The sequence below is a fragment of the Nocardioides sp. genome, assembly GCF_035503875.1.
In the GTDB taxonomy this organism is placed as follows: domain Bacteria; phylum Actinomycetota; class Actinomycetes; order Propionibacteriales; family Nocardioidaceae; genus Nocardioides.
In genome coordinates this window covers 1-57,479 of record NZ_DATJTA010000054.1, presented here as the reverse complement: position 1 = coordinate 57,479, position 57,479 = coordinate 1, and the positions used below count along the sequence as shown (strand labels likewise).

The 57,479-nt window shown below is 73.8% G+C and carries 49 protein-coding genes (1 of these 49 running past the window's edge); 26 read left to right on the top strand and 23 right to left on the bottom strand.

All coding sequences use genetic code 11. The annotated features are described in order from the left end of the window. Positions 1–53 carry the 5' end (the start) of a GntR family transcriptional regulator gene (locus VMF51_RS12770; protein ID WP_325474816.1) on the bottom strand. The gene continues 646 nt to the left of window position 1, outside the view, so 53 of the gene's 699 nt are visible here — the first part of the coding sequence; its start codon is at positions 51–53; its stop codon lies off the left edge, out of view. 100 nt (positions 54–153) lie between these two features. Here VMF51_RS12770 and VMF51_RS12765 point away from each other — a divergent pair, with 100 nt between their 5' ends. Then, positions 154–720 (top strand): VanZ family protein, encoded by a 567-nt coding sequence (locus VMF51_RS12765; RefSeq protein WP_325474815.1) that lies wholly within the window; start codon positions 154–156, stop codon positions 718–720. A gap of 4 nt (positions 721–724) precedes the next feature. After that, positions 725–1,795 carry a histidinol-phosphate transaminase gene (gene hisC, locus VMF51_RS12760; protein WP_325474814.1) on the top strand — a complete coding sequence of 357 codons (1,071 nt, stop codon included), beginning with the start codon at positions 725–727 and terminating at the stop codon, positions 1,793–1,795. Between the two features lie 31 nt (positions 1,796–1,826). Here the strand turns inward: hisC and VMF51_RS12755 are convergent, their stop codons facing one another. The 5 genes from VMF51_RS12755 to VMF51_RS12735 are packed head-to-tail and all read right to left on the bottom strand — an operon-like array spanning position 1,827 to position 7,250. Next, entirely contained in the window at positions 1,827–3,095 is a 1,269-nt protein-coding gene (locus VMF51_RS12755) for an MFS transporter (protein ID WP_325474813.1), read from the bottom strand. After that, complete coding sequence (locus VMF51_RS12750) at positions 3,092–3,676, bottom strand: helix-turn-helix domain-containing protein (RefSeq protein WP_325474812.1); 585 nt, start codon at positions 3,674–3,676, stop codon at positions 3,092–3,094. Before VMF51_RS12750 ends, VMF51_RS12755 begins: the two co-directional genes overlap by 4 nt. A 48-nt stretch (positions 3,677–3,724) precedes the next feature. Continuing rightward, positions 3,725–5,386: an FMN-binding glutamate synthase family protein gene (locus VMF51_RS12745; protein ID WP_325474811.1), complete on the bottom strand. Its 1,662-nt coding sequence runs from the start codon at positions 5,384–5,386 to the stop codon at positions 3,725–3,727. 20 nt (positions 5,387–5,406) lie between these two features. Beyond that, positions 5,407–6,318, bottom strand: a complete 912-nt coding sequence (locus VMF51_RS12740) for a DUF559 domain-containing protein (protein WP_325474810.1) — start codon at positions 6,316–6,318, stop codon at positions 5,407–5,409. Positions 6,319–6,368: 50 nt separating this feature from the next. Beyond that, positions 6,369–7,250, bottom strand: coding sequence for a M15 family metallopeptidase (locus VMF51_RS12735; RefSeq protein ID WP_325474809.1), 882 nt, complete (start codon positions 7,248–7,250; stop codon positions 6,369–6,371). Positions 7,251–7,302: 52 nt separating this feature from the next. Between VMF51_RS12735 and VMF51_RS12730 the strand changes: the two genes are divergently transcribed. Further along, positions 7,303–8,268, top strand: a complete 966-nt coding sequence (locus VMF51_RS12730; protein ID WP_325474808.1) for a glutathione S-transferase family protein — start codon at positions 7,303–7,305, stop codon at positions 8,266–8,268. A gap of 79 nt (positions 8,269–8,347) precedes the next feature. Continuing rightward, on the top strand, positions 8,348–9,928 hold the full coding sequence (locus VMF51_RS12725; RefSeq protein WP_325474807.1) for an MFS transporter: 1,581 nt from the start codon (positions 8,348–8,350) through the stop codon (positions 9,926–9,928). A gap of 7 nt (positions 9,929–9,935) precedes the next feature. Here the strand turns inward: VMF51_RS12725 and VMF51_RS12720 are convergent, their stop codons facing one another. Continuing rightward, positions 9,936–10,853 (bottom strand): aldose 1-epimerase family protein, encoded by a 918-nt coding sequence (locus tag VMF51_RS12720; protein ID WP_325474806.1) that lies wholly within the window; start codon positions 10,851–10,853, stop codon positions 9,936–9,938. Positions 10,854–11,025: 172 nt separating this feature from the next. Here VMF51_RS12720 and VMF51_RS12715 point away from each other — a divergent pair, with 172 nt between their 5' ends. The 6 genes from VMF51_RS12715 (at position 11,026) to VMF51_RS12690 (ending at position 20,947) form a co-directional block, all read left to right on the top strand. After that, a complete protein-coding gene (locus VMF51_RS12715; protein ID WP_325474805.1) occupies positions 11,026–13,542 on the top strand; it encodes a LuxR C-terminal-related transcriptional regulator in 2,517 nt (838 codons plus the stop codon). Positions 13,543–13,645: 103 nt separating this feature from the next. Continuing rightward, complete coding sequence (locus VMF51_RS12710; protein WP_325474804.1) at positions 13,646–15,100, top strand: cytochrome ubiquinol oxidase subunit I; 1,455 nt, start codon at positions 13,646–13,648, stop codon at positions 15,098–15,100. After that, complete coding sequence (locus tag VMF51_RS12705) at positions 15,097–16,182, top strand: cytochrome d ubiquinol oxidase subunit II (RefSeq protein ID WP_325474803.1); 1,086 nt, start codon at positions 15,097–15,099, stop codon at positions 16,180–16,182. Before VMF51_RS12710 ends, VMF51_RS12705 begins: the two co-directional genes overlap by 4 nt. A gap of 4 nt (positions 16,183–16,186) precedes the next feature. Continuing rightward, positions 16,187–18,043: a glycoside hydrolase family 15 protein gene (locus VMF51_RS12700; RefSeq protein ID WP_325474802.1), complete on the top strand. Its 1,857-nt coding sequence runs from the start codon at positions 16,187–16,189 to the stop codon at positions 18,041–18,043. Then, positions 18,040–19,380: an NAD(P)/FAD-dependent oxidoreductase gene (locus tag VMF51_RS12695; protein ID WP_325474801.1), complete on the top strand. Its 1,341-nt coding sequence runs from the start codon at positions 18,040–18,042 to the stop codon at positions 19,378–19,380. The genes VMF51_RS12700 and VMF51_RS12695 overlap by 4 nt, the downstream gene beginning before the upstream one ends. A gap of 10 nt (positions 19,381–19,390) precedes the next feature. Continuing rightward, the gene (locus VMF51_RS12690; RefSeq protein WP_325474800.1) at positions 19,391–20,947 is read left to right on the top strand and encodes a GMC family oxidoreductase; all 1,557 of its coding nucleotides are present in this window, start codon (positions 19,391–19,393) and stop codon (positions 20,945–20,947) included. Here VMF51_RS12690 and VMF51_RS12685 read toward each other — a convergent pair. Beyond that, positions 20,937–22,343 carry a glucose-6-phosphate dehydrogenase gene (locus VMF51_RS12685; RefSeq protein WP_325474799.1) on the bottom strand — a complete coding sequence of 469 codons (1,407 nt, stop codon included), beginning with the start codon at positions 22,341–22,343 and terminating at the stop codon, positions 20,937–20,939. The genes VMF51_RS12690 and VMF51_RS12685 overlap by 11 nt on opposite strands. 61 nt (positions 22,344–22,404) lie before the next feature. Continuing rightward, the gene (locus tag VMF51_RS12680; RefSeq protein ID WP_325474798.1) at positions 22,405–22,860 is read right to left on the bottom strand and encodes an SRPBCC family protein; all 456 of its coding nucleotides are present in this window, start codon (positions 22,858–22,860) and stop codon (positions 22,405–22,407) included. Between the two features lie 226 nt (positions 22,861–23,086). On the opposite strand from VMF51_RS12680, the gene pdhA reads away from it, so the two are divergent. Genes pdhA through VMF51_RS12665 form a run of 3 tightly spaced genes read left to right on the top strand, consistent with a single transcriptional unit; the run spans position 23,087 to position 26,684 of the window. Further along, a complete protein-coding gene (gene pdhA, locus VMF51_RS12675) occupies positions 23,087–24,295 on the top strand; it encodes a pyruvate dehydrogenase (acetyl-transferring) E1 component subunit alpha (RefSeq protein ID WP_414689467.1) in 1,209 nt (402 codons plus the stop codon). After that, complete coding sequence (locus VMF51_RS12670) at positions 24,292–25,272, top strand: alpha-ketoacid dehydrogenase subunit beta (RefSeq protein WP_325474797.1); 981 nt, start codon at positions 24,292–24,294, stop codon at positions 25,270–25,272. The genes pdhA and VMF51_RS12670 overlap by 4 nt, the downstream gene beginning before the upstream one ends. Further along, positions 25,272–26,684, top strand: coding sequence for a dihydrolipoamide acetyltransferase family protein (locus VMF51_RS12665; RefSeq protein WP_325474796.1), 1,413 nt, complete (start codon positions 25,272–25,274; stop codon positions 26,682–26,684). Before VMF51_RS12670 ends, VMF51_RS12665 begins: the two co-directional genes overlap by 1 nt. A 126-nt stretch (positions 26,685–26,810) precedes the next feature. On the opposite strand, the gene VMF51_RS12660 is transcribed toward VMF51_RS12665, so the two are convergent. Then, a complete protein-coding gene (locus VMF51_RS12660) occupies positions 26,811–27,587 on the bottom strand; it encodes an SDR family oxidoreductase (protein WP_325474795.1) in 777 nt (258 codons plus the stop codon). 21 nt (positions 27,588–27,608) lie between these two features. Further along, positions 27,609–28,418 carry an AraC family transcriptional regulator gene (locus VMF51_RS12655; RefSeq protein ID WP_325474794.1) on the bottom strand — a complete coding sequence of 270 codons (810 nt, stop codon included), beginning with the start codon at positions 28,416–28,418 and terminating at the stop codon, positions 27,609–27,611. Between the two features lie 105 nt (positions 28,419–28,523). On the opposite strand from VMF51_RS12655, the gene VMF51_RS12650 reads away from it, so the two are divergent. From VMF51_RS12650 to VMF51_RS12630, 5 genes are read left to right on the top strand one after another with little or no spacing between them, the layout of a single operon-like run. Next, positions 28,524–29,525: an ABC transporter substrate-binding protein gene (locus VMF51_RS12650; protein WP_325474793.1), complete on the top strand. Its 1,002-nt coding sequence runs from the start codon at positions 28,524–28,526 to the stop codon at positions 29,523–29,525. Further along, positions 29,522–30,346, top strand: a complete 825-nt coding sequence (locus VMF51_RS12645) for a siderophore-interacting protein (RefSeq protein WP_325474792.1) — start codon at positions 29,522–29,524, stop codon at positions 30,344–30,346. Before VMF51_RS12650 ends, VMF51_RS12645 begins: the two co-directional genes overlap by 4 nt. After that, complete coding sequence (locus tag VMF51_RS12640; RefSeq protein ID WP_325474791.1) at positions 30,339–31,340, top strand: FecCD family ABC transporter permease; 1,002 nt, start codon at positions 30,339–30,341, stop codon at positions 31,338–31,340. The genes VMF51_RS12645 and VMF51_RS12640 overlap by 8 nt, the downstream gene beginning before the upstream one ends. Continuing rightward, positions 31,337–32,338, top strand: a complete 1,002-nt coding sequence (locus VMF51_RS12635) for a FecCD family ABC transporter permease (protein WP_325474790.1) — start codon at positions 31,337–31,339, stop codon at positions 32,336–32,338. Before VMF51_RS12640 ends, VMF51_RS12635 begins: the two co-directional genes overlap by 4 nt. After that, positions 32,335–33,123: an ABC transporter ATP-binding protein gene (locus tag VMF51_RS12630; protein WP_325474789.1), complete on the top strand. Its 789-nt coding sequence runs from the start codon at positions 32,335–32,337 to the stop codon at positions 33,121–33,123. Before VMF51_RS12635 ends, VMF51_RS12630 begins: the two co-directional genes overlap by 4 nt. A 3-nt stretch (positions 33,124–33,126) precedes the next feature. Here the strand turns inward: VMF51_RS12630 and VMF51_RS12625 are convergent, their stop codons facing one another. The 5 genes from VMF51_RS12625 to VMF51_RS12605 all read right to left on the bottom strand — a co-directional run bounded on the left by VMF51_RS12625 (position 33,127) and on the right by VMF51_RS12605 (position 37,997). Continuing rightward, positions 33,127–34,104: an NAD-dependent epimerase/dehydratase family protein gene (locus VMF51_RS12625; RefSeq protein WP_325474788.1), complete on the bottom strand. Its 978-nt coding sequence runs from the start codon at positions 34,102–34,104 to the stop codon at positions 33,127–33,129. Between the two features lie 145 nt (positions 34,105–34,249). Further along, positions 34,250–35,689, bottom strand: a complete 1,440-nt coding sequence (locus tag VMF51_RS12620) for a M1 family metallopeptidase (protein ID WP_325474787.1) — start codon at positions 35,687–35,689, stop codon at positions 34,250–34,252. Further along, positions 35,686–36,252 (bottom strand): RNA polymerase sigma factor, encoded by a 567-nt coding sequence (locus VMF51_RS12615; protein ID WP_325474786.1) that lies wholly within the window; start codon positions 36,250–36,252, stop codon positions 35,686–35,688. The genes VMF51_RS12620 and VMF51_RS12615 overlap by 4 nt, the downstream gene beginning before the upstream one ends. 24 nt (positions 36,253–36,276) lie before the next feature. Continuing rightward, entirely contained in the window at positions 36,277–37,089 is an 813-nt protein-coding gene (locus VMF51_RS12610) for an ABC transporter permease (protein ID WP_325474785.1), read from the bottom strand. Further along, positions 37,086–37,997 (bottom strand): ABC transporter ATP-binding protein, encoded by a 912-nt coding sequence (locus VMF51_RS12605; protein ID WP_325474784.1) that lies wholly within the window; start codon positions 37,995–37,997, stop codon positions 37,086–37,088. The genes VMF51_RS12610 and VMF51_RS12605 overlap by 4 nt, the downstream gene beginning before the upstream one ends. A gap of 127 nt (positions 37,998–38,124) precedes the next feature. Here VMF51_RS12605 and VMF51_RS12600 point away from each other — a divergent pair, with 127 nt between their 5' ends. Next, positions 38,125–39,579 carry a serine/threonine-protein kinase gene (locus VMF51_RS12600; protein WP_325475045.1) on the top strand — a complete coding sequence of 485 codons (1,455 nt, stop codon included), beginning with the start codon at positions 38,125–38,127 and terminating at the stop codon, positions 39,577–39,579. A gap of 137 nt (positions 39,580–39,716) precedes the next feature. Here the strand turns inward: VMF51_RS12600 and VMF51_RS12595 are convergent, their stop codons facing one another. Further along, positions 39,717–40,355: a hypothetical protein gene (locus VMF51_RS12595; protein ID WP_325474783.1), complete on the bottom strand. Its 639-nt coding sequence runs from the start codon at positions 40,353–40,355 to the stop codon at positions 39,717–39,719. A gap of 11 nt (positions 40,356–40,366) precedes the next feature. Next, positions 40,367–40,942, bottom strand: a complete 576-nt coding sequence (locus tag VMF51_RS12590) for a TetR/AcrR family transcriptional regulator (protein WP_325474782.1) — start codon at positions 40,940–40,942, stop codon at positions 40,367–40,369. A gap of 149 nt (positions 40,943–41,091) precedes the next feature. Here VMF51_RS12590 and VMF51_RS12585 point away from each other — a divergent pair, with 149 nt between their 5' ends. Next, positions 41,092–44,793 carry a glycosyl hydrolase gene (locus VMF51_RS12585; RefSeq protein ID WP_325474781.1) on the top strand — a complete coding sequence of 1,234 codons (3,702 nt, stop codon included), beginning with the start codon at positions 41,092–41,094 and terminating at the stop codon, positions 44,791–44,793. A 119-nt stretch (positions 44,794–44,912) separates the two neighbouring features. Further along, complete coding sequence (locus tag VMF51_RS12580) at positions 44,913–46,424, top strand: amidohydrolase (protein ID WP_325474780.1); 1,512 nt, start codon at positions 44,913–44,915, stop codon at positions 46,422–46,424. 52 nt (positions 46,425–46,476) lie between these two features. Here VMF51_RS12580 and VMF51_RS12575 read toward each other — a convergent pair whose 3' ends face one another. From VMF51_RS12575 to VMF51_RS12565, 3 genes are read right to left on the bottom strand one after another with little or no spacing between them, the layout of a single operon-like run. Next, the gene (locus tag VMF51_RS12575; protein ID WP_325474779.1) at positions 46,477–47,340 is read right to left on the bottom strand and encodes an SGNH/GDSL hydrolase family protein; all 864 of its coding nucleotides are present in this window, start codon (positions 47,338–47,340) and stop codon (positions 46,477–46,479) included. Between the two features lie 20 nt (positions 47,341–47,360). After that, positions 47,361–48,005 carry a response regulator transcription factor gene (locus tag VMF51_RS12570; protein ID WP_325475044.1) on the bottom strand — a complete coding sequence of 215 codons (645 nt, stop codon included), beginning with the start codon at positions 48,003–48,005 and terminating at the stop codon, positions 47,361–47,363. Further along, positions 48,002–49,255: a sensor histidine kinase gene (locus VMF51_RS12565; RefSeq protein ID WP_325474778.1), complete on the bottom strand. Its 1,254-nt coding sequence runs from the start codon at positions 49,253–49,255 to the stop codon at positions 48,002–48,004. The genes VMF51_RS12570 and VMF51_RS12565 overlap by 4 nt, the downstream gene beginning before the upstream one ends. 107 nt (positions 49,256–49,362) lie before the next feature. Here VMF51_RS12565 and VMF51_RS12560 point away from each other — a divergent pair, with 107 nt between their 5' ends. Genes VMF51_RS12560 through VMF51_RS12550 form a run of 3 tightly spaced genes read left to right on the top strand, consistent with a single transcriptional unit; the run spans position 49,363 to position 52,974 of the window. Then, on the top strand, positions 49,363–50,115 hold the full coding sequence (locus tag VMF51_RS12560; RefSeq protein WP_325474777.1) for an ABC transporter ATP-binding protein: 753 nt from the start codon (positions 49,363–49,365) through the stop codon (positions 50,113–50,115). Next, on the top strand, positions 50,115–51,989 hold the full coding sequence (locus VMF51_RS12555) for an ABC transporter permease (protein WP_325474776.1): 1,875 nt from the start codon (positions 50,115–50,117) through the stop codon (positions 51,987–51,989). The genes VMF51_RS12560 and VMF51_RS12555 overlap by 1 nt, the downstream gene beginning before the upstream one ends. Before the next feature lie 22 nt (positions 51,990–52,011). Beyond that, positions 52,012–52,974 (top strand): cation diffusion facilitator family transporter, encoded by a 963-nt coding sequence (locus VMF51_RS12550; protein ID WP_325474775.1) that lies wholly within the window; start codon positions 52,012–52,014, stop codon positions 52,972–52,974. A gap of 98 nt (positions 52,975–53,072) precedes the next feature. Here the strand turns inward: VMF51_RS12550 and VMF51_RS12545 are convergent, their stop codons facing one another. Together VMF51_RS12545 and VMF51_RS12540 are read right to left on the bottom strand one after the other, a co-directional pair. Then, complete coding sequence (locus tag VMF51_RS12545) at positions 53,073–53,714, bottom strand: fasciclin domain-containing protein (protein WP_325474774.1); 642 nt, start codon at positions 53,712–53,714, stop codon at positions 53,073–53,075. 69 nt (positions 53,715–53,783) lie between these two features. Further along, the gene (locus VMF51_RS12540; protein WP_325474773.1) at positions 53,784–54,971 is read right to left on the bottom strand and encodes a helix-turn-helix domain-containing protein; all 1,188 of its coding nucleotides are present in this window, start codon (positions 54,969–54,971) and stop codon (positions 53,784–53,786) included. 94 nt (positions 54,972–55,065) lie between these two features. Between VMF51_RS12540 and VMF51_RS12535 the strand changes: the two genes are divergently transcribed. Then, entirely contained in the window at positions 55,066–56,175 is a 1,110-nt protein-coding gene (locus VMF51_RS12535) for a ferredoxin reductase (RefSeq protein WP_325474772.1), read from the top strand. A 20-nt stretch (positions 56,176–56,195) separates the two neighbouring features. Further along, positions 56,196–57,431: an acyl-CoA desaturase gene (locus VMF51_RS12530; RefSeq protein ID WP_325474771.1), complete on the top strand. Its 1,236-nt coding sequence runs from the start codon at positions 56,196–56,198 to the stop codon at positions 57,429–57,431. Positions 57,432–57,479 lie beyond the last annotated feature (48 nt).

Genomic DNA, 57,479 nt, shown 5'->3' with positions numbered 1-57,479 from the left:
TCCGGGGGCGCGTCGACGGGGACGGCGCCGAGGGCGTCGCTCGGGGCGGGCATGGGGCCATTCTCCAACTTCCCCGGTCCACCGGGGAACCTGGACGTTCTCGGCCGATCCCGACAGGCGGCGGGCAGCCGAGCCTTGGCTACGGTCGAGCGCATGTTCCCGGTGGGCGGCGTGGGGGTGATGCTGGTCGGCGTCGTCCTGTCCGGGCTCGCCTGCCTCGCCCTGGGCCTCGCGCTGCACCGCCGGCTGGGCTGGGTCGGGGCGGCCGCGCTGGCCGGCCTGCTGTGGTCGGTCGTCGTGATCGCGTGCGTGACCCTGATCCCGGCGGACGGCGCGCCCGGGATCGTCAGCGCGGAGGGCCGGCTGACCACCTGCTCGTGGGACATCGGCGGCCCGGCTCCCGAGGGGTTCTGGATCTTCTCCGGTGGGCAGCGCCTGCTCAACACGCTCATCTTCGTGCCGTCCGGAGCGCTGCTGGTCGTGGTCGCCGCACGCTGGCGGGCCGCCGCGATCGTCACCGTGCCGATCGGGCTGGCGCTGCTGGCGGCGTACTCGGTGGCGATCGAGAAGACCCAGCTGGAGCTGGCCCGCATCGACCGGGCCTGCGACGTCACCGACATCATCGACAACGTCACCGGCGCGGTGCTCGGCGTGCTGCTCGGCCTGGTGCTGGCGCTGCTGCTGCGGCCCTGGCGGGCGCGGCACTCCGACATAGCCTGAGGCCATGTCCTCCCCGCAGCCGCGCGCGAACATCGCCGACATCCCGCCGTACGTCGCCGGGAAGCCGCCGACCGTCCGGCCCGGGATGACGTCGTACAAGCTCTCCTCGAACGAGAACCCCTACCCGCCGCTGCCCGGCGTCGTCGAGGCCGTGCAGGCGGCGGTGGGGCAGATGAACCGCTACCCGGACATGGGCTCCACGGCGCTGTACGCCGCCCTCGCCGACACGCTGGGCGTGCCCGCGGAGGACCTGTCGGTGGCGACCGGGTCGGTCGGGCTGATCTACCAGCTGGTGCAGGCGTTCTGCGAGCCCGGCGACGAGGTCGTCTTCGCGTGGCGCTCCTTCGAGGCCTACCCGATCGCCGTCACCGCGGCGGGCGCGCGGAGCGTGCAGGTGCCGCTGCTCGCCGACGCGCGCCACGACCTCGACGCGATGGCCGACGCGATCACCGACCGCACCCGGATCGTGCTGGTCTGCACCCCCAACAACCCCACCGGCCCCGCCGTCACCCAGGCGTCGCTCGACGCGTTCCTGGCCCGGGTGCCGCCGCACGTCCTGGTGGTGGTCGACGAGGCGTACCTGGAGTTCGTCCGGATGGCCGACCCGGTGGACGGGCTGGCGACGTACCGCGCCCACGAGAACGTCGTCCTCACCCGTACCTTCTCCAAGGCCTACGGGCTCGCCGGCTTCCGGGTCGGGTACGCCGTCGCGCCCGCCCCGATCGCCGCCGCGCTGCGTGCGGTCTCGCTGCCGTTCGGCGTCTCGACCGTCGCCCAGACCGCGGCCATCGCGTCCCTCGAACGGCGCGCCGAGCTCCTCTCGCGCGTGGATGACCTCGTCGCCGAGCGGACCCGGGTCGTCGACGGACTGCGCGCCGCGGGCTGGGACGTCCCGGAGGCCCAGGGCAACTTCGTCTGGTTCGAGCTCGGCGACCGGACCGCCGACTTCGCGCTCGCCGCCGACGAGCTCGGCATCGTCGTACGCCCCTTCGCGGGGGAGGGTGCCCGGGTCTCCATCGGCGAGCCCGAGGCCAACGACCGCCTGCTGCGCCTGGCGTCGACGTTCGCGCGCTGAGCGGACTGTGGGTCGTGTGCCTGCGGACGCGTCAGGGCGCGTCGACAGGCACACGACCGGCGTCGTCCACGGCCGCCGGCCGCCGGTCCAGCTCCCGCCAGCGCGGGTCGACGGCGGGCAGCATGGTGACGGCGAGGTACGCCGCCGCGACGGCGACCAGCGCGGGCGAGAGCCCGATGCCGGAGATCAGGACACCGCCGAGCAGCCCGCCCAGCGGCATCAGCGCGAAGCACATCGAGGTGGTGAGCGAGGAGACCCGCCCGACCAGCGGTTCGGGGATCCGCTCGAAGATCACCGCGCCGAGGACCGGGTTGAGGAAGCCGCACGCGAAACCGCTGGCGACCGAGACCGCGAGCACCGCCCAGAGCGGGGTGTCGACGGCGAGGATCACGAACCGCGGCGCCCCGCCGACGAGGAAGGCGATCAGGTAGGTGCGGTAGCGCGGCAGCCGCGACGCCCAGGCCGCAGCGCAGATCGCGCCGAGCGCGGACGCGCCGCCGAAGACCGCGAGCACCACGCCGATCGCCGCCGCGCCCCCGCCACGCTCGTCGGCCCAGACCGGCAGCAGGACGGTCGTGTAGGCGATGTCGAGCACGTTGGTCAGCGCCACCATCACCGAGATCCCGAGCAGCACGGCGTCGCGCCGCAGGAAGTCCCAGCCCTCCCGCAGTTCCTGCACGTAGCCGGCCAGGTCGCCGGTGGTCGCCGTCGGTTCGGCCGGGGTCGGCGCCGCGCGGAGGGCGCGGGTCGACCAGGCGAGCACGCCGGCGGACACGGCGAAGGTGAGCGCGTTGAGGACCAGCGCGTTCGCCGCGCCGACCGTCGCGACGAGGCCGCCCGCGAACGCGGCGCCGAGCATCCCCGACGTGCGCTCGACGGTCGAGTGCAGCCCCGTCGCCCGCTCCAGGGGTACGCCGGCCTCCCGGACCAGCGACGGGACCATGGCCTGCTTCGCCCCGTCGGCCGGACCGCGCAGGGCACCCGCCAGCGCGACGAGCGCCAGGAAGACCGGGAAGGTGAGCAGGTCGAGCCCGTGCAGGACCGGGATCGTGCCGATCGCCGCCACGGAGCCGAGGTCGCAGGTGATCGCGACCCGGCGGGGACCGACCCGGTCGATCACCGGACCGCCGAGCACCTTCGTCAGCACCAGCGGCAGCAGCTCGGCCAGGGCCACCAGCCCGGTCCGGGTCGCCGACCCGGTCGTCGTCAGGACGAACCACGGCAGCGCGATCATCGACACCCGGGTGCCGGTGAGGGCCACCGCCTCCGCGGTCAGCCAGCCGTACAACGGCCGCCTCACGACGGGTCACCACCCAGCCGCCCGGGGTAGGGGAACGAGTGCAGCACGACAACGAAGTCCGCGGTCTCGTCGCCTGACGGGTCCTCGCTCCACCCCTCGACCAGCTGCTCGATCGCCTCGACGAGCTGCCGGGCACGCTGCGGGGTCAGCCGCAGCCCCCAGTCGCTGAGTGCGGTCGCCTCCCGCCACTCCTGCGGCACCAGCGCCTGCTCCTCGACGGCCCGCTGGAGCAGGTCGGTGTGGACGACCGCGACCGACTGCGAGTACGCGTCGTACGTCTCCCGCTCCTCGTCACTCGCCCCCGCCAGGTCGGCGGGATCGGTGAGCGTCGCCTGGTGCGCCGCCCGCCACCACCGGTCGCGGCCGTTGCCGCGCTCGGCGTCGTCCTCGACGAAGCCGTGCGTCGCCAGCTGGCGCAGGTGGTACGACGTCGCGCCCGAGTTGAGCCCCAGCCGGGCCGCCAGCCCGGTGGCCGTCGCCGGACCCTCGGTTCGCAGCAGGCCGAGGATGCGCAGCCGCACCGGGTGGCTGAGCGCCTTCAGCTGCTGCGGGGTCGGGGTGATCCGGGTGAGGTCGTCCACCGGACCACGGTAAACCGCAAAGACTCATTTGCAAATGGGTCTTTGTGATTACAGCGGGTCCTCGTCCCCGGCCATCTCGTCGCCGGCCGGACCGTCCTCGGCGGTCTCGGGCGGACCCTCGGTGCGGGTCTCCTCCTCGTCCGTGGCCGACATGATCCGCACGATCTCCTCGCGGTCGGCGGCGGAGGGGAAGCCCCAGCCCGGCTCGTAGCCGTACACCTCGTCGAGCAGCCGCCCGTCGGCGAGCGTGTCGAGGACCTCGATGTCGCCGGGGCCGAGCAGCGCCGGGTGCTCGACGCCGCAGGTCTCGGAGACCTTCAGCAGGTCGCGGCGCAGGGTGCGCACGTAGTTGGCGACCCGCTCGCCCTTCGACACGGGCTCCAGGCCGTGGGCGAGCCAGCGGTTCTGGGTCGCGACGCCCGTCGGGCACTCGCCGGTGTGGCACTTCTGCGCCTGGATGCACCCGACCGCGAGCATCGCCTCCCGGCCGACGTTGACCAGGTCGGCTCCCAGTGCGAAGGCGACGACGGCGTTGTCGGGGATCCCGAGCTTTCCGGCCCCGATGAAGGTGACCTGCTCGTGCAGACCGCGCATCGCGAACTCCCGGTAGACCCGCGCGAACCCGAGCCGGAACGGCAGCGACACCGAGTCGGTGAAGATCAGCGGCGACGCACCGGTGCCGCCCTCGCCGCCGTCGATGTTGACGAAGTCCACCCCGCGGTCGCCGCGGGCCATCAGGTCGGTGAGCTCGCGCCAGAACCCGAGGTCGCCGACCGCGGACTTGATGCCCACCGGCAGGCCGGTCTCGGCCGCCAGCAGCTCGACGAAGTCCAGCAGCGAGTCGGGGTCGTCGAACTCCGCGTGCCGCGACGGGCTCAGGCAGTCCACCCCCTCGGGCACCCCGCGGGTCTCGGCGATCTCGCGCGACACCTTCGGCGCCGGGAGCACGCCGCCCAGCCCCGGCTTGGCGCCCTGGCTGAGCTTGATCTCCAGCGCCCGCACCGGCGCCGAGGCGACCAGCTCCTTCAACCGGGGCAGGCTGAACCGGCCCTCCTCGTCGCGGCAGCCGAAGTACGCCGTACCGATCTGGAAGACCAGCTCCCCGCCCATCCGGTGGTACGGCGAGATCGCGCCCTCGCCGGTGTTGTGCAGGCAGCCCGCCTCGGCCGCGCCGCGGTTGATCGCCTCGATCGCGTTGCCCGACAGCGAGCCGAAGCTCATCCCGGAGACGTTGACGACCGAGGCCGGCCGGAAGGCGTGCCGCCGACCGCGCGGCCCGCCCAGCACCTTCGCCGCGGGCAGCCGCGCGGCCTGGCCGACCGACCCGTGGGTCGGATACGCGCGGCCGAAGGTGCGGTGGTGCACGATCACGTTCCCGGTGCCGTGCTCGAGATCGTTGTCGGTGCCGAAGCCGAAGTAGTTGTTCTCCAGCTTCGCCGAGGCGTAGACCCAGCGGCGCTGGTCGCGGCTGAACGGCCGCTCCTCGTCGTTGGCCGCGACGACGTACTGCCGCAGCTCCGGCCCGATCGTCTCGAGCCAGAACCGTGCGTGTCCCAGGACCGGGAAGTTGCGCAGGATGGCGTGGCGCCGCTGGAGGAGGTCGTGCGCCGCGACGGCGCCGACGGCCGCGACGGGTGCTGCCCAGAGCTTCTTCATGTCGACCGGTACCCCGCCGGCTCGGCCCACCGTGCCGTAGACGGACCTACACAAGTCCGATCCTGCGCGCCAGCTCAGGCGGCGGGGCACCCGGGGCAGCGGACTTCTGTACGTCCCAGTACGGCGGCCGCCAAGATGGCGCGCACCTCGTCCGGGCGGAACATCACGTCCTCCCAGCTGAACCGCAGGACCGTCCAGCCGGCGACCACGAACCTGTTGTAGCGGCGCGCGTCACGGGCCAGGTCGCCGCGACCGCCGTGCCACTCGAAGGAGTCGGCCTCCAGGATGATCCGCAGCCGCTCGTCGACCAGGTCAGGTCGGCCGAGGAAGTCGGGCTCGCGGATGCTGACCTGCGGGACGACGGCCAGGCCCGGGACCTGGAGGGCGATGTCCCGCAGGACCGACTCGAAGGGGTTGGCGGCGCGGGCATCGGCGACCGCTGCGACGGCGCGGACCTGGGGTGACCCGGGCCCCTGCGCGTCGCGGCCGATCGCGAGGAGCCGGGCACGCGAGAAGCCGTCGCGCAGTGCGGAGTCCGCGACCGTCAGCGCGCTGTCGCGCGGCTCCCACCGGAGGCAGTCGAGAAGGGTGCGCTCCTTGCTGGTGACGATGCCGTCGACGACGTCGTCGATGCCCAGGGTCGCCACGTGGAGCTCCACGTCGCGCGCCCGGCTGGGGCGGATCCTCCGGCCGCGCGGCACCGTGAGGACCGGCTTCGCCGGGACGGTCTTGACGGCCCAGCCCCAGTGCAGCGCCGCGCTGATGCGCGAGACGCAGGCGCTCAGTCGGTGGGCGGCGGCCCGGGCCTCGTCGACCGAGGGCAGCGCGTACCGGCCGCGTCCGAGCACCACCACGTCGCCCGCGGCCAGCGCACGGTCGACCTCGCCACGCGACGTCGCGGTCAGCAGCTGGCCCCGGGACGCGACCCCGCCCAGCTCGACCAGCGCCGCGACCACGCCCACCCCCACGTCCACGTCCACGTCCACGGGCCGAGCGTGCCCGCCGGCGACGCACCTCGCCACGGGCTCTCCACAGGTCAGCGGCTGTTGTGGGAGAAGTGCTGGTAGTCCTTCAGCGACGACCAGGCGCCGCCCCAGCCCCAGCCGATCCGGGCGAAGGCGCGCACCACCGGGCCGTCAGGGGTGATCATCCCGGGACGCACCCGATCCCGGTCGAGGTACGACGACGCCAGCTCGGGCAGCACGACCTCGCCCTTCTCGTAGGGGTTCTGGAACGAGTTCAGGTCGAGGGCGAGCCCGTAGGCGTGCTCGGAGTACGACGTGCCGCCGGTGACCGGTCGGCAGACGAACGCCTCGGTGTTGTTGCCGTCGCCGGTCGGTGGGGCGTCGAGGTCGGCGCGGGTGCTGATCCGCATCTCCTCCAGCGGGAAGTCGGCGCGCCACAGCTCGCGGAACACCCCCACCAGTGCCTGGGACGCGGCGGAGGCGACGAGCAGCTCCCCGGTGTGCCGGGCGCCGTCGAAGCCGTGGAAGGTCACCCGCACCCAGGCCAGCTCGTCGCGGTCGACCGGGCAGCCGGGCTCCCACGTCGAGCGGGCGATGACGTCGTCCGGTGCCCGCTCGACCTCGGCGGCGAAGCCGGTGCCGGGCAGCGCGGGCAGGCGGTCGGGCAGGGTGAAGCGGCGCCGGCGCAGCTCGCGCGGCGTGGGCCGCACCTCGCCGTACCCGCTCGCGGTGACGGGCAGGGGTCGGGTGCCCAGCCAGGCCGGCGGCACGGTGCCGGGGGCCGGGGACGGCTCGGGGGCATCGGTCGTCGGATTCGCCGGTTCACCGGGGATCCCGGACGTTCTCGGGGAATCCGTCGGCCCTGCCGCCGGCGACGAGTCCGGGGACCCCGGTCCGGTTCCGCCGCAGCCGACGAGGAGCAGCAGGAGCAGCAGGGCGACCAGGCGGGACACGGACGCACGCTACGCGCCCGAGATGGTTGAGCCTTCACCTACAGTGGCGGGCATGAGCTCCGAGGCGGACCAGACCCCGACGTACGTCGCGAAGGGTGCGGAGTTCGACCGGGACATGAACTACATCCCGGACCGGATCACCCTCGACGCACGCCGCCCCGAGCACGGGCCGGTGAACGGCGAGCTGTGGCCGGTCGAGCCCGGTCGCTACCGCCTGGTCGCGGCCGCCGCGTGCCCGTGGGCCAACCGCACGCTGATCGTCCGCCGCCTGCTCGGGCTCGAGGACGTGCTGTCCGTCGGGATGCCCGGACCCACCCACGACAAGCGCAGCTGGACCTTCGACCTCGACCCCGACGGCGTCGACCCGGTGCTCGGCATCCACTTCCTCAAGGACGCCTACGAGAAGCGGTTCCCGGGCTACCCGCGCGGCATCACCGTGCCCGCCATCGTCGAGATCGAGACCGGCCGGGTCGTCACCAACGACTTCCCGTGGATCACCCACGACCTGTTCCACGAGTGGCGCGAGCACCACCGCGCCGACGCCCCCGACCTGTGGCCGGCCGACCTCCGCGAGGAGATGGAGGCGGTGATGAAGCGGATCTTCACCGAGGTCAACAACGGCGTCTACCGCTGCGGCTTCGCCGGCTCCCAGGAGGCGTACGACGCGGCGTACGACCGGCTCTGGACGGCGATGGACTGGCTGGAGGAGCGGCTCGCGACCCGGCGCTACCTGATGGGCGACGCGATCACCGAGGCCGACGTCCGCCTGTTCACGACCCTGGCCCGCTTCGACGCGGTCTACCACGGCCACTTCAAGTGCAACCGCCAGAAGCTGACCGAGCTGCCGAACCTCTGGGGCTACGCCCGCGACCTGTTCCAGACGCCCGGTTTCGGCGAGACCATCGACTTCGAGCAGATCAAGCGGCACTACTACGTCGTGCACACCGACGTGAACCCCTCGGGCATCGTCCCGAAGGGTCCGGACCCGGCCGTCTGGCAGGAGCCGCACGGCCGCTGAATCATCCGTCCCGGACGAGGCGGAGGTACGGCGCCGGCCGCGAGGGTGGTCCCGCAGGGGTCCCACCGCGGAGGTCGCCATGGCGCAGTCCGACGACGTACGCCCGGCACGGGCCGGTGCGGTCCTGGCCGCGCTCATCCTCGTCGCGGCCGTGGCGAACCTGAACCTGGCCGTCGCGAACGTCGCGCTCCCGGACATCGGCCGCGCCTTCGACTCCAACCAGACGACCCTCGACCTGGTGGCCGTGGGCTACTCCCTGGGGCTGGCGGCGTCGGTCATCTACCTCGGCGGGCTGGGCGACCGCTACGGGCGCAAGCTGATGCTGGTGCTGGGCGTCTGCCTCTCCGTCCCGGCCTGCCTGCTGGCGGCGTACGCGCCGTCGGACACCGTGCTGGTCGCGGCGCGCGTCCTCGGCGGACTGTCCGCGGGCATGGCGTACCCGACGACGCTCGCCCTGATCACCGCGCTCTTCGCCGGGGCGCCGCGCACCCACGCGATCGCCCTGTGGTCCGGCCTGGGCGGCGCGATCTCCTCGCTCGGGCCGCTGCTGTCCGGCCTCCTGCTCGAGCACTTCTGGTGGGGCTCGGTGTTCCTGGTGACGCTGCCGCTGGCGGTGGTCGCCCTCGTGCTCGCGCTGCTGTTCGTGCCCAGTCACGTCAACGAGGCCACCGACCCGGTCGACCACCTCGGCGGCGTGCTCTCGGTGGTCCTCGTCGCCGGGCTGGTGCTCGCCATCAACTTCGCGCCGGTCCCGGACCGCCTCACGCTCACGCTGGTGCTGGCGGGGATCGCCCTGGTGGCGACGGCCGCCTTCGTCGTCCGGCAGCTGCGCTGCCGGTTCCCCCTGTACGACCTCCGGGTGGCCTCGCGCCGGGTCTTCTGGGTCGCGGCGGTGGCGGGCATCATCGTCTTCGGGACGCTGATGGGGGCGATGTTCGTCGGCCAGCAGTTCCTGCAGAACGTCCAGGGCTACTCCACCCTCGAGGCGGGCGTGTCCATCCTCCCGGCCGCCGTCCTGATGGTGCTGGTCGCGCCGCGGTCGGCGCGGCTGGTCGAGGTCGTCGGCGCCCGGGTGACCCTGCTCATCGGGTACGCGTGCTGCCTGCTCGGCTTCGTCACCATGCTGCTGCTGTGGGAGAAGGGTGTCGGCTACTGGGCGATCGGCCTCGGCTACGCCCTCGTCGGCGCCGGCGTCGGCTTCGCGGGTACGCCGGCCTCGCACTCGCTGACCGGATCGGTCCCCGTCAGCAAGGCGGGGATGGCGTCGGGCACCGCGGACCTCCAGCGGGACCTCGGCGGCGCGATCATGCAGTCGATCCTCGGTGCCCTGCTCGCCGCGGGGTACGCCTCGGCGTTCGCCAGCGCGATCGCGAGCTCGCCGCAGGCCGACGACATCAGCCGGTCGACGCAGAGCACCCTGACGAAGTCCTTCGCCTCGGCGGAGTCGCTCGCCGAGCGCTACCCCGACCACGCGTCCGCCATCACCAGCGCGGCCGAGACGTCCTTCCTCGACGGCGCGGACTGGGCGTACACCGCCGGCATCGTGGCCATCCTGATCGGGGCGGCGATCGTGTTCCTGCTGTTCCCCCGCAAGGACGAGGAGGCCCGGCTGCTCGCGTCGTACCAGGAGCAGGACCGCGTCCCCTCGGAGGTGGGCTGATCCCGCGTCAGCCCGGCAGGATGCCCCAGCGTCCCCGCCAGCCCTCGCCTGGCTCCAGGTGCACCACGTCGGTGCCGGTGCGGAAGGCCTGCGGCGGGCAGCTCATCGGCTCCACCGCGACCGCCCGGCGACGGCGCCCCGGGTCCCGGACCTGGTCGGCGGAGTAGACCATGAGGTACGGGAACGCCTCGTCCACCCACAGCGCGACCTCGTGCGCGCCCTCCGGGTCGGCGAGGACGGCGACGGCGCGTCCGTCGAGCCGCCGCCCCAGGCAGCCGTACGCCGTGTCGAGCACCAGGCCGCGGAGGGGACGGCCGCCCCGGAGGTCCCACGCGGTACCCGCCACCGGCTCCTCGACGGTGTCGCAACCGACGTCGGTGCGGACCCGGCACCCGGCCGGCACCGCGAGGCACAGGTCGTCCAGGTGGCGGTCCCCGAGGCGCAGGTAGGGGTGGAAGCCGGCACCGAACGGCGCCCGCTCGGTGCCGGTGTTGGCCGCGGTCAGCGTCACGGTGAGACCGCCGTCGTCGAGGTGGTAGCCGACCCGGAGCGCCAGCGCCCACTCGTACCCGGGCTGCGGACGGACGGCGCACGCCAGCGTGACGTCGGCCCCCGTGTGGTCGAGCACGCTCCAGTCCGACCAGCGCACGATCCCGTGGATCGCGTCGCCGCGGTCCGGCTCGTTCAGCGGACACCGGACCTCGCGCCCGCCGTACGAGTAGCGCCCGTCGGCGATCCGGTTCGGCCACGGCGCCAGCACCTGGCCCCGTCCGTCCGTCGCGCGCTCGGTGACGTCGAACCCGTCCAGGACCGGCGTCCCACCGACGGCGTACGAGCGGAGCGTGGCGCCCACCTGGGTCACCTCGGCCGAGGCGTCCCCGTGGGCGATGCGGAACTGCTCGCCGCTCGGTGGTCTGGTGTGCATGGACACCCACGATCGCGGCCACGGCCGTGCGGGTCATCATCCGGTGCGGGTGAGCCGTTTCCCCCAGATCGGGCGATGACAGCGAGGAGACGGCTGCACGAGAGTCGGGACCGGGGTAGGACGCGGAGTCCGGCCGCTGGGGGACGTCGTCGGACCCAGGAGGGAGGACCCGATGCGCCTCGAGCGCGGTTCCGGCGCCCCCGAGGAGCTCGTCCGCGAGCGTACGGCGAGCGCCGGCGAGAGCCTGAGCGGCGGGTTGGTCCCGCCCCCGGCCAGCCAGGCCCGTCCGCCCCGGACGCCGTGGGGGGTCGAGCGCCGGCAGCTCCTGCGCCGGCTCAGCCGGGCCGTGAACGAGGTCCCGCTGACGCTGATCGGCGCGCCGGCCGGGAGCGGCAAGACGGTGCTCGCGGCCGACTGGGCGCGCCGGCGGGCCGAGGCGGGGCGGGCCGTGGCATGGCTGACCGCGACCGACCGCGACAACCACCCGGGAGTGTTCTGGCTGCACCTGCAGCTCGCGCTCGCCACCGTCGGGGTGGTCGACCCGCGCTCCTTCCGGCGGCCGCTCGTCCCGGGAGCCGCCGACGTCGACGCGCTGGCGGCGCAGGTCCTCCGGCTCGAGGCGCCGGTCGTGCTCGTGGTGGACGCGGCCGAGCGGCTCAGCTCGGACGTGGTCCACGAGCGGGTGGAGCGCCTGGTCGACACCGCGGCCGACCGGCTCCGGCTGGTGGTCACGACCCGGGCCGACCCGCCGCTGCCGCTCCACCGCTACCGGGTCGAGGACCGCGTCGCCGAGATCCGCGCCGACGACCTGGCGCTCGGGCGGGAGGAGGTGGGGGAGGTCATCGCCCGCCACGGGCTGACCGGGACGCGGGACCTGGCCGACGAGGTGTGGCGCCGTACCGAGGGCTGGGCCGCCGCGGTCCGGCTCGCCGCCCTGCAGCTCGTCTCCCTCGGTCCGGACGCGGAGCTCGACGGGTTCGCCGACAGCTACATCCGCGCCGAGATCGTGGCCGGCCTGGCGCGCCGGGACCACGACCTGCTGACCGCGACCAGCGTGGTCGACGAGCTGCCCCGGGGCCTGGCCCCGGCGTTGACGGACCGTCCCGCGGCCGACGACCTCCTCCGGCGACTGAGGTCCGGCAACGCGTTCGTGCAGCTCGTCCCGGGGCGTTCGGACGCCCACCGGGTGCATCCCCTGGTGCGCGCGGTCCTCAGAGCGGAGCTCGAGAGCGAGCGGGCCGCCGACCTGCACCGGCGGGCCGCCGCGTGGTTCGAGACACAGGGCGAGCTGGAACCCGCCGTCCGGCACGTCACCGAGGCGGGCGAGTGGGCGGCCGCGGCGGCCCAGGTGGTCGGCGGGCGGGGTCTCGCCGAGATGGTGGTCGGCACGCCCACCGGGGCCGCTCTCGCGGGCGATCTCGCCGCGATCCCCGAGGACGGCTCGCCGGACGGGAACGTGGTCCGGGCCGCGATCGCGCTCCACGACGGTGACCTCGACGCGGCCAGCGCGGCCCTCGGCCGCGCCGGCACGGGCGGGGCCGGGCAGAAGGCCGGCAACCCCCGGCGCGACGCGGCAGCGTCGTTGGTGCGCTCCGCCTGGCATCGCGCGGCCGGGAGGCGGGTCGAGACCCTGGAGGCGGCTCTCCGGGCACGCGCCCTGCTCGGCGGGCTGGAGGACACCGATGCGTTCACGGCCGCGGCCGCCGCGACGGCCGAGGGCGCCGCGCAGCTGCGGGTAGGCGACCTCGCCGCGGCGTGCGCGGCGCTCGGCGAGGCCACGGCGGCCACCGGGACGGCCGACGGGCCGCTCCGGCTGCGGTGCCTGGCGGAGCTGTCGCTCGCCGAGGCGTGCGCGGGCCGGCTGACGCGTGCCCTCGAGCTCGTCGGAGCGGCCGAGCACGCCGCCGCGGACCTGGCCGTCCCCCGGCCGGAGCGCCCGGTGGCGATCGACCTCGCTCGGGCCTGGGTCGCGCTGGAGCAGCAGGACCTCGACGTGGCCCACCGGTCCCTCGACCGTGTCGCGCGGTCTCGCACGGATCGTGACGACCCGACGTTCCGCACCATCGCCGAGCTGCTGCGCGCCCGGTACCGGCGCGACCACGGTGATCTTCCCGGAGCGCGCCGCCTGCTCGGGCGGGCCGGCGCGGACGGCGAGCCGGTGCCGTGGCTCCGTCGGCACCTGGTGGCCGAGTCGCACGACCTGGGCGGGCCTCCCGACCTCGCGGACGAGGCCCCGTCCCGCCGGGTCCACGACCTCCTCGAGCACGCGGACCGCCGGTGCCAGGACGGCGAGGTGCACGAGGCCCGGCAGGCGATCAGCCGGGCGCTGCAGCTGGGTCGGGCCGAGCACCTGCGCAGACCGTTCGTCCATGCCTCCCTGCGCGTCCGCTCGATCATCCGCAACGACGCGCGGGTCCAGGCCAGGGCCGACTGGCTCCTGCTCGAGCGGCTCGACGATGCGGACGACGGGCGCGTGACGCCGGAGCCGCTGGTGCTGGAGGGACTGACCGGTCGCGAGCACGAGGTCCTGCGCCACCTCGCGGCGTTCCGGACCACCGAGGAGATCGCCGAGGAGATGTTCATCTCCGTCAACACGGTGCGGACCCACGTGCGCCGGGTGCTGGAGAAGCTCGCGGTCTCCCGCCGCCACGAGGCGGTACGGCGCGGCCAGGAGCTCGGCCTCGTGTGAGCCGGGGAGTCGTCCGCGGCGGATGATGCCCGCCGCCCCGCGCCTCGGCGATGCTGCAGAGCGCACGGGCGGCCCGCCTGCGGTCGCGGGAGGGTGAGTCGGCATGGGCGGAGCGCTCGGTGACCTGTGGATGCTCGCGGCCGTCAACCCGGTCCCGTGGGCGCGGGCGCAGATGGCGTTCACGCTGGCCTGCCACATCATCCTGGTCCCGCTCGGCGTCTCCTGGGCGTTCATGACGCTCATCGCCAACTACCGGGGGCTGCGCCGCTCGGACCCGGCCGCGCTCCTGCTGGCCCAGCGGTGGTCGAAGTACATGGCGCTGACGTTCGCCGTCGGCGCGGTCACCGGCACCGTGCTCAGCTTCGAGTTCGGGCTCCTGTGGCCGCGCTTCATGGGGCGCTGGGGCGAGGCGTTCGGCGTGCCCTTCGCGTTCGAGGGCCTGTTCTTCTTCACCGAGGCGGTCTTCGTCTCCATCTACATCTTCGGCTGGCGCCGGCTGCGGCCCTGGACGCACTTCTGGACGGGGGTGCCGATCCCGATCGCTGGGGTGTTCGGCTCGGTCTCCGTGGTGGCCGCCAACGCGTGGATGAACGCGCCGTCGGGGTTCACCCTCGACTCCGCCGGCCACGTCGTGGACGTCGACCCGTGGGAGGTGATCTTCAACGACGCCATGCCCCTGCAGGCCGCGCACATGGTCGTCGCCGCCTACCTCGTCGGCGGCTTCATGGTCGCCTCGGTCTACGCCGTCGCCATGCTCCGGGGCCGCACCGACCACTACCACCGGCTCGGGTTCGTCATCCCGTTCACGGTCGCGGCCATCGCCACCCCGGTCCAGATGGTCGTCGGCGACGCGCTCGCGCGCTGGGTGTTCAACGAGCAGCCGGTGAAGTTCGCCGCGATCGAGCTGGTGCCGAAGACCAGCTCCGACGTACCCGAGACCCTGCTGGGGCGCCTGAACGAGGACGGGACCGTCTCCGGGGGCATCGAGATCCCCGGCCTGGCCTCCTGGCTGTCCGACCCCGGCACCGGCCGGGACACCGTCGTGCAGGGCCTGGACAGCGTGCCCGCCGACAGCCGGCCGACGATCTCGGAGGTCAACACGGTGCACCTGGCCTGGGACGTGATGGTCGGCCTGGGCACCCTGCTGTTCCTGCTGTCCGTCTGGTACGCCGCGTGCTGGATATTCAAGCGGCGGATGCCCCGCAGCCGGTGGTTCCTGCGGGCGGCCTCGTGCGCGGGCGTCCTCGCCGTCGTGGCGATGGAGGCCGGCTGGGTCGTGACCGAGGTGGGCCGCCAGCCCTGGATCGTCTACGAGCACATGCGGGTCGAGGACGCCGCCACCGGCAACACCGGTGTGTGGATCACCTTCATCGCCGTGGTCGTCCTCTATGCGGCGCTGGCCGTCACGACGGTCCTGGTCCTGCGCTCGATGAGCCGCCGCTTCCGCCGCAGCGGGGGGTTCGTCGACCACGACGTCCCGTACGGCCCCCGCTCGCCGGCCGGCGAGCCGGAGCCGGTGCCGGCGGAGGCGCCCGACCGGACGGGCCGGGTGCCGTGAGCACCGTCGTCGCCGTCGTGCTGCTGGCCGCCGTCGCGGCGTACGCCGTCTTCGGTGGAGCCGACTTCGGCGCGGGCTTCTGGGACCTCACCGCCGGCGGCCCCGAGCGGGGCGCGGCCCCCCGCGAGCTGATCGAGCGCTCCATCGGCCCGGTCTGGGAGGCGAACCACGTCTGGCTGATCTTCATCCTCGTCGTGACCTGGACGGCCTTCCCCACCGTCTACCAGTCGATCTGGCTCACGCTGTTCGTCCCCCTCACCCTCGCGGCGCTGGGCATCGTCCTGCGCGGGGCGAGCTTCGCCTTCCGCAAGTCGGTGACCGCCCCCTGGTTCCGCCGGGCCTTCGGCGGCGGCTTCGCGATCGCCTCGGTGCTCGTCCCCTTCTGCTTCGGCGCCGTCGCCGGCGGGATCGCGTCGGGCGAGGTCCCGTCGGGCGGGAAGGCGGGCGACCCCGTGGACAGCTGGCTCAACCCCACCTCGCTGGTGACCGGGGCACTGGCGGTCGCGGTCGTCGCCTACCTGGCCGCGGTCTACCTCGTGCGGGAGGCCCGGCGCGGGGGCGAGGTCGCCCTCGAGGGCTACTTCCGGCGCCGGGCGATCGCCGCCGCCGTCGTGGCGGGGGTGCTGTCCGGGGCGGGACTGGTCGTCGTCCGCTCCCAGGCGAGGTCCGTCTTCGACGGGCTGACCTCGCAGGCCCTGCCTCTGGTGCTGGCCACCGTCCTCTGCGCGACGATCGCGCTGGTCATGCTGGCGCTGCGGGCGGCGCGCGGAGCCCGGATCCTGGCGGTGCTGGCCACCGCCGGGGTCGTCGTCTCCTGGGGCGTCGCCCAGTGGCCCTACCTGCTGCCCGGGTCCGTGAAGGTCGAGGACGCGGCCGCGCCGTCGGGCACCCTCGGTGCGCTGCTGGTCGCCGTGGTGCTCGCCGTGGTCCTCGTGGTGCCCGGCTTCGTGCTGCTCTTCACCCTCGCCGAGCGCCGGCTGCTGCCCGAGGAGGGCGCGCCCGACGCCGCCGACCCCGTTCGCCCGGCGTCGCAATCATCTGCGCGGGGTGATGTGGCGCCGCCGCCCGCACGCGGATCGTGAGCGGGTGAGTGCCTCGAGATCGCCCTTCCCCCCGATCGCGGACTACGCGTTCCTCTCGAACTGCCACACGGGCGCCCTGATCGCCCCGGACGGGTCGGTCGACTGGCTCTGCCTGCCGGCGTTCGACGGCCCGAGCGTGTTCGGCAACCTCCTCGACCGTGGCGCCGGGTCCTTCCGGTTCGGCCCGTACGGCGTCAACGTCCCGACCGCGCGCAGCTACCTGCCGGGAACGAACGTGCTGACGACCACGTGGCACACCCCCCGCGGGTGGCTGCTGGTGCACGACGCGCTCACCATGGGGCCGCGGCAGGGACCCGACACCGTCACCCCGCACACCCGCCCGCCCGCCGACGACGACGCCGACCACCTGCTGGTCCGCACGATCCAGTGCCTCGAGGGTGCGGTGGAGGTCGAGCTCGTCTGCGAGCCGGCGTTCGACTACGGCCGGGACCCGGCGACCTGGACCATGGTCGACGACCACCGGGCCGACGCCGCCGGCGCGGGCCAGACCTTCCGCCTCGCGACCGACATGAGCATCGGGGTCGAGGGGCCGTCCGCCCGTGCCCGGCACGTGCTCTCCGAGGGCCGGACGGCGTACTGCGCCCTGTCCTGGGCCGACGGCCTGGTGACGCCCGAGGACGCCGACGACGCCGTACGCCGGATCCGGGTGACCGAGCAGTTCTGGCGCTCCTGGCTGGACCGCGCGCGGGTGCCCGACCATCCGCTGCGCCCCCACCTGGAGCGTTCCGCCCTCACCATCAAGGGACTCACCTTCATGCCGACCGGCGCCACGGTCGCGGCGCTCACGACGTCCCTCCCCGAGACGCCGGGCGGCGAGCGCAACTGGGACTACCGCTACACGTGGATCCGCGACACGACGTTCACGCTGCAGGCGCTGCACTACCTCAACCTGGACTGGGAGGCCGACGAGTTCATGCAGTTCGTGGCCGACCTGGAGCCGAACCCCGACGGGTCGCTGCAGATCATGTACGGCATCGACGGGCGTCGCGACCTGACCGAGTCGACCCGCGACGAGCTGACCGGCTACGAGGGGGCGTCCCCGGTCCGGCTCGGCAACGGCGCCTTCGACCAGCGGCAGAACGACGTGTTCGGCGCCGTACTCGACGCGATCCTGCTGCGTGCGAACCGGAGCAAGCACCTGCCGCGGCGGCTCTGGCCGCTGGTGGAGTCCCAGGCCCAGGGTGCGCTCGACGCCTGGCAGAAGCCGGACCAGGGCATCTGGGAGGCGCGGGGCGACCCGCAGCACTACGTGTCGTCGAAGCTGATGTGCTGGGTGGCGCTGGACCGGGCCGCCAAGCTCGCCGCGATCCGCGACGAGGACAAGCTCGCCGAGGTGTGGGACTCCGCCGCCCAGGAGGTCCGCGAGGACATCCTCGGCCACGGCGTGAGCGACCACGGGGTGCTGCGCCAGCACTACGACACCGACGCGCTCGACGCCTCGACCCTGCTGGCCGTCCTGTTCGGCTTCCTGCCCGTCACCGACGAGCGGATGCGCAACACCGTCGACGCGATCGAGCGGGACCTGACGGAGAACGGCTTCGTCCTGCGCTACCGCACCGACGAGACCGACGACGGCCTGTCGGGCAAGGAGGGCACCTTCCTGATCTGCTCCTTCTGGCTGGTCTCGGCCCTCGCGGCCGTGGGCGAGCGGGAGCGCGCCGAGAGCCTCATGGAGCGGCTGCTCCGGATCGCCTCGCCGCTCGGCCTGTACGCCGAGGAGTTCGAGGTCGACCGTGCCCGGCACCTGGGGAACTTCCCCCAGGCCTTCTCCCACCTGGCGCTCATCCAGGCGGCGGGCCGGATCATCCTCGCGGACTTCCGGGAGGAGCTGTCGCTGTGACGGACGCTCCGGTCGCGGACACCGACGTCGTCGTCCTCGGCGGCGGTCTGGCCGGAGTCGCCTGCGCGCTCCGGCTGGGTGACGAGGGCGTGCGGGTGAGCCTGGTCGACCGGAACGACTACCACCAGTTCCAGCCGCTGCTCTACCAGGTGGCGACCTCGCAGCTCCCCGCGGAGGACGTCGCTCGGCCGCACCGGAGCATCTTCCGCGCGCACCCGACCGTCGAGCTGCGCAGCGGGGAGGCCACCCGCGTCGACCCGCCGACCCGGAGCGTGCTGCTCGCCGGCGGCGACGTCGTCCGCGGGACGCACCTGGTGATCGCCGCGGGCGGCCGGGCCGAGTTCTTCGGCGTACCGGGCGCGGCCGAGCACGCGTACCCGCTCTACTCGGTCGAGGACGCCGAGCGTCTGCGTCTCCACCTCCAGGACCTGCTCGCCCCCGACGGTGCCGGGCAGCGGCCCGAGGACGCCCTCGACGTCGTCGTGGTCGGGGGCGGGCCGACCGGGGTGGAGGTGGCCGGGGCCCTCGCCGAGCTGGCCGACGCGCTCGTCCAGCTCGGCGAGCTCCCGCGGCGCGGCCGCATCGTCCTCGTCGACCGCGGTGCGACGCTGCTCGGCGCGTTCTCCGAGAAGTCGCACGCCTACGCCCTCCACCGGCTGACGAAGCAGGGCGCGGAGGTCCGGCTGGGCACCGGCGTCGCCGCGGTGCACCCCGACCGGGTCGAGCTCGACGACGGGAGCGTCCTCCCGACCCGCACGGTCGTGTGGGGAGGCGGCGAGTCGGCGGCCGGGGTCGTGGCCGGCGTCGACCTCCCCTCGGGTCGCGGCGGCCGGGTCGACGTGGGACCCGACCTGGCCGTCGTCGGCCATCCGCAGGTGTACGCCGTCGGCGACGTCGCGAACATCCCCGCCGCCGTCGATCCCGGCGTCCTCCCGCAGCTCGGGTCGGTCGCCCAGCAGTCCGGACGCTGGGCGGCGGAGAACATCCTGCGCGACCGGGCCGGGCAGCCGACCCGGCCGTTCCACTACAAGGACAAGGGCATCATGGCGATGATCGGCCGCAACGCCGCGGTCGCCGAGGTCGGCAGGCACCGGCACCAGGTCGACGGCCCGGTCGCGTTCGCCGCCTGGCTCGGCGTGCACGCGATGCTGCTGAGCGGCTCCCACAGCAGGACCGACGCGTTCCTGTCGTGGGCCTGGGACTACTTCGACCGCGACCACGCGGCCGTCGTCGAGAGCTCGACGACTCCCCGTCGCATCGCCTGGGGCGACGACGAGGCCGACCTGCCGACCATCGCGGTCGGACGAACTCCGGCCGCACCGGCCGGCAGCGCCTGAGGAGGCGACCATGGCGGAGCACTACGACGTGATCATCGTGGGATCGGGCGCCGGCGGCGGCACCCTCGCCCACCGGCTCGCACCGTCCGGCAAACGGGTGCTGGTGCTGGAGCGCGGCGACTGGCTGCCGCGGGAGGTCGAGAACTGGGACGCCACCGCGGTGTTCGTCGACAACCGCTACGTCTCCGAGGAGACCTGGTACGACGGCCACGGGAAGCCGTTCCAGCCCCAGGTCCACTACGTCGTGGGCGGGGCGACCAAGTTCTACGGCGCCGCGCTCTACCGGCTGCGTGAGCGCGACTTCGCCGAGCTCAAGCACCACGGCGGGATCTCGCCCGCCTGGCCGATCGCCTACGACGTGCTGGAGCCCTACTACACGGCCGCCGAGCAGCTGTACCAGGTGCACGGGCAGCGCGGTGAGGACCCGACCGAGCCGCCCGCCTCCGCGCCGTACCCCCACCCGCCGGTCTCGCACGAGCCGCGGATCCAGCGGCTCTTCGACGACCTTACGGCCGTCGGGCTGCACCCGTTCCACGCGCCGTCGGGGGTGATGCTCGACGAGCGGCACCCGGAGAGCAGCCCGTGCATCCGGTGCGCGACCTGCGACGGGTTCCCGTGCCTGCTCCACGCCAAGTCCGACGCCGACGTCATCGGCGTCCGTCCGGCGCTCGAGCACGACAACGTGACCCTGCTGCGCAACGCCCGGGTACGGCGGCTCGAGACCGGGACCTCGGGCCGCGAGGTCTCCGCCGTCGTCGCCGAGGTCGACGGGGAGGAGCAGCGTTTCGGCGCGGACCTCGTCGTGCTGTCGGCCGGCGCGGTGAACTCGGCGGCGATCCTGCTCGCCAGCGCGAACGACCGGCACCCGCGGGGCCTCGCGAACGGCTCGGACCAGGTGGGCCGCAACTACGTCTTCCACAACAGCCGGGCCTTCCTGGCCGTCTCGACGGAGCGGAACGACACCCGCTTCCAGAAGACCCTGGGCCTCAACGACTACTACTTCGGCGACGCCGACTTCGACTTCCCGATGGGCAACCTGCAGATGGTCGGCAAGTCCTCGGCCCCGATGTACCGCGGCGAGAAGCCGGTCGAGGCGGGGCTGGCGCCGATGTTCGCGCTCTCGGACGTCGCCGAGCGCGCCGTGGACTTCTGGCTGTCGGCCGAGGACCTCCCCGAGCCCGGCAACCGGGTGAGCCTGGACGCCCGCGGCAACGTCGTGCTCCGCTACCGGCCGAACAACCAGGAGCCGATGGACCAGCTCTACCGCCGGGTGCGCCAGCACCTGAGCCACCTGGGCATGCACCCGCACCACCTGATCCCGCGACAGGTCTACATGAAGAACGACGTGCCGGTGGCGGGCTGCGCCCACCAGGCCGGCACCGTGCGGTTCGGGCGCGACCCGGCCACCTCCGTGCTCGACGTGGACTGCCGCGCCCACGAGGTCGACAACCTGTACGTCGTCGACACGAGCTTCTTCCCGAGCATCGGCGCGGTGAACCCGGCGCTCACGGCGATGGCCAACGCGCTGCGGGTGGGGGACCACCTGCTGGAGCGGCTCAGCGCGTGAGCCACGGCGTACGCCAGCCGCCGTACCCCTCGGTCAGCGCCGCGGCACCGGCCGGACCCCAGGTGCCGGGCCGGTAGGCCTCGACGGGCGGGGGCGCGTCCAGCAGCGGCTGCATGACCCGCCAGGTCTCCTCGACCGCGTCCTGCCGCGAGAAGCGGATGCTGCTGCCCGTCATCGCCGCGTGCAGCAGCACCTCGTACGGCGTGGCGCCCTCGCCGCCCTCGTCCGCGAACTCCATGTCGAGGTCGATCGGGGCGATCCGGCCGACGTCGGCCCGGTGCGCGTCGAACGTCATCCGGATCCCCGTGGACGGGTCGAGCCGGACGACGATCTGGTTGGGCTCGGCGTCGCCGGCCAGCCCGAACCCGAGCTTCGGCGGTCGCTTGAACACCAGCCGGAGCTCGGTCTGCGTCGCCGGGAGCCGCTTCCCCGTGCGGATGAAGAACGGGACGCCGGCCCACCGCCAGTTCTCGACCTCGAGCCGCAGGGCGGCGTACGTCTCGGTGGTGGAGCCGCCGGCGACCCCGTCGATCGCCTGGTACCCGTCGTACTGGCCGCGCACGTAGTGGACGGGATCGGCCTCGACCACGGCCCGGAAGAGCGCGACCTGCGCCTCCTTGAGCGTCGTCGGGTCGCCGCGGGACGGCGGCTCCATCGCCGCGGCCGCGAGCACCTGCATGAGGTGGTTGACGACGACGTCGCGCAGCGCGCCGACCGGGTCGTAGAAGTGGCCGCGGTCCTCGACGCCGAAGTCCTCGGCCATCGTGATCTGCACGCACTCGACGAAGCTGCGGCTCCAGAGCGGCTCCAGGATGGCGTTCGAGAACCGCAGGTGCAGGATCTCCTCCAGGCCCATCTTCCCGAGGTAGTGGTCGATCCGGAACAGCTGCGACTCGTCGATGTACTGGTGCAGCTCGTCCGCGAGCTCGCCGGCCGACGTCCGGTCGTGACCGAACGGCTTCTCGACCACCACGACGGCGTCCGAGGTGAGCCCGGCGCCGGACAGCCCCTGGACGACCCGACCGAACAGGAACGGCGGGATCTCCAGGTAGAAGACGGGACGCCGCGCGCCCCGGATCGCGTCGCCGACCCGGTCGTACGTCGCCGGGTCCGCGAAGTCGCCGTGGACGTAGGACAGCCGCTCCGCGAAGCGGTCGAAGACGACCTTGTCGAGCACCTCGCCGGTGCCCTCGATCGAGGTGCGGGCGCGCTCGACCAGCCGGTCGAGCGTCCAGTCGTCGGCGGCGACGCCCACGACGGGGCAGGTGAGCAGCCCGCGCTGCTCGAGCCGGTACAGGGACCGGAAGGTCATCACGCGGGCCAGGTCGCCGGTGATCCCGAAGACCACGAGGACGTCGCCGGGGCGGGTGGCGTGGGTGTCGGCGGTCGCTGTCATGCGGCCCACGATGCTCCGCGGTGCGCCCCGCTGCCTCGCCCGCGGCGGATGATCCCCCGGGTCAGCCCGCAGGCGTCGCGGCGTCCTCCTCGGCGGCGGCCGAGAGGCGCACCAGGGTCTCCCGGACGGCGGCCTCGGTCCGCTTGCCGAACAGTGCCCGCATCACCGGCCGCAGCAGGGCGGGGTAGTGGGTGAGGTCCCACGACTCGGTGACGCGGGTGCCGCCCTCGACCGGCTCCAGCTCGTAGCGCCAGCGGTGCGGACCCACGTGCCGCCAGGCGATCAGCCGGTCCTCCTCGAACTCCACGACCCGGTTCTTGATCTTGTACGACGCGCCCTGCTTCATGTCCATGCCGAACTCGGCGCCCAGGCTGAGCCGCTCCGGCCCCGCGACGGTGCCGCGCACGGTCCCCGAGCCGTCGATGCGCGGGTGCTGGCGCGGGTCCGCGAGGATCGCGAAGACGACGCTCGGCGGGGCGGCCACGACGGTGCTGGCGGTGATGACGTCAGATCCCATGTGCCGAGAGTAGATACAGGTGCCTACCCGAACGGGACGAATGGGAGTCGCCGCAGCTTGAGTCGGCGGTCCGGGGCAGACTTGGTACGTCGATCTGCCCGGCGCTAGGTTGGCGGCACCTGTTTGTGGTCCCGATCACAGGCGCACCACCCCCGCGCCGAGTGTTCGACCCGTGACGCGGCATGGCGGCGACCCCGACCAGGCCGGTGAACTCGAAGGAGCGCGTGTGTCCCAGCCCGTCCCGCAGACCGATCCGCCCGCCGACCGGCCCGAGCAGGGAGCCGCCTTCGGCCCCGACCTCGCGGAGGTCTTCGGCCCCTCGCAGACCGACGGCGGCCCGGAGCTCGTCCAGCTCCTGACGCCCGAGGGCGAGCGGGTCCACCACCCGGAGTTCGACCTCGACTTCTCCGAGGAGCAGCTGCGCGGCTTCTACCGCGACATGGTCCTCACCCGCCGCCTCGACGTCGAGGCGACCGCCCTGCAGCGCCACGGCGAGCTCGGCATCTGGGCGCAGCTGCTCGGCCAGGAGGCCGCGCAGATCGGCGCCGGCCGGGCCCTGCGCAAGCAGGACCACGTGTTCCCGACGTACCGCGAGCACGGCGTCGCGTGGTGTCGCGGCATCGACCCGCTCCGGCTGCTCGGCCTCTTCCGCGGGGTCGACCACGGCGACTGGGACCCCGAGGACTACGGCTTCGGGCTCTACACCATCGTCATCGGCGCGCAGACCCTGCACGCCACCGGCTACGCCATGGGCATGCAGCGCGACGGCGTCGTCGGCACCGGCGACGCCGACCGGGACGCGGCCGTGATCGCCCACTTCGGCGACGGCGCGTCCTCGCAGGGCGACGTCAACGAGTCGTTCATCTTCGCGGCGTCGTACAACGCCCCGGTCGTGTTCTTCTGCCAGAACAACCAGTGGGCCATCTCCGAGCCGATCGAGCGGCAGAGCCGGATCCCGCTCTACCAGCGCGCGCTCGGCTTCGGCTTCCCCGGCGTCCGCGTCGACGGCAACGACGTGCTCGCGACGTACGCCGTCACCCAGGCGGCGCTGCAGCGGGCCCGCGACGGCCAGGGGCCGACGTTCGTGGAGGCCTACACCTACCGGATGGGCGCGCACACCACGACCGACGACCCGACCCGCTACCGGCTCTCCGCCGACGTCGAGAGCTGGAAGCTGAAGGACCCGATCGCCCGGCTGGAGGCCTACCTCAAGCGCAACGGCTTCGCCGACGCGGCGTTCTTCGAGGCCCTCGACGACGAGGCCGAGCAGTTCGGCGCCACCCTGCGCGAGGGCTGCAAGGCGCTCCCCGACCCGAGCCCGCTCGCGATGTTCGACCAGGTGTACGCCGAGCAGACCGAGGAGCTGGTCGCCCAGCGCGACGGCTACGCGGCGTACCTCGACTCCTTCGAGCCCGAGACGGAGGTCGCGCGATGAGCACGAAGATCACCCTGGCCAAGGGGCTCAACATGGGCCTGCGCCAGGCCATGGAGGACGACCCCAAGGTCCTGGTGATGGGCGAGGACGTCGGCAAGCTCGGTGGCGTCTTCCGGATCACCGACGGCCTGCAGAAGGACTTCGGCGAGGACCGGGTCATCGACTCCCCGCTCGCCGAGTCCGGCATCGTCGGCACCGCCGTGGGTCTCGCGCTGCGCGGCTACCGGCCGGTGGTGGAGATCCAGTTCGACGGGTTCGTCTACCCGGCGTACGACCAGATCGTCTGTCAGGTCGCCAAGATGCACTTCCGATCGCGTGGCCGCTCGACCATGCCGATGGTCATCCGGATCCCCTTCGGCGGCGGCATCGGTGCGGTCGAGCACCACAGCGAGTCCCCGGAGGCGCAGTTCGCGCACACGCCGGGCCTGAAGGTCGTCGCCTGCTCCAACCCGGTCGACGGCTACTGGATGATCCAGCAGGCCATCGCCTGCGACGACCCGGTGATCTTCCTGGAGCCCAAGCGGCAGTACCACGCCGACAAGGCCGACCTCGACGAGTCCGCGACGCCCGCGCCGCTGTTCGCCTCGCGGGTCGTCCGGCCCGGCACCGACGTCACCCTGCTGGCCTACGGCCCGACCGTGAAGACCGCCATGCGGGCCGCCGAGGCCGCGGCCACCGAGGGCCGCTCGGTCGAGGTGATCGACCTGCGCACCCTCTCGCCGCTCGACATGGCACCCGTCTTCGACTCCGTGCGCCGCACCGGCCGCGCCGTCGTCTGCCACGAGGCCCACGTCAACCTCGGCATGGGCGCCGAGCTCTCCGCGCGGATCACCGAGGAGTGCTTCTACTCCCTGGAGTCGCCGGTGCTGCGGGTCGGCGGGTTCGACACGCCGTACCCCGCCTCGCGCATCGAGGAGGACTTCCTCCCCGACCTCGACCGGGTGCTCGACGCCGTGGACAGGAGCCTGGATTTCTGATGCCCGAGTACAAGCTGCCCGACGTCGGCGAGGGCCTCACCGAGGCCGAGATCGTGGCGTGGAAGGTCAAGTTCGGCGACGTGATCGCCGTCAACGACGTGGTGGTCGAGATCGAGACCGCCAAGTCGCTGGTCGAGCTGCCCTCGCCGTACGCCGGCGAGGTGACGGCGCTGCTGGTCGCCGAGGGCGAGACCGTGGAGGTCGGGACGCCGATCATCGCGATCGGCGAGCCTGCGGTCGCCGCGGCGCCCGCTCCGGCTCCGGCTCCGGCGATGGAGATCGACCTGTCCAACCCGGCGGCGAGCGGGGGTGGCGAGGGCGAGAGCCTGGTCGGGCGCAACAAGGCCGAGCGCGGCCCGACCCGGCGCGCCCGCCGGGGCACCAACGGCGGCGCGGGTGCGGCCAACGCCCAGACCCAGGCCGCCTTCGAGCCCGGCGCGGCTCCGGTCGTCGAGGCCGAGGACCCGGGTCCCGCGGTCCCCGCGACCCCGGCGGCTCCGGCCCCGGTGAGCGAGCGGACGCTGGCCAAGCCCCCGGTGCGCAAGCTCGCCAAGGACCTCGGCGTCGACCTCGCCGACTGTGCCGCCTCGGGTCCGAACGGCACGGTCACCCGGACCGACGTCGAGGCCGCCGCCAGTGGCCTCGCCGGTCGAGTAGCCGCCGAGGCACGAGGCGGCGTATCGAGACCCCGCGAGACCGGCGAGCGCGAGACCCGCGAGCCGATCAAGGGCGTGCGCAAGATGATGGGCCAGGCGATGGTCCGATCGGCGTTCACGATCCCGCACGTCACCGAGTGGGTGAGCGTCGACGTCACCCGCACGATGGAGCTCGTCGAGCGGCTGCGCACCCACCGCGATCTGCGCGAGGTCAAGGTCTCGCCGCTGCTGGTGCTGGCGAAGGCGGTCATGCTGGCGATGCGTCGTACTCCCGAGATCAACTCGGAGTGGGACGACGCCGCCGGCGAGGTGGTGTTCAAGCACTACGTCAACCTCGGCATCGCCGCGGCGACCCCGCGCGGGCTCGTCGTCCCCAACGTCAAGGACGCCCAGGACCTCGCCCTCCCCGACCTGGCCCGCGCGCTCAACGAGCTCGCGGCGACGGCGCGCGAGGGCCGGACCCAGCCGGCGGAGATGAGCGGCGGGACGTTCACGATCACGAACGTCGGCCCGTTCGGCGTCGACGGCGGCACCCCGATCATCAACCCGGGGGAGTCGGCCATCCTGTGCTTCGGGGCGGTCAAGAAGCAGCCGTGGGTGGTGACCACCGACGGCGTCGACGAGATCGTCGTCCGTCAGGTCTGCACCCTCGCGCTCTCCTTCGACCACCGCCACATCGACGGGGAGAAGGGCTCGCGCTTCCTCGCCGACGTCGCCGAGATCATGGCCGACCCGGCCAGCGCGCTGCTGTTCTGAGCGGCCGTGTCCTACGGCCGCAATTGCGGCCGTAGGACAGGTTCGCCGGGCCAGAGTCTGCCCAACGGCTGCAATTGCGGCGGTTGGGCGCCGGGCCACGGCCGCCCGCACCCGGCCCGCGCCGGCCTACGGCCGGGGGCGGCGGGCGTGCATGATCGCGTCGGTCCCGCCGTCGACGAACAGCACCACGCCGACGACCAGCGAGGCGGCGTCGGAGAGCAGGAAGCCGATGGCGGCGGCGACCTCCTCGGGGCGGCCGGGGCGGTCGAGGGCGCTGGGGTAGGTGTCGGCGAAGGGGCCGAAGACCGGGTCGGCGCGCAGCTGCTCGGTCATCGCGGTGGCGATCAGGCCGGGGGCGACGGCGTTGAGGCGGATGCCGGCGCCGGCCCACTCCGCGGTGACGCCGTGGGTGCGCGCCCACCAGGCGAGCCCCGCCTTCGTCGCGGGGTAGACCTCGACCGCGTCCCGAGCCGAGGCGGCCTTCCGGGCGGCGGGCTCGTCACCCTCGAGGAGGGTGTCGGCGAGCTCCGTGGGCCAGCCCGGCTGGCAGGTGGTCGAGTTCGACGCCAGGAGTACGACGCCCGCCCCGCCCGCGGCGGCCAGCTGCGGGCGGAGTCCCTCGACGAGGGCGAGCGCGCCGAAGTAGTTCACCGAGACGACCAGCTCCGGGTCGACGCCGGTGAGCCCGGCGATGCCGGCCGCCGGGACCAGTCCGTGCACGACGTCGGTCAGCGCCTGCACGCCCGCGACCGCGGCGGCCCGGCCGTCGGCGGTCGACAGGTCGGCGACCACGTCGGCGTCGCGCTGGTCGACCGTGATCACCCGCCCGCCCTGGTCACGCAGCAGGGCCGCGGTCGCGGCTCCGATCCCCGAGGCGGCTCCGGTCACGACGTAGGTCTTCACGGCGCAGGACTGTAACGCGTTTCAGTTCCGCCCGCGCGTGGCCGCGGCCGCCCGTCGGCCCGGCGTCGTCCCGTAGACCCGCCGGAAGGCCGCGACGTACGCCGACGCCGACGCGTAGCCGACCAGGTGCGCGACCCGGGCCACCGGGTAGAGCTCCAGCAGCGGGAGGGACGCCGCCAGCCGGTGCCGCGTGCGCCAGGCGGACCAGGTGGCGGCGTACTCCCGCTCGAAGTCGCGCTGCAGGGTGCGGCTGCTCACGTGCAGGCGGTCGGCCCACTCGCGCAGCTCGGTGGGGTCGGCGGGATCGGCCATCAGGGCGGCGGCGACCTGTCGCGCCAGCCCCAGGCCGCGGGCGCGGTGGGCGACCGCCTCGGGGCGACCGAGGCCCGCGAGCAGCTGGGCGCGCAGCTCCAGGCCGCGCTCCTCCGGTACGCCGTGGCCGAGCAGCGTCACCGCCGAGCGCGCCGAGGCGTCCAGGCCGACGAGCCCGACCGAGAGGCCGGCCACGACGGCGGGCGGCTCGCGCAGCATCACCGCGTGGACGGCGTGCCCCGATCCGCCGCGGACCTCGGCGCTGGTCCCGCGGCGTACCCACACGGCCTGGTGGGGGCCGGCGAAGCTGAGCTCGGCCCCGCGGCGTACGACGAGCCACCCGTCCGCCGCCCAGAACAGCTGGTCGCGGAAGTCGTCGTGGACGTCGCCGAGGGAGACGGTGCCGTGCGGGACGGCGTACAGCAGGACCAGGATGCCGGTCGGCGGGCCGAGCCCGTAGCCGTGCTCGCTGACGATGGCGTCGTACGGCCCCAGCGCGTCGAGCACGTCCTGTGCCACCGGTCACGTTCCTCTCGGGTCCACGTCCCCGAGTGTCACCTGCGCGACATCGGGTGTCAGGAGGACGATACTCACCCGGCTTTAGGTAAGCCTAACCTTGTCCGCATGTCGTCTGCCCTGCCGCGCCGTGCCACCGGCGCCCTCGCCGCTGTCTCCGTCCTCCTCGTCCTCGCCGCCTGCGGAAGCGAGGACGAGAGCGCGGAGGCCGCGGACTCGGCCACCACCCGGACCTTCACCGCCGACAACGGCGACGTCGAGATCCCGGCCGACCCCGAGCGGATCGTCGCGACCGGGTACGCCGTCCCGGTGCTGATCGAGGCCGACGCCGACCTGGTCGGCATCTCCGAGTGGTCGCGCGGGGTCCCGATGATGACCGAGGAGGACCTCGCCACCTACGAGGAGCTGCCCAAGGTCGCCGGCGAGATGGCCAACGAGACCAACTACGAGGCGGTGGCGGAGGCCGAGCCCGACCTGATCGTGATCGGCGTGCCCCAGCCGGCGCTGGTCGACCTCGACCTGGACAAGCTGGAGTCGATCGCCCCCGTCCTCGTCCTCGGCCCCTCGCGCCCGGACTCCTGGAAGGACCTCGGCGAGCGGCAGGCCGACGCCGCCGGTGCCACCGAGGGCTTCGAGGAGGCCCGCCAGACCTACCTCGACAAGGCCGCCGAGCTGAAGGAGAAGTACACCGACCGGCTCGCCGACCTCGAGTTCGGCCACGTGGGCGCGTACGGCGACACCGCGGGTGGCGTCTTCCAGCGCGAGTTCGCCGGGTCCTGGGGCACGAACGTCGCCGGGGACCTCGGCGTCACCTACTACGGCGAGGTGGCCGAGAAGGGCGGTGGCTCGGCCGACGTCTCGGAGTACCCCTCGATCGAGGAGCTGCCCGACTCCCTCGGGGACGCCGACGTGATCACCTACAGCCTGGACGTCGACGGGAGCGTCAACGAGTCCGTCCAGTACGTGCTCGACTCGCCGCTGTGGCAGAACCTGCCCGCCGTGAAGGCGGGCCTGGTGATGCCGGTGCAGTACACCGAGGCGGCGACGTACACCTCCGCCCTGATGACGCTGGACTCCCTCGACGAGAACCTGACGAAGATCCTGAAGTGAGCCGCGACGACTTCTCCCGCACGGACCCGCGCGGCGCGGTCGCCCGCTTCCACGCCGCGGGGGAGGGCGTGGCCCGGATCGGCTACCCGATCCTGGTCACCCGGACCACCCTCGCGCGGCGTACCGAGGTGACGCCGTCGATGCTGCGGCTCACCCTGACCGGGCCCGAGCTCGCCGGCTTCCACACCTACCAGGCCGACGACCACGTCCGGCTGGTGCTGGCGCTGCCCGACGGCACCCGCAACGACCCGGTGCCGAACGAGCGCGCGGAGCTCGACTGGACCCGGCCGCACCCGCCGTCGCGCAAGTACACCGTGCGCCGCTTCGACGCCGAGGCGTGCGAGCTGGACCTCGACGTCGTGGTCCACCCCGGTGGGGTCGCCTCGGAGTGGGCGCTCGGCGTCCAGCCCGGCGAGGAGGTCGTCGTGGCCGGTCCGCCCGGTGCGAAGGCGTTCCCGCACACGTACGACCACTACGTGTTCGCCGTGGACCCGACCGGACTGCCCGCGGTCGCGCGCTGGCTGGAGGAGTCGCCCGCGGACGTCGTGGCCGACGTGCTCGTCGACCACGACCACCCGCACGAGCGGGACTACCCGCTCGCGGCGCGTCCCGGCGTCACGGTGCGGTGGCTGGAGCGCCGCGGCGGGTCGCGCCTCGTCGCCGAGGTGGCGGGCCTGCGGCTGCCGGCGGAGCGCAGCTTCCTGTTCGCCGCCGGCGAGGCCACCGACCTCAAGCCGCTGCGCGGCTGGGCGCGGGCGACCGGGACCGACGCGCTGGTGACCGGCTACTGGAAGCGCGGGGTCGCGGACCTGGATGAGTGAGTCCGCCGGCCCCACCGCACGCCTGCGTGCCGGTGGTCTGATCCTCGCGGTGGCGGTCACGGTCCTCGTGGCCGCCATCAGCCTGTGCGTCGGCGCCCGCGCCGTACCGCTGTCGGACGTCCTCGGGGCGCTCTTCGACTACGCCGGCACCGACGACCACGTCGTGGTCCGCGACCTGCGGGTCCCGCGGCTGGTCCTCGGCGTCGCGGTCGGAGCCGCGCTGGCGGTCGCGGGCGCGCTCGTGCAGACGCTCACCCGCAACCCGCTCGCCGAGCCTGGAATCCTCGGGGTCACGGCGGGGGCGTCGTTCGCGATCATCCTGGCCAGCGCCTGGTGGCGCCTGGACTCCCCGGTCGCCCAGCTCGTCGCCGCCGTCGTCGGCGCCCTGGCCGCCACCACCGTGGTGCACGCCGTCGGGGGTACGTCGCCGCTCCGCCTCGTCCTCGCCGGTACGGCGCTCAGCGCGGTCCTGGCCGGTCTCGGGCTGGCCATCCGGCTCGCGCTCCCCGACGTGTTCGACGGCTACCGGTTCTGGTCGGTGGGCTCGCTCGCGGGCCGGGAGCAGCTGCCCCTCGGCGTACCCCTGGCCGTGATCGGCGTGTGCCTGGTGGCCGCGGCCGTACTGGTGCCGTCGCTCGAGGCGCTCGCGCTGGGCGAGGACGTGGCGCACAGCCTCGGCGCCACCGTGGCCCGGACGCGCACGCTCGTGCTGCTGGTGCTGACCGTGCTGGCGGCCGCCGCGACGGCGATCGCCGGGCCGATCGCGTTCGTCGGGCTCGTCGTCCCTCACCTGGTCCGGAGGCTGTGCGCCGGCTCGGTGGGCTGGCTGGTCGCGTTCTGCGTGGTGCTGGGGCCGCTCCTGATGCTCGCCGCGGACACGCTGAGCCGGGTGCTGCTGCCGACCGGGGAGCTGCCGGTGGCTGTGCTCACGGCGTTCGTCGGCGGACCGGTGCTGATCTGGGTGGTCCGGCGGTACGGGGCGGCCGAGCTGTGAGCACGTCCCTGTCCGCCCTCGTCGGGCGCCGCTACCTGCTCGGCTGTCTCGGGCTGGTCCTGGCCGCCGCGGCCGCCGCCTTCGGCACCCTCAGCAACGGCACCACCTGGACGCCGCCGGCCGACACCCTCGCCGGCCTGTTCGGCCACGGCGAGAAGGCGCTGGTGATCTCGGAGTGGCGCGCGCCGCAGGCCGCCGCCGCACTGGTCTTCGGTGCCGCGCTGGGCCTGTCGGGTGCAGTCTTCCAGAACCTCACCCGCAACCCCCTCGGCAGCCCCGACGTCATCGGCCTGGAGGCCGGCGCCTACACGGGCGCCCTGGTCGTCGTCGCCACCCTCGCGGGCACCTCGACCCAGGTCGCGACCGGCTCCGTGCTGGCCGGGCTCGTCACCGCGCTGGTGATCGTGCTGCTCTCCCGGGGCCAGGGGTTCAGCGGGCTGCGCCTGGTCGTGATCGGCATCGCGGTCAACGCGATGCTGACGGCGACCAACCAGTACCTCGTGCTGCGCGCCGACCTCGACGTCGCGATCGCCGCGACCGCGTGGAGCGCGGGCTCGCTCAACGGCAGCGACTGGGCCGAGCTGCGGGTCCCCTTCGTGCTGATCGGGCTCGCGACGCTCGCGTTGGCCCGGGTCTCGCGGACGGTGCAGCAGGCCGCGCTGGGCGACGACCTCGCGACCGCGACCGGGGTCGACCTGGGCCGGCACCGGCTGGTGCTGATCGTCCTCGGCGTCGCCTGCACCGCCACGGTCACGGCGGTCGCCGGGCCGATCACGTTCGTCGCGCTGGTCGCGCCGCAGATCGGACGGCGGGTGACCGGGAGCGCCGGCGTACCGCTGTTGCCGGCCGCGCTCACCGGGGCGCTGGTGCTGGCGGTCTCCGACCTGGTCGCGCAGACCGCGACCCGTCCGGTCCCGCTGCCGGTCGGCGTGGTCACCACCGCGGTGGGCGGGGCGTACCTGATCTGGTTGCTGCTGAGAGAGGTGAGGCGCAGGTGAGTGGAGCCGGAAGCGGCCTGGTCGCGCACGGGCTGGAGCTGGGGTACGGCGACCGCGTGGTCTCGCGGGGACTTGACCTCGCGCTGCCGCCGGGGCGGTTCACCGCCGTCCTCGGGCCGAACGCGTGCGGCAAGTCGACCCTGCTTCGCGCGCTGGCGAGGTTGCAGCCGCTGCGCGCCGGGCGGGTCGAGCTCGACGGCGCGGACCTCGCGCAGCAGCGGCCCCGGCAGGTCGCCCGGCGCCTCGGCTTCCTGCCCCAGCGGATGGTGCCGCCGGAGGGGATCACGGTGACCCAGCTCGTACGTCGGGGCCGGTTCCCGCACCGCAGCTGGCGCTCCGTCTGGACCGAGCAGGACGATGCCGCGGTCCGCCGGGCGCTGGCCGACGCCGGGGTCGAGGACCTCGCGACCCGGCGGGTCGAGGAGCTCTCCGGCGGTCAGGCGCAGCGCGCCTGGATGGCGATGGTGCTCGCGCAGGAGACCGACCTGCTGCTGCTCGACGAGCCGACGACGTACCTCGACATCGCGCACCAGTACGAGCTGCTCGCGCTGCTCGCCCGGCTGCGCGACGGCGGGCGGACGGTCGTGGCGGTGCTGCACGAGGTCAACCAGGCGTGTCGGTTCGCCGACCACGTCGTGGCCATGGCCGACGGGCGCGTGGTCGCGCAGGGGCCGCCCGGCGAGGTGGTCACCGCGCCGCTGGTGCGGGAGGTCTTCGGGCTCGCGGCCGACGTCGTACCGGATCCGCTGACGGGTACGCCGATGCTGGTGCCGCACCCGGTCTGATGCTCAGCGGTTCCGCCGCCACTCCGCGAGGACGGTGGCCTCCCGCTCCCGGGTGATCCCGGTGCGGACCGCGTCGGGCGTCGCGCGCAGCCAGGCGAGGGTGTCGCGCGCGGTGTCCGCGACCGCGCGCACGCTCAGCCCCGCGGCGTACGACGGGGTCGGGTCGTGGGCCAGCATGCCGTCGTACTCCGGGCGGGGGAGCCAGAGCGGCAGCCCCTCCGGGCCGGCCCACGGCTCGACGCCGAGCTCGGCGAGCGCGGCGTCGGGCACCCAGGTCAGCCGGGGCTCCGCGCCGACTCCGGCCGCCACGCGGGACAGCAGCTCGGCGGCGGGGAGCGGGTCGCCGACGCCGTCGTAGTCGCCGGTCGTGCGCTGCTCGGCCAGGCTCACGATCCAGTCCGCGAGGTCGCGGGCGTCGACCACCTGGACGACGGCCTCCGGGCTGCCGCCGGCGAGCGTCTCGCCGCCCTCGGCGAGGCGCTCCGGCCAGTAGGTGAAGCGGCCGGTCGGGTCGCCGGGACCGACGATCAGCCCGGGCCGGACGATCGTCGAGGACGCCGTCCCCGTCCGCACGATCTCCTCGCACGCGACCTTCATCGGACCGTAGGCCTCCGGGTCGACCGCGAGGTCGACGTCCTCCCACACCGGCGCGCGCAGGGGCAGCGTCGCGGGGGTGCCGCCCGGGGTGGACTCGTCCTCGTAGACGTTGATCGTCGAGACGAACACCCAGTGCGCGTCGGGCAGCCGCTCGACCGCCGCGCGCACCCAGGACGGATGGCGCCCCACGTCGACGACCGCGTCGAAGCCGGTCAGCTCCGCGGGCAGCGGCTGCGTGCGGTCGGTCTCCACGTGCCGCGCGCCGTCCGGCACCGAGCCGGACCGGCCCCGGCACGCGCACACGACCTCGTGCCCCCGCCGTACCGCCTCGGCCGCGACCGCGCGCGAGAGGAACACCGTGCCGCCCAACACCAGGATCCGCATGCCCGCGACCCTCTCCGACCCGGTCCGTCCCCGGCAACCGCCTTCTGCTCTCGACAGAACGCCGAGTCGGCAGAAGTTGCGCGTCGAGTCGGCAGAACTTGCGCACAACCTGTCGGCAAGTTCTGCCGACTCGGCGGTGGGTGGCTCAGGAGCGGGGTGGGGTGGTGGGGGAGAGGAGCCAGGCGTCGAAGAAGGCGGTGAGCTCCCGGCCGGTCTCCTCCTCGATCCAGGCGAGGTAGGCGTCGCGGTCGGAGTTGTCGTTGTCGCGGGCGGCGGGCCAGGCGCGCACCATCGACCAGAAGGCGTCGTCGCCGAGCTCCTCGCGCAGCTCGTGCCACATCAGCGCCGGGCCGTAGTACACGTTCGACTCGCCGAACGAGGCCGGGTCGTAGTCGCCCGGCGGTCCCGACTCCGCGCGGTAGTCCGACTCGGACCCGGCCCAGTCGTCCATCACCGTGTCGACCGGCACGCCCTCGTCGTCGGCCTCCCACGCGCCCTGGAGGTACATCGCCATGCCCTCGTTCATCCACAGGTCGCGCCACTCGCTCGGGGTGACCTGGTTGCCGTACCAGTGGTGCGCCAGCTCGTGCACGAGCACCTCGGGCGAGGTGGCGTACTCCGTCTCGCCGAGCGTGATCATCGTCTGCGTCTCCATGCCGCTGTCCGAGTCGACGACCACGACGCCGGCGGTGTCGAACGGGTACGGCCCGAGCCGCTCCTCCAGCCAGGCGATGGCCTCCGGCGTACGGCGCAGCCGCTCGAGGTACTTCGGCTCCTCGGCCGGCGTCCAGTAGGTGATGGGTACGCCGGAGGCCGACTCGTCCTCGGTCATCGTGAAGTCGCCCGTCGCCACCGTCACGAGGTACGACGCCGCCGGCTCGGCGAGGTGCCACCGGGTGGTCGTCACGCCGCCGGCCTCGGTGCGCGAGCGGAGCTCGCCGTTCGCGACGCCCGTCCACGGCGCGGGCACCGTCAGGGTGAAGTCGTAGAGCGCCTTGTCGGACGGCTGGTCGTTGACGGCGTACCAGGTGTAGGCGCCGTACGGCTCCTGCATCGTCCAGGTCTCGCCGTCGTCGGTGATCGTCCAGCCGATGGTGCTGAAGTCGCTGCGCGTGGTGGGTGCCGCGGCGGGCTCGGGCGTCCCGGCGTACGACAGCGTGAGCTCGTAGCGCTCGTCCTCCTCGACCGGCGCCCGGACGACGAGGTCCTTGCCGCGGTGCTCGAGGTCGACCGGCTCGCCGTCCAGCAGGGCCTCGGAGACCTCGAGCGGTTCGCCCAGGTCGAGCTGGAACTGCCCGGCCGTCGCGGTGGCCCGGAAGGTGAGCACCTCGGTGCCGGTGAGCACCGACGCCCGCGGGTCCCAGTCGAGGGTGAGGTCGTAGTGCAGGGCGTCGACGCCGGGGTCGCCGACCTCCGGGTAGAGCGAGTCCTCGACGGGCTCGCTGACCGCGAGGTCCAGGTCCGGCGCGCCCGCGGGGGAGGCTCCCGGTGCCGGAGTGGGGTCGGCGGACGGCTCGTCGTCCTCGGAGGTGCAGCCGCCGGCGAGGAGCGCGGCGGCCAGGACGGCGGCGAGGGTCCGCCTCACTCCTCGCCCCGCAGCAGCGGGCGGGCCAGTTTGCGGCCATGGTGGATCTGCGCCTTGACGGTGCCGAGCGGGGCGCCGACCAGGCGGGCGATCTCGTCGTACGGCAGGCCGTAGACGTCGCGGAGCAGCAGCGGCTCCACGAACTGCGGGTGGTCGCGCTCGATGGTCTCCATCGCCTCGAGGAGGTCGAGACGGGTGCCGGCGATGACGCTGGTGGTGCGGGGGTCGGGCCGCTCGAGCGGCCCGTGGTCGTGCGGGTCGGCGGCGACCGCCTGGTTCTTCAGCCTGCGGTACGTCGACCGCGCACTGTTGAGCGCCACCACGTGCAGCCAGGTGGTGAACCGGCCCTCGCCGTGCCAGCCGCCGATCTTGGTGGCGACGTTGAGCAGCGCCTCCTGGCAGGCGTCCTCCGCGTCGGAGCTGAACGGCAGCACCCCGCGGCAGACGTTCAGCGTCCGCGGCCGGACGGCCGTCAGCAGCGCCTCGAGGGCGTCGCGGTCACCGGCTCGGGCCCGACGGGCGAGGTCGTCGATCTCGTCGGGCCCGAGCGCGGTGTCCGTCATGGGGGTCATCCTCCCCGACGGCTGTTACTTCACCTCGGAGCGGAGCACCGACCACAGGCCGATCGACAGCGGGATGATCAGCCAGATCAGGCCGGTGACGCCGAGCTGGCCCCACTGCTCGCCGGTCATCGAGCCGTTGAACAGGTTGCCCTGGGCGTAGTTGAAGTCGACCCACGGCTGGGCGTCCTCGAACCAGTCCTGGGACGTCGCGAGCAGCATGGTCAGCGGCGGCAGGGCGAAGCCGTAGACGAAGTAGCCCACGATCGCGGCGGCCGAGTTGCGCAGCAGCACACCGAACATGAAGCCGACCAGCATGCCCAGCACGTTGGCGAGGATGATGTACGACAGCTCGGTGACGCTGACGTTCCAGACGGTCTCGGTCCCGGCGATGGCGGTGCCGACGACGTTGCCGGCGGCGCCGATGACCGCGGCGAGCAGCATCGAGACGACGCCGACGCCGAGGGTGACGATGAACTTCGCGGTGATGACCCGGCCTCGGTGCGGCACCAGGGTGAAGCTGGTGAGGCCGGTGCGCTGGCTCCACTCGCCGGTCACCGAGAGTGCGGCGATGATCGGCAGCAGCACGGCCATCGGGAAGCCGATCGCGGTCGCGAAGGACTCGTAGTCGAGGGCGCTGTCGGGGGCGAAGGCGATGGTCGCGGCGGTGGCGATCAGCGCGAGGATCCCGACGCTGGACATCAGCCAGAACCCGGAGCGGGTGTCGAACGACTTGCGCAGCTCGACGGCGAGCAGCCGGGACATGGGGATCGGAGCGGGGGTACGACGCGGCGCCCGGACGGCGGGTGCGTCGACGGTGACGCTGGTGGCGGTGCTCATGCTGCGACCTCTTCTCGCTGGGTGTCGGCGGTGAGCTCGAGGAACATCTCCTCGAGCCCGGCGCCGTCGGCTCCGCGCAGCTCGACGAGGGCGATGCCCGCCTCGAGCGCGATCTTGCCGACGACCTCGGTGTCGGCGTCGACGCGGAGCGCGTCGTCGCCCCCGGTGGCGCCGCTGGGGACGGGGGTGAGCCCGGACGCGGCGAGCGCCCGGGTGAGCTCGGGGATCGCGCGGGTGCGGACCAGCGTGCCGGCCCCCGCGAGCAGCTCGGCCTTGGTGCCCTGGGCGACGATCCGCCCCTGGCCGATCACCACGAGGTCGTCGGCGATCACCTCGATCTCGTGCAGCAGGTGCGACGAGAGCAGGACCGTGCCGCCGCGGTCGGCGTACCCCCGCAGCAGGTCGCGCATCCAGCGGATGCCGGCGGGGTCGAGCCCGTTGGCGGGCTCGTCGAGGATGAGTACGTCGGGCTCGCCGAGCAGCGCGGTCGCGATGCCGAGCCGCTGCCGCATGCCGAGGGAGTAGTTGCGCACCCGGCGGCCGGCCTCCTGGGGGGTGAGGCTGACCGTGTCGAGCATCTCGTCGACCCGGCTCTTGGGCAGGCCCATGGTGCGCTGGGCGATGGTGAGGATCTCCCGGCCGGTCCGGCCCGCGTGCTGGGCGGAGGCGTCGAGGAGCACCCCGACCTCCAGGCCCGGGTTCGGCAGGTCGGCGAAGCGTCGGCCGGCGACCGTCGCACTGCCGGCGTCCGGGGGCGTGAGGCCCACCATGATCCGCATGGTCGTGGACTTCCCGGCGCCGTTGGGGCCGAGGAATCCGGTGACGCGGCCGGGCCGCGCCGTGAAGGAGACGTCGTCGACGGCGTTGAAGGCGCCGTACCTCTTGCTCAGTGAGTCGACCGTGATCATGGGGACGAGCCTGGTGCCGGGGGCACCCTCCCCACATCGGGGCGCAACGCTGAGCCGACCCCGGTCGCACCCCTGAGCCGTCTCAGGGTCGGACTCGGGGTCCAGACCACATAATGACTGCGTGCCCATGCCCAGCCGCCTCGGTCGGTACGCCGTCCGGCGCCGGATCGGCTCCGGTGCGTTCGCGACCGTGTGGCTGGCCTACGACGAGCAGCTCGACGCCCCCGTCGCGGTGAAGGTGCTCGCCGACAACTGGACCGACGACCACCAGGCGCGGCGGCGGTTCCTCGAGGAGGGGCGCTACCTACGGCGGGTCGAGTCCCCGCACGTCGTCCAGGTCTTCGACGCCGGCGAGCTCGACGACGGCCGCCCCTACCTCGTGATGTCGTACGCCGACCAGGGCACCCTCGCCGACGGGCTGGAGATCGACGGGCTGACCGCCGGGCAGGCGCTGGAGGTGGTCCGCCAGGTCGGAGCCGGACTGACCGCGCTGCACCGCCGCGACATCCTGCACCGCGACGTGAAGCCCGCCAACGTGCTGTTCCGCAGCGACGAGGGGTCGGTGCGGGCGATGGTCGCCGACCTCGGGCTCGGCAAGGCGCTCGACGTGTCGTCGCGGCTGACCGCGGTCGCCGGCACCCCGTCCTTCGTCGCCCCCGAGCAGGCGCAGGGCGAGCCGCTCGACGCCCGCGCGGACCAGTACTCCCTCGGCGCGCTGAGCTACCTGCTGCTCGCCGGGCGCGCGCCGTACTCCCACGCCTCGCTGGCCGCGGCCGCCCGCCCGGTGCCCCCGCCGCCGTTGTCGACGCCGGAGCGTCCGTACGACGACGCGGTCGACGCCGTCCTGCGCCGGGCGCTGGCCGCCGACCGCGAGGAGCGCTGGCCCGACGTCGAGGCGTACGTCGACGCGCTGGCCGCCGCGCTCGACGGCACCGCGGCCGGTCCGCCGGCCCCGTGGCTGCCGATCGACCCCGAGCTGACCCAGCCGGGCGGTGGCCCCGCGGCGTACCCCGAGGCGGCGCAGCCAGCGGAGCAGGACCCCAGGTCACCGGCCGCGCGCCGCTGGCCGGCCGTCCTGCTCGGGGTCGGCGCGCTGGTCGCGGGCGCACTCGGGGGGTTCGCCTGGGAGCAGTCGCGCCCGGACCCCGACGTCACGGTCTCCGACGACGACGGCACGTTCGAGGTGACGGTGCCGGCGTCGTGGCACCGCGCCGTCGCGACCGGGTCGTGGACGCCGCCCACCGGCGACGGCGAGGAGTCCGCCCTCTCGGTCGGCACCGACCGCGACTGGCACGACCCCGAGGGCACGGGCGAGGGGGTCTTCGTGGGGGTGCTCGGCGGCACCGAGCTCCCGGAGCAGCTGCCGCAGCATCCCGAGTGCGCCGTCGCCGGGCCGCGCAGCGACGACGTCCACGACGGCGACGAGATGCGCACCGTCCGCTACGAGGACTGCCCCGGCGGCCTGACCGTCGAGCGCGCCGTCCAGGTGACCGCCGACCGGCTGGTCTGGATCCAGGTCCGCAGCCGCGACCGGGCCACCGCGAACCGGGTGCTCGACTCGGTGGCGGTGTACGGGATGTGAGGGCTGCTCGGGCGTCGCAGGCTCATCACGGTATGCAGCCGGACTGGCACCTCCCACGGTGGGTACGCCGTGGGAAGCGACAACTCGTCTGCATCCCGTGATGAACCTGAGGCGACCCGCCCCCGCCGTACCCCGACCTACGGCACCCGCAACGACGCGCTGACCCGCTCCAGCAGGTCCGCCATGCCGGCCCGGTCGGTCTCGCGGCCCACGACCGCGACGGTGGCGTACGCCGAGGTGCGGCCGAGGTCGACGAAGCGCTCCATCGTCACGCGGCGGTAGCCGTTCTGCAGGTACGTCGCGACGAAGCCGTCGTCGGCCTCGTCCTCGACGACGACGTTCTGCATCTCGTCGTCGTCCTCGGCGCTCTCCAGGGCGCCGATCCGGGCGCTTCGCTTGACGCCGACGGACTGCCGGTCGGTGAAGATGCCGATCCGCAGCCGGTAGGTGTTCGAGTTCGCCCCGGGGATCGCGAAGGTGCGCATGGAGCCGTCGCCGCCCTTCGCCCAGCCCTCCGGGACGGAGGCGCGCAGCGCGTAGCCGGCGGAGGCACGGAACCTCGCCGCCACCAGCGGCAGCCCCGGCTCCAGCGCGGGGTCGTCCGGGTCGGGCTGCACGTCGTACTCGTTCACGGGGTACGACGGCGACGCGGCGGGGACCGGCATCGCCATGGAGATGGTCCGCGGCTCGTCGGCGTTGACCGCTCCGACGGCGTACCCTCCGGCGGCTCCGGCGACGGCGAGCACCAGCGCGATGCCGAGGGTGCGTGCCGTCATGGCGGACCAACCTAGTGGGTGGTGCTCTCCTGCCGGAGCGCGGGCAGCCACACCTGGTCGACGAGCACCTCGACCGCGTCCCCGCGCAGCGGCTCCGCCGTGTGGATCAGCTCGGAGGTCATCAGGGCGTGGCCGATGTTCTGGACGAACGCCGACGGTGACCCGGCGAGCTCGCCACGGGCGACCGCCGCGTCGACGAGGGCGGCGATCGGGCGCGGCACCTCGGGTCCGGCGAGCGAGCTGGTGCGTTCCTGCCGCTCCAGCAGCACGCCGCGGACGACCTCGCCGAACGGGCCGGAGTAGAAGGCCTCCAGGCCGCGGAGGAACTGCAGCAGGTCGGCCCGCAGGTCGCCGGAGCTCTCGACGAGGGCGTCCCCGGCGCGCAGGGCGCGCACGAGCACGGCCTGGGCCAGCTCGACCCGGTTGTCCCAGCGGCGGTAGACCACGTTCTTCGCCGTACCGCAGCGGTCGGCGACGCGGGTGATGGAGAAGCCCGACCAGCCGCCCTCGCGGAGCTCGGCCCAGGCGGCGTCGAGGATCGCCTGCTCCAGGACGGCGCCGCGGCGTCGGGTCCGGACCTGTTCCACGCCGCCATCCTCCCGCACCGTGCCCGATCGGCGAGCACTCGGTCCAGACCGCACAAGATACCGAGAGTGTTCTATTGACGACGGGTCGAGCGCGGACCTACGGTGACGGTCGCCACACACTTGAAACCTTTCATTCATGCGGGGGACCGATGACACGAACTCTTGATCCACGGCGTCGACGGCGGCTCGGCCGCCTCCCGGCGGTCGCCGCGACCGCTCTCGCCCTCGCGGCCTCGGCCGCGGTGGCGATCCCCGTGACGACCGCCGAGGACGCGGCGGCCGCACCGGTGGCCGCCGCGGCCGACCCTGCCTCGCCGCTGCTGACCGCGGCCACCTTCGCGGACCCGCCGCAGAGCGTCCGGCCGATGTACCGCTACTGGATGCCGCTCGCCTACACCGACGACGACGTGCTCCGTCAGGAGCTGCGGGACATGGCCGCGTCGGGCGCGGGTGGCGTCGAGATCGCGCCGTTCATCGTGCCGGGCGCGGGCAACCAGACCAACGCCTTCCTCGAGCAGTACGGCTGGGGGACGCCCGCCTGGGCGCACAAGATGGAGGTCATCACGACCGAGGCGGCCGAGCTCGGCCTGGTCGTCGACCAGAACCTCGGGCCGCAGTACCCGCCCACCGTGCCGACCCTCAACAGCTTCAACCAGCGCGAGGCCGAGCAGAAGCTGATCTTCGGCCGGGAGTTCAACGCCCCCGGGTCCACGCGCACGGGCGCGCTGCCGGCGCCCACCGTGGCCCCGCCGAACGTCACCACCCAGCTCTGCGCTCCCGCGGCCGCGGGTGACGAGGTGCTGAAGGTCGCCAGCCTCGGCGGCTACGCGCCCGGCGACACCGTCACCGTCGGCACCGGCGGCACCGCGGAGAAGGTCGTGGTCAGTGCCCTCGGCGACCGAACCGCGACCTGCGGCGACCTGTCGGTCTCACCGGTGCGCGGCGCGCACGCCGTCGCGGAGTCCGTCGTCACCGTGGCCCGCAGCACGCGGATCAAGACCCTCGTCGCGCAGTGCGCGGCCGCGTGCGACGCGACCACCCCGGCCCCGGTGCCGCTCGTCCCGTCGTCGGTCACGGACGTCACCGACCAGGTGAGCGGCGGCCGGCTGGAGCAGACGTTCCCGACCGGCAACGGCCACCCGTGGGTGGTCATCGACCTCACCCAGACGGCCTCCGGCCTGGTCGCGCAGCGCAACGGCTACACCGCGACCCAGCCCAACTACGTGCCCGACCACTGGAGCCGGGGCGGGGTGCAGATCCAGACCAACTTCTGGGACGAGCACATCCTGACCCCGAAGGTCCGCGCCAACCTCAAGAAGATCGGCAGCGGCGCCGTCTTCGAGGACTCCCTCGAGCTCGGTGAGACCCAGAAGTGGACCTGGGGCTTCCTGCAGCAGTTCGAGAAGCGTCGCGGGTACGACCCGACCACCCTGCTGCCGGCCCTCGCCGGCGCCGGGATCCAGGGCAGCGGCACGCCGGCGTTCGAGCTCGCCGGCGTCGGCGCCCAGGTGCGCGAGGACTACCGCCAGACGCTGAGCGACCTGTACGTCGAGCGCTACGTCGCGCCGATGCAGGAGTGGGCCGAGGGCCACGGGCTGAACTACCGCGCCCAGGCGTACGGGGTCCCCATCTCCACCAGTGCCGCGTCCGCGGTGACCGGCATCCCCGAGGGCGAGTCGCTCAACTTCTGGGACCCGCTCGGCGCCGAGCAGAACTTCCGCAACGTCTCCTCCGGCGCGCACCTCTCCGGCCGCAACATCGTGTCGGTCGAGTGCTGCGCGGTCTTCCAGGGCGGCTACCGCTCCAGCCTCGCCGGTCCGTACGTCGGCGGCCAGTTCGGCCAGGGCGGCGACGGCACCCAGACCGGGGGGAAGTACTCCCAGGGCCTGCTCGACAGCATCTACACGTCGTACGCCGGTGGCGTGAACCAGCTCGTCTGGCACGGCTACGCCTACCGCGACGCCCCGGTCGGCGTCGGGACCAGCGGCCGCGACGGCTCGTGGCCCGGCTACCACCCGTGGGACATCTTCGGCGCGATCAGCGTCAACGACGAGTTCGGTCCGCGGCAGGCCAGCTGGCCCGACTACGCCCCGGTCAACGACTCCCTGGCCCGCGACCAGCTGGTCCTGCGCCAGGGCCGGGCGACGGTCGACCTCGGCGTCTACTACGAGGACCTGGGCCTCGCCGGCGCCAGCGCCGGCACCCAGCAGCCCGTCCAGCACCTGCTCGGCACCGGCTCGGCGACCTCGAAGGCCGGCTACACCTACGAGTACGTCGCCCCGAGCTTCCTCACCGACCCCGACCTGGAGGTCGAGGAGGACGGCGGACTGTTCGGCGACCGGTCCGACCACGCCGCGCTGCTGCTGAACGACCAGAGGACGCTGTCGGTCGCCACCGCCGAGCGCCTGCGCGACCTCGCCCGCGAGGGCCTGCGGATCTTCGTCGTGGGTGGACTGCCGACCGCGACCACCGGCGCGAAGCCGGGGGGCGCCGCGCTCGCCGGGGTCGTCGAGCAGCTGCTGGCCGAGCCGAGCGTGGCGCACGTCGCCGACGAGGCCGACCTGCCGGCGGCCCTGGAAGCGGCCGGCATCCGGCCGACCGTCACGCCCGAGGAGCCGACCGCGGCCCTCGGCCTGGTCCGCCGCGAGGCCGACGGGGTCAGCTACGACTTCGTCCACAACCGGTCGGGCGAGACCTTCGCGCAGGACCTGACCCTCGCGGGGTCGGGGAAGCCGTACCTGCTCGACACCTGGACGGGCGAGATCACCCCGATCGGCGAGTACACCACCGGCGCCGGGACGGTCACCGTCCCGGTCGAGATCGCGCCGTACGACAAGGTCGTCGTCGCCCTCGCGGGTACGGCGGCCGCCCCGGCACCCGCGCCCTCGGTGCACGCCGTCAGCAGCACCGGTGACGTCCGCGCCGACGGTCAGGCGCTCACCCTGCGGGCCGGTGCGGACGGGCAGTACGTCACCCGGCTCAGCAACGGCGCGTCCCGCACCACCGCGGTGAGCGGACTGGCCGCGGGTCGGGCGCTGGACGCCTGGTCGCTCGAGGCGCAGACCTGGACGCCGGGCGACCAGCAGTGGACGACGGTCAAGACCGACCAGCCCGCGGTGAGCCTGACCGCCCGCGAGGACGGCACGCTGCCCTCGTGGCGGGAGGTCACCGCGCCGGTCGACCTCAGCCAGTCCTCGGGCATCGGCACCTACACCACGACCCTCGACCTGCCGGGGACCTGGAAGCCGGCCACGGACGGCGCCTACCTGTCCCTCGGCGCGGTGCTCGACTCCGCGTCGGTGACGGTCAACGGCACCGCGGTGCCGGTCAACCAGGGCGCCCGGGACCGCATCGACCTCGGGAAGAGCCTGCGTCCCGGCGCGAACACGATCGTCGTCCGGGTGGCGACCACGATGTTCAACGCCGTGCGGAAGTCCGGGGACAGCAACTACCAGATGCCGGCCTGGCAGGAGGCGGGCCTGCGCGGGCCGGTGGTGCTGTCGACGTACCGCGACACGGCGATCCCGGTGTCCACCACGCCCCCGGTCCCGCCGGTCCAGCCGAAGCAGGCGACCACGACCACGCTGAAGGTCACGCCGAAGCGGCTCGCCGCGGGCAAGCGGGCGGTGGCAGTGGTGCGGGTCTCGTCGCGGGCGACCGGCAAGGTCCGCATCCGGGTGGACGGCAAGGCCGTCCGCACGGTCAGCGTGACCCGGGGCCGCGCGCGGGTGAAGCTGCCCGCGCTGCGCGTCGGTCGGCACCGCATCCGGGCCGAGTTCCTGGGCACGACCGCGCTGAAGCCGTCCGCGTCGAAGCGCGTGGTGGTGAAGGTGGTCCGGCCTCGGCGGTGACGTCGACCCGGACCGGCTGAGGTGAGGGCGGTGCGACCCGAGAGGGTCGTGCCGCCCTCGCTCGTCGCCGAGGGGCGCCGGTTTCGGCACGAGCCCGGTCTCCGCCTAGCGTCTCGCCCATGACGAGCCTCCTGCTGCGCGACGCGCGCCTGGTGCCGGTCGCGGCGGGCGACCGGGTGTCCGACGCGCCCCTCGACGTCCTGGTCGAGCACGGCACCGTCACGGCGGTCGGCCCGCGGCTTGAGCGGCCGGCCGGGACCGAGGTCGTCGAGGCCGGCGGGCGGTGGCTGGTGCCGGGGTTGTGGGACCAGCACGTGCACATGGCGCAGTGGACGCTGGCCTCGCAGCGCCTCGACCTGGCTCCCGAGCGCTCTCCCGAGGCGGTCGTCGCGCGGGTCGCGGAGCGGATCGCCGAGCACCCCGGTCTTCCCGTGATCGGCTGGGGTCACCGCGCCGGCAGCTGGGAGCGCGACGTCACCGTCTCCGAGCTCGACGCGGTCTCCGGCGACACCGCGGTGGTGCTGATCAGCGGCGACGGTCACCACGCCTGGCTCAACACGACCGCGCTGATGCACCTGGCGATGCCGGTGCGCGACTCCGTCGTCCGCGAGACGGAGTGGTTCGCGGCGTACCCCCGCCTGGCCACGCTGGTCGGCAACGACGGCACCTCGCCGGAGGCCTACCGGCGCACCCTCGCCCACGCGGCGTCGCTGGGGATCGTGGGCTTCACCGACTTCGAGTTCGGGGCCAGTCGCGCCGACTGGCTGGAGCGGTGGTCGCGGGGCTGCGACACGCTCCGGGTCCGGTGGGCGACGTACGCCGACACCCTCGAGGACGTCATCGCGGCCGGGCTGCGGACCGGCGACCCGCTGCTCGGTGATGACCGGCTCACCATGGGGCCGCTGAAGATCATCAGCGACGGCTCGCTCAACACCCGCACCGCCTGGTGCTGCGAGCCGTACGCCGACGCGCACCGGCTGGAGTACCCCGCCGGCCAGCCCAACCAGCCGCCCGACGAGCTGCGCCGGCTGCTGGCCCGCGCCCACGGCGCCGGCCTGGAGGTCGCCACCCACGCGATCGGCGACGCGGCGGTGGCCGATGCGCTGGCGGCGTACGCCGAGACCGGGGCGCGCGGGTCGATCGAGCACGCACAGCTGGTCGGGCGGGACGACGTACGACGGATGGCGGAGCTGGGCATCCGGGCCAGCGTGCAGCCCGCCCACCTGCTCGACGACCGGGACCTGACCGAGAAGGTGTGGCCGGACCGGGCCGCGCGGTGCTTCGCCTTCCGCTGGATGCTCGATGACGGGGTCGACCTGGCGCTGGGTTCCGACGCGCCGGTCTCGCCGCTCGACCCGTGGCTCGCGATGGCCGCCGCCGTGCACCGCAGCGCCGACGAGCGCGAGGCGTGGCACGGGGAGCAGGCGCTGACCCCGCGCGAGGCACTCGCCGCCTCCGTCGACGGTCAGCCCACGGTCGGCGTCGGCTCCCGCGGCGACCTCGTCCTGCTCGACGCCGACCCGGCAGGTCCTGCCGACTCGGCGGCGGAGGCGGCCGCCGTACTGCGCGGGATGTCGGTGTCGTTGACGGTCGTCGCCGGCCGGGTCGTGTACGACGCGCTGGCGGGATAGTCCGTCACACCAGGGGGAGAATTCTGCCGGCGGACCCCCCTCATGTGACGGACTACCCCACCGCAGCCAGCACCAGCTCGGCCGCCGCGGCCTGACCGGCGGCGAGCGGGTGGACGGCCAGGCCCACGCCGGGCTTCGTCTCGAGGCCGTTGACCCATGGCTCGTCCGCGCAGACGCCGTGGTCGGCGCTGGCGTCGTACAGGTCGACGTACGACGCCTCCGCGGCGCGGGCCGCGCGCTGCTGGACGGTGTGGAGGCGCTCGTTCAGCCCGGCGAGGAAGGGGCGTACGGCGTCGGGGAGCGGGAACCGGTCGGCGCAGCTCGCGTCGGCGTCGATGATCTGCGGGTAGCCGACCACCACGACCTCCGCCTGGGGCGCCCGCTCGCGGACCGCGGCGATGGCGTCGGTGAGGTGGTCGCCGAGGCCGTCGACCGCCGCCTCGAGGCCGGCCCGGTCGCGGCACGAGGTCTGGTCCGTCGCGCACCCGATCAGCCGCGCGAACACCGAGTCGTCGTTCCCGCCCAGCCCGATGGTGACGAGCGCGGTGTCCTCCTCGAGGGCGTCGAGCTGCGGCGGCACGTCGCCGGTGGTCGTGGCCTGCGGGGTGCGCAGGTTCGCCGTCGTCGCGCCGCTGCAGCTGACGTCGGTCAGGGCGTAGCCCAGCTCCTCCGCGACCAGCGCGGGATAGTTCACCGACGAGCGCAGGCATCCGTCGGTGACCGGGTCGGAGCTGATCAGCGGGGCGGCGGTGTAGGAGTCGCCGAGGGCGACGTACGACCGCTCCGGCGCCGCGCTCGACGGCGGGACCCGGACGGGGTCGGGTACGTCGGCGGAGGGCTCGGGGTCGCCGCCGCAGCCGGCCAGGGTGAGGGCGAAGGCCAGCGAGAGGGCGGCCAGGGCCGGTCGACGCAGCATGCGCCCAACCTACGGACCGCTCAGGAACCGCGGAGGTAGGCCAGCACCGCGGAGACCCGGCGGTCGGAGGCGGGGTCGAGCCGGAGCTTGGCGAAGATGCTCCCGACGTGCTTGCGGACCGCCGCCTCGCTGACCACCAGGACGCCGGCGATCGAGCCGTTGGTACGGCCCTCGGCCATCAGGCCGAGCACCTCCCGCTCACGCTCGGTCAGGGTCGCGAGCGGACCGTCGTCGCGGCGGCGGCCGAGCAGCTGGCGCACGACCTGCGGGTCGACGACGGTCTCGCCCGCGGCCACCCGGTCCAGGCTGTCGAGGAACTCCCGGACGTGACCGACCCGGTCCTTCAGCAGGTAGCCGACGCCGCCGCCGGGCGCGCTGTCCAGGAGCTCGGGCACGTACGCCTCCGCGACGTACGCCGAGAGCACCATCACCGCGACCTCGGGCTGCTCGGCGCGGATCCGCGCGGCGGCCCGCAGCCCCTCGTCGGTGTGGGTCGGGGGCATCCGGATGTCGGTGACGACCGCGTCCGGGCGCTCGCGGGCGGTGAAGGCCAGCAGCGCGTCGGCGTCGCCCACGGCCGCGACCACCTCGTGCCCGGCCCGCTCGAGGATGCCGACCAGCCCCTCGCGCAGCAGGGCGGCGTCCTCGGCGAGCACGATCCTCAGCCGTCGCACGGGCACTCCATCCGCACCTGGGTCGGCCCGCCGGGCGGGCTGGTCACCTGCAGGTCGCCGCCGAGCGCCTCGAGCCGCAGGGCCAGCCCTCGGAGGCCGCTGCCGGCGCCGTCCACGACAGCCCCGCCGACCCCGTCGTCCACGACGCTGAGCACCAGCGAGCCCGAGCGCCGCCAGGCGTGCACCTGCGCCTGACGGGCGCCCGAGTGCCGGGCGACATTGGTCAGCGCCTCGCTCACCACGAAGTACGCCGCCGCCTCCACCGGCCCCGGCAGCCTCCCGTCGAGACGGACGTCGACGCTCACCGGGACGGGCGAGCGGTCGGCCACCTCGTGCACGGCGGCGGCCAGCCCGTGGTCGACCAGCACCCGCGGGTGGATGCCGCGCACCGTGCCGCGCAGGTCCTCCAGCGCCTGCTCGGCCTGCCGGTGCGCCTGCCGTACGGCGCCCAGCCCCGGCCCGTCCGGCACGTCGAGCTCGGCCCGGCCCAGCGTCATCGTCAGCGCCACCAGCCGCTGCTGCACGCCGTCGTGCAGGTCGCGCTCGATCCGCCGGCGCTCGGTCTCGAACGCGTCGACGAGGTCGACCCGCGAGCGCCGGAGGTCGGCCACCGCGCGGGTCAGCTCGGCCTCCCGCGGGTCCAGCAGCAGCCGGGCCAGGGCGGCCTGGGCGACGGCCAGCACGGTCAGCAGGTACGCCGCCAGCACGGTCGCCGGCAGCCCGACGGCCAGCGCCGCCACCCAGGCCTCGGCGCCGGGGTCCACCCGCCAGCCGAGGACCTCGAACGTGTCGACGCTTGCCAGCCACGGGGCGAGGAGCAGCAGCACCGGCACGGCCGCACCGAACAGCAGCACCAGCAGGTCGATCGGCCACAGCACGAGCGCCAGCAGGGCGGCGTACCCGATCTCGGCCCAGGACACCGGCAGCCGGCGGCCGGCGCGCAGCCGCTCGCGCAGGCTCGGGCCGGTGACCGACCGGCCCTGCACCAGGCGCAGCCGGTGCCGCTCCACCGCGGCGACCAGTCCGGCGAGCATCGGCACCGAGGCGAGCACCAGGAGGCCCACGACGAGCACCGCGGTCAGCACGCCGAGCAGCACCGTCGTCGAGAGCACGACCAGCGCGACCAGGCCGACCGGCACCGACGAGGCGAGGTAGCCCAGCGCACCCCACGGCCAGCGGGAGCCGAGCAGTCGCCACGGCCCCGACCGCACCGCGGTCCAGGCGTCGGGGAGGCTGCTCACGCCTCGACCCTAGGGGCCGTGAGCCGCCCGCGGGGTAGCGCACGCGCTACCTCCGATGTCGCGTGCGGGCCAGCGACCCGGGGGCTCGATCCGCGTGGGATGGACCCATGACCAGCACCCAGGCCGCCATCGCCACCGACGTCGCCGTCGCGCTCGACGGCGTCACCCGCACCTACCGCTCCCGCGCCGGCGACGTGCCCGCCCTCGCCGGGGTCACGCACGCCTTCGCCCGCGGCAGCTTCACCGCCGTGATGGGTCCGTCCGGCTCCGGCAAGTCCACGCTGCTGCAGATCGCGGCCGGGCTCGACCGGCCGACCCGGGGCGAGGTGCTGCTCGCGGGCCGCCCCCTCGGGCGCCTGGACGAGACCGAGCTGACCCGGCTGCGCCGTACCTCGATGGCGTTCGTGTTCCAGGCCTACAACCTGCTCGACGCGCTGACGGCGTACGAGAACGTCGCCCTGCCGGTGCGGCTCGCCGGCGGCCGGGTCGACCGCGCGGCGGTCCTGTCCGCGCTGCGCCAGGTCGGGCTGGAGGAGAAGGCTGGGCGTCGGCCGCCCGAGCTCTCGGGCGGCCAGCAGCAGCGGATCGCGATCGCCCGGGCGTTGCACGCGCGGCCGGAGGTGCTGTTCGCCGACGAGCCCACCGGCGCGCTCGACCGGGCCTCGGGACGCCAGGTGCTGGAGCTCCTCCGCTCGGCCAGCGACGAGCACGGGCAGACGGTGGTGATGGTGACGCACGACCCGCTGGCGGCGTCGTACGCCCACAGCACGCTGTTCCTCGCCGACGGCCGGGTCGTCGGCCGGCTCGACCGCGCCGACGCGACCCGGATCGCCGCCGCGATGAGCGAGCTGGAGCGGTGATGATGCTCGCGATCAGCCGGCGGACGGTCCGCCGGTCCTGGCCGGCGTACGTCGGCGCCTTCGTCGCCCTCGCCTGCGGGGTCGTGCTGATCGGGATGGCGGTGACGATCGCCGGCGCCGTCGAGGAGACCCTGAGTGCGCCCGGCGTGACCGCGGCCGAGCGGATCGAATTGGAGGACCTGTCCGCGCTGATCGGCATCATGTCGGCGGTCGCGCTGTTCATGGCGCTCTTCGTGGTGGCCAGCACCTTCGGGTTCGTGGTCGCCACCCGGCAGCGCGAGCTCGGCCTGCTCCGGCTCGTCGGAGCGACGCCGCGGCAGGTCCGGCGGATGGTTCTCGGCGAGTCTGCCGTCGTCGCCCTGCTCGCGTCCGCGGCCGGGGCGCTGCTCTCGACCCTGCTCGCTCCGGCGTTCCTCGCGCTGCTCCGGGCGCGCGGCGTCACCACGCTCGACCTGGAGCTTCCCGCGCCGTGGCTGGCCTGGTCGATCGCCGTACCGTGCGGCGCGGCGGTCGCCCTGGCCGGCAGCTGGCGGGCCTCCAAGCGGGCCGCCCGCGTCGCCCCGTCCGCGGCCCTGCGGGAGGCTTCGCTCGAACGCCGCCGTCCGAGCGTGGTGCAGATCCTGGTCGGGACCACCTTCCTGCTGGGTTCCCTCGCGGTGCTGCCGCTCGCGGGGCGGGTCAGCCCGCTCTTCGCGCTGGTCGCCGCGGTGCTGCTGCCCGAGGTGGTCGTCATCGGGCTGGTCTGCTTCGGCCGGGTGCTCTTCCCCTGGCTCGGCGGCCTGCTCGCCGCACCGTTCGCGCGCCGCGACGTCTCGGCCCGGCTCGCCCGCGACCACGTGCGGACCGCGTCCCGGGCGCCGGCGGCGCTGGCCGCCCCCATCCTGGCGATCTCGGCGATCGCCGGGTCGCTGATCGTCACGCTCAGCTTCACCGCCGACTGGACCACCGCCCTCAACCGCGAGCAGCTGCACGCGCCGGTCGTGGTCGAGACGGGCGGGGATCCCGCGGCGGTCGACCGCCTGCGCGCCGCCGGCGTCGACGTGGCCGACGAGCGGACGACGCTCCCCGTGCTCCTCGGCGCGGACGCCTCCCGCGAGAGCGTGGACGTCGTCGACGTCGGGTCGGCGGAGCAGGCCCGCGGGCTGGTCGCCGTACGCGGCAGCCTGGCGCGGCTCGACCGCGGGCACCTCGCGATCAGCGAGACCTACGCGACGGACCAGGGCCGCAGGATCGGCGACCGGATCCGCGTGCAGATCGGCGAGCGGGTGCTGCGACCGCGGGTGGGGGCCGTCGTACGCGATGCGCCGGACCTGTACGGCGAGGTGCTGCTCCCGCGCGCCCTGGTCGGTCCCGGGGCCGGCACCGTGGAGACGGTGTTCGTGGTCCCCGGCGACGTCGACGTGGCCGCGGCGCTCGCGGGCACCGACGCCGAGGTGCTCTCCGCGCCGGCCTGGATCGAGCGCACCGACGAGCAGACCCGGGCGGGCAACACCGTCGGGCTGTGGGTGCTGCTCGGCCCGTCGGGGCTGTACGCCGGCATCGCGATCGTGAACTCGGTGCTGATCGCCGGCTCCCAGCGGCGCGCCCAGCTCCGCGCGGCCTCGCTGCTGGGCGCGACGGTCCGGCAGCTGCGCCGGGCGGCGCTGTGGGAGGCGGGGGTCGTGGGCGCCGCCGCGCTCCTGGTCGGCGGGGCGGTGGTCGCGTTCGTGGGCTCGGTGGTGCGGGTCTCGATCGCGCGCGACGTCGGCGACGTGACGTTCACCCTGCCGTGGCTGCCGCTGCTGGCCATCGCGGTGACGTGCGGCGGGCTGGCCCTGCTCGCCGCGCTGGCGGGCTCGGTCCAGTCGGTCCGGGCGCTGCGGCGGGCCGCCTGACGGATCGGGTACCACTGCTGGGGTGAGCACCCCGGAGGAGCAGACCCAGCAGGAGTCGCTGCTGACCGTGCTGGTGGCGCTGACGGCGAACGGCCTGCTGGCCGTGGCCAAGTCGGTCGCGGCGGTGCTGACCGGTTCCGCCGCGATGGTCGCGGAGGCCGCGCACTCGTGGGCGGACACCGGCAACGAGGTCTTCCTGCTGGTGGCCGAGCGGACCGGGCGGCGCCCGCGGGACGAGGAGCACCCGCGCGGCTACGGGCGCTCGACGTACATCTGGTCCCTGGTGGCGGCGTTCGGCCTGTTCTCGGCCGGGGCGGTCGTGTCGATCTGGCACGGCGTCACCGAGCTGATGGACGAGGAGGCCGGCGCCGAGAGCTACCTGGTCAACTACGTGGTGCTCGGCGTCGCCTTCGTGCTGGAGGGCTCCTCGTTCCTCCAGGCCTCGCGGCAGGTCGGCGGCGCGGCCCGCCGCTGGGGGATGCCCCCGCTGCGCTACGTCAGCCGTACGTCGAACCCCACCCTGCGCGCCGTCTTCTTCGAGGACTCCGCGGCCCTCATCGGCATCCTGCTCGCAGGCGGCGGGATCGCCCTGCACCAGCTCACCGGCGACCCCATCTTCGACGCGCTCGGCTCGATCGCCGTCGGGCTGCTGCTGGCCGTCGTCGCGATCTTCCTGATGCGGCGCAACATGGACTACCTGCTGGGGGAGGGGCTCTCCCCGGCGCTGCGCGACGGCGTACTCACCCGGCTGCTGGAGCACCCCGAGATCGACCGGATCACCTACCTGCACGTCGAGTACGTCGGCCCGCAGAAGCTCTTCGTCGTCGCGGCCGTCGACCTGGTCGGCGACGACACCGAGCCGCACCTCGCGCTCCGGTTCCGCAAGGTCGAGGCGGACGTCGAGCGCGACCCGATGATCGAGGACGCCGTCCTCACCCTCGCCCCACCCGACGAGCCCGCCCTCCTCCCCCGAACCCGCACCTGACCCCCACCTGACCCCCCACCCCGCCGACCCGGCGTGAATGTGGTGCCGACCCGGCGCGAACTCGCGCCGGGTCGGCAGTCATGTCTGCCCGGGAGGGGTCAGGGGAGGTCGATCGGGCGCAGCACGCGGTTGATGGCGTGCCCGACCTGGCGGTTGCCCTTGTTGATGTCGGTGACGACCACCCGGGCGTTGCGGTCGTTGCGGTCGAGGTCGGTGATGACGACCCGCTTGCCCTTCACCCGGATGCCGATCTTCGCGCCGTTGGCCGTGCGGATCCGCTTGCCGTCGGCCTTGACGACCTTCTTCGCGGTCAGCGTCTTCCCGGCGACCACGTGGTAGAGCAGCACGCTCTCGAGCGTGTCGACGTCCGCGACCGACGCGAGCGCCCGGAACGTCGCGCGCTCGGTGCGCGGGGCGGTGCCGGAGATGTCCTTGACCAGCGCGCGGAACGCCGCGTCCGTCGGCAGGAACGCCGTCGCGCGCTTGCGGCCCTGGGTGAGCAGGGCGACGGGGCTGTCCGGCTTGGCCTTCAGGACGGTCAGGACCCCGCGCTCGAGGATGTCGAAGTCCTGCCAGTTCCTGTCGAAGCGGTTGCCGTCGGCGGCGAGCACCCGGGCGAGGCTCTTGGTGCCCGCGCGGCGGTCGGCGCTGTCGGCGTTCGCCGCGGGGGCGGGCGTGACGGCGCCGAGCGCGAGCGCGGTGGTCGCGGCGACGGCGATACCGGTGATGACGTGCTTCATCGAACTCATCCCTCCGTTGTGTGTGCCTGGCTGAGGGGGTTCGGAGCCGGTGCCGCGAACGGATGGGTGCTACTCGGCCCTGTTCTCCGGCGCCCCCAGCGCCAGCGTCAGCGCCAGCACGGCCTCCGGGTCGTCGAGGCGGTCGCCGTACAGCTCGCGGAGCTGCCCCATCCGGTAGCGCACGGTCTGCGGGTGCACGAACAGCGCGGCGGCGACGTCGTCGCGGCGACCGAGGTGGAGGAGCCAGGCGCGCAGCGTCTCGGTGAGTTTCTCGGCCGCTGCCGGCCGCAGGTCGGCGAGCGGAGCCAGGGCGCGGGCCCGGAGGTCGGCGAGCGCGTCGGGGTCGGCGGTGAGGACCAGTTCCGGCAGGTGCGTCTCGGTGTCGACGCCGAGGCCGAGCTGACGCGCGCGGCGCGCCCGGTCGTACGACGCCCGCACCTGGCCCCACGGCCGGGCCGGACCCGCCACCGCGCCCCGGTCGCGCAGCGCTCGGAGCAGCGCGGGGCGACGGCGGCCGTGCGCGTCGGGGACCAGCAGCAGCACGTCCTCGTCGCCCGGCAGGTCCGCGGCGCGCAGCGTGTCCGGGCTGACGGCGCCCAGCACGGGGCGTACCTGCGCGGCCGGCGCCAGTACGGCGGTCAGCGTGGTGGGCAGCGCCCAGTCCGCCCGCTCGGCGGCCTCGAGCACGGCCTCGGCCGGCGACCCGTCCAGCAGCCGCTGGGCCAGCCGGTCGAGCAGCTCCCGGCGTACCCGGCCGGTCATCGCGGACTCGTCGTCGTGGCCCGCGACGCTCGCCGCCGACAGCTCGTCGATGTAGGCGAAGACCAGCTCCGCGAACGCCGCCAGCGTCTCGCCGTCGATGCCCGCCTCGACCGCCGTCGTCGACATCTCCCGCCAGCAGACCCGCGCCCCGATCCGGTAGGCCGCCAGGATGGCGTCGGTCGAGCGCCCGCTGCGCGCCTCGCCGCGTCCGAGCTGGTAGGCGCCCTCGACCGCCGGTGCCGCCGGGGTGCGCAGGTCGGCGCCGCGACGCCCGCTGGCCAGCGACAGGAATCCGGCCAGCGCGAGCTGCACGGCGGTGCGGATCCGCTCGCCCATCGGGCCGCTGAAGGCGTCGGTGTAGCTCGGCACCTCCTCGATGATCGCGGTCACCGCGTGCTCGGCCACCTCCGGCAGCTCGGCGCGCATCTCGGTCACCGCGCGGGCGGGCAGCCGCAGGCCGTGCCCGGCGGTACGACGGGTGGGCGGTCCGGCCACGGCGTACTCCTTTGTTCTCAGTGAACAATAAAGTGGGACGGGTTCACGTCGCCTGGACAGGACTTTACTCGGGGTGAGACGGGACAGTAGGAGCATGACGGCCTCCGCCATGCCTCGTCCCGCTGCCGAGAGACCCTCGCTGCGCGGAATGCTGCGCCGCGTCGCCGACGCCGCGGTCACCCCGCTGGTGCTCGACGACGTCCTCGACCACTTCCACCCGCTGCGCCGCGGCACCGAGCTGCGCGGTCGGATCGTCGGGATCGTCCCGGAGACCGCGCACTCCGCGACCCTGGTGATCAAGCCGGGCCGCGACTGGGCCGGGCACGAGCCGGGTCAGTACGTCCGGGTCGGGGTCGACGTCGACGGGGTGCGCCTGTGGCGCACGTACTCCCTGACCCACGGCCCGCGCCGCGACCGCTGCATCAGCGTCACCGTCAAGGCGATCCCCGACGGTGTCGTCTCGAACTACCTGGTGCACCGCGCGCAGGTCGGCGAGATGATCCAGCTCGCGCAGGCCGAGGGCGAGTTCGTGCTGCCCCAGCCGCTGCCGCCCAAGCTGCTGCTGGTCACCGCCGGCTCCGGCATCACGCCGGTGATCGGGATGCTGCGCAACCTGTTCTCGCGGTCGACGCCGCCGGCCACCGACATCACCCTCGTCCACGTGAACCCCAGCGAGTCCGCCTCGATCTTCCGCGAGGAGCTCCGCTCGCTGGGCGCGGCCGGCCGGATCACCCTGGTCGAGCGGTATGACGACCAGCACGGCCTGCTGGACGTGAGCGACCTGGCCGACTTCGTTCCCGACCTCGACGAGCGGCTGACCTACGCCTGCGGGCCGGCCGGCCTGCTCGACGCCCTCGAGGCGCACCACGCCGAGCGGGGGCTGGCGCTGACCACGGAGCGGTTCCGGCCGCGGCTGGTCGAGCCCGGCGAGGGCGGCACCGTCACCTTCACCAACGGCGTCACGCTCGACGCCGACGGAGCGACCCCGATCCTCGACGCCGCCGAGGACGCCGGCGTACTCATGCCCAGCGGGTGCCGGATGGGCATCTGCATGGGCTGCGTCCTCCCGATGCGCTCCGGCGCCGTACGCGACCTGCGCAACGGCGCCATCACCACCGCCGTCCCCGGCGAGACCGGCCCTCAGGGCGTCCCGATCCAGACCTGCATCAGCGCTGCTGCCGGCGCGTGCACGATCGACCACTGACTCACGGAAGCGAGACAGCCATGACCGTCATCACGAAGCAGCCCGTCAACCCGACCGCGCACCTCACCCCCGAGGACATCGAGCAGATCGGCATCGAGCTCGACGCGATCCGGCAAGAGATCCTGGACGCCCGCGGCGAGAGCGACGCGGCGTACATCCGCAAGATCGTGAAGGTGCAGCGCAACCTCGAGCTCGGCTCCCGCGCCGTGCTCCTCGGCTCGGCGTTCCCGCCGGCGTGGGTGCTCGGCACCGTCGGTCTGTCGGTGGCCAAGATCCTCGAGAACATGGAGATCGGACACAACGTCATGCACGGCCAGTGGGACTGGATGCGCGACCCGAAGATCCACTCGACCACCTGGGAGTGGGACAACGCGTCGACGGCGGAGGGCTGGAAGCACAGCCACAACGAGATCCACCACACGTACACGAACATCGTCGGCAAGGACAACGACCTCGGCTACGGCATCATGCGCGTCGACGAGGACCAGCGCTGGGTGCCGCTCTACCTCGCGCAGCCGCTGTGGAACTTCATCAACGCCTGCTTCTTCGAGTACGGCATCGCGGCGTACGACCTCGAGCTCGGCAAGAACCTCCGGGTGCCGAAGGAGAAGCGCAGCGCGGAGTTCAAGCGCAACGCGAAGAACACCCTGCGCAAGATCCGCAAGCAGGCCACCAAGGACTACCTCGTGCATCCGGCGCTCGCGCTGCCGTTCGGCGCCGCGCTCCCGACCCTGGCCGCGAACTTCACCGCCAACCTGGTGCGCAACGTGTGGTCGCACTCGGTGATCATGTGCGGCCACTTCCCCGAGGGCGTCGAGACCTTCGAGAAGAAGGCGATCCCGGACAAGGAGACCCGGGGCGAGTGGTACGTCCGCCAGATGCTCGGCTCGGCCAACATCTCCGGCTCCAAGGCCATGCACCTGATGACCGGCAACCTCAGCCACCAGATCGAGCACCACCTGTTCCCGGACCTGCCGTCCAACCGGTACGCCGAGGTCGCGCCGAGGGTGCAGGCGCTGTTCGAGAAGTACGACCTGAACTACCACTCGGCCCCGCTGCCGCAGCAGGTCTACTCGGCCTGGCACAAGGTCGTCCGGCTCTCCCTGCCCAACGGCTGGCTGGCCACGACCAACGCCAAGAACCTCCCCGCGCAGACCAAGCTGCTGTGGGCGATGACGACCAAGGGTCCCAAGGTCCGCCGCGCCGCCCAGGCCCGGCTGCAGCAGCAGGCGCGGAAGCTGACCAAGGCCGCCTGAGGGCTGTGCCGGCCGGGGTAGTCCGTCACAACAGGGGGGCCTTCCCGC

What these genes read in the sequence shown, in the direction of transcription:
- VMF51_RS12685 (WP_325474799.1), bottom strand. Translation starts at nt 22,343, where the DNA reads ATGACAGCGACCGCCGACACCCACGCCACCCGCCCCGGCGACGTCCTC.
- VMF51_RS12580 (WP_325474780.1), top strand. Translation starts at nt 44,913, where the DNA reads ATGACGAGCCTCCTGCTGCGCGACGCGCGCCTGGTGCCGGTCGCGGCG.
- VMF51_RS12650 (WP_325474793.1), top strand. Translation starts at nt 28,524, where the DNA reads ATGTCGTCTGCCCTGCCGCGCCGTGCCACCGGCGCCCTCGCCGCTGTC.
- VMF51_RS12710 (WP_325474804.1), top strand. Translation starts at nt 13,646, where the DNA reads ATGGGCGGAGCGCTCGGTGACCTGTGGATGCTCGCGGCCGTCAACCCG.
- VMF51_RS12670 (WP_325474797.1), top strand. Translation starts at nt 24,292, where the DNA reads ATGAGCACGAAGATCACCCTGGCCAAGGGGCTCAACATGGGCCTGCGC.
- VMF51_RS12595 (WP_325474783.1), bottom strand. Translation starts at nt 40,355, where the DNA reads ATGACGGCACGCACCCTCGGCATCGCGCTGGTGCTCGCCGTCGCCGGA.
- VMF51_RS12765 (WP_325474815.1), top strand. Translation starts at nt 154, where the DNA reads ATGTTCCCGGTGGGCGGCGTGGGGGTGATGCTGGTCGGCGTCGTCCTG.
- VMF51_RS12605 (WP_325474784.1), bottom strand. Translation starts at nt 37,997, where the DNA reads ATGATCACGGTCGACTCACTGAGCAAGAGGTACGGCGCCTTCAACGCC.
- VMF51_RS12535 (WP_325474772.1), top strand. Translation starts at nt 55,066, where the DNA reads ATGACGGCCTCCGCCATGCCTCGTCCCGCTGCCGAGAGACCCTCGCTG.
- VMF51_RS12640 (WP_325474791.1), top strand. Translation starts at nt 30,339, where the DNA reads ATGAGTGAGTCCGCCGGCCCCACCGCACGCCTGCGTGCCGGTGGTCTG.
- VMF51_RS12720 (WP_325474806.1), bottom strand. Translation starts at nt 10,853, where the DNA reads ATGCACACCAGACCACCGAGCGGCGAGCAGTTCCGCATCGCCCACGGG.
- VMF51_RS12690 (WP_325474800.1), top strand. Translation starts at nt 19,391, where the DNA reads ATGGCGGAGCACTACGACGTGATCATCGTGGGATCGGGCGCCGGCGGC.
- VMF51_RS12610 (WP_325474785.1), bottom strand. Translation starts at nt 37,089, where the DNA reads ATGAGCACCGCCACCAGCGTCACCGTCGACGCACCCGCCGTCCGGGCG.
- VMF51_RS12575 (WP_325474779.1), bottom strand. Translation starts at nt 47,340, where the DNA reads ATGCTGCGTCGACCGGCCCTGGCCGCCCTCTCGCTGGCCTTCGCCCTC.
- VMF51_RS12715 (WP_325474805.1), top strand. Translation starts at nt 11,026, where the DNA reads ATGCGCCTCGAGCGCGGTTCCGGCGCCCCCGAGGAGCTCGTCCGCGAG.
- VMF51_RS12585 (WP_325474781.1), top strand. Translation starts at nt 41,092, where the DNA reads ATGACACGAACTCTTGATCCACGGCGTCGACGGCGGCTCGGCCGCCTC.
- VMF51_RS12545 (WP_325474774.1), bottom strand. Translation starts at nt 53,714, where the DNA reads ATGAAGCACGTCATCACCGGTATCGCCGTCGCCGCGACCACCGCGCTC.
- VMF51_RS12615 (WP_325474786.1), bottom strand. Translation starts at nt 36,252, where the DNA reads ATGACGGACACCGCGCTCGGGCCCGACGAGATCGACGACCTCGCCCGT.
- VMF51_RS12530 (WP_325474771.1), top strand. Translation starts at nt 56,196, where the DNA reads ATGACCGTCATCACGAAGCAGCCCGTCAACCCGACCGCGCACCTCACC.
- VMF51_RS12555 (WP_325474776.1), top strand. Translation starts at nt 50,115, where the DNA reads ATGATGCTCGCGATCAGCCGGCGGACGGTCCGCCGGTCCTGGCCGGCG.
- VMF51_RS12625 (WP_325474788.1), bottom strand. Translation starts at nt 34,104, where the DNA reads ATGCGGATCCTGGTGTTGGGCGGCACGGTGTTCCTCTCGCGCGCGGTC.
- VMF51_RS12725 (WP_325474807.1), top strand. Translation starts at nt 8,348, where the DNA reads ATGGCGCAGTCCGACGACGTACGCCCGGCACGGGCCGGTGCGGTCCTG.
- VMF51_RS12730 (WP_325474808.1), top strand. Translation starts at nt 7,303, where the DNA reads ATGAGCTCCGAGGCGGACCAGACCCCGACGTACGTCGCGAAGGGTGCG.
- VMF51_RS12560 (WP_325474777.1), top strand. Translation starts at nt 49,363, where the DNA reads ATGACCAGCACCCAGGCCGCCATCGCCACCGACGTCGCCGTCGCGCTC.
- VMF51_RS12665 (WP_325474796.1), top strand. Translation starts at nt 25,272, where the DNA reads ATGCCCGAGTACAAGCTGCCCGACGTCGGCGAGGGCCTCACCGAGGCC.
- hisC (WP_325474814.1), top strand. Translation starts at nt 725, where the DNA reads ATGTCCTCCCCGCAGCCGCGCGCGAACATCGCCGACATCCCGCCGTAC.
- VMF51_RS12600 (WP_325475045.1), top strand. Translation starts at nt 38,125, where the DNA reads ATGCCCAGCCGCCTCGGTCGGTACGCCGTCCGGCGCCGGATCGGCTCC.
- VMF51_RS12680 (WP_325474798.1), bottom strand. Translation starts at nt 22,860, where the DNA reads ATGGGATCTGACGTCATCACCGCCAGCACCGTCGTGGCCGCCCCGCCG.